General features: G+C 65.7%; 48 protein-coding genes (1 of these 48 cut by a window edge). 27 read left to right on the plus strand and 21 right to left on the minus strand.

The genetic code is table 11. From position 1 onward, the window contains the following. The 3 genes from KJP29_RS00005 to KJP29_RS00015 form a co-directional block, all read right to left on the minus strand. A partial coding sequence (locus KJP29_RS00005) for a calcium-binding protein (protein WP_305067312.1) occupies nt 1-11,312 on the minus strand: 11,312 nt, incomplete at its 3' end. A 342-nt stretch (nt 11,313-11,654) separates the two neighbouring features. Continuing rightward, nucleotides 11,655-12,233: an SMC-Scp complex subunit ScpB gene (locus KJP29_RS00010; protein ID WP_218461485.1), complete on the minus strand. Its 579-nt coding sequence runs from the start codon at nt 12,231-12,233 to the stop codon at nt 11,655-11,657. A 2-nt stretch (nt 12,234-12,235) separates the two neighbouring features. Continuing rightward, nucleotides 12,236-13,126: a DUF1403 family protein gene (locus tag KJP29_RS00015; protein ID WP_218461486.1), complete on the minus strand. Its 891-nt coding sequence runs from the start codon at nt 13,124-13,126 to the stop codon at nt 12,236-12,238. Nucleotides 13,127-13,287: 161 nt separating this feature from the next. Between KJP29_RS00015 and KJP29_RS00020 the strand changes: the two genes are divergently transcribed. After that, nucleotides 13,288-14,061 carry an integrase gene (locus KJP29_RS00020; protein ID WP_218461487.1) on the plus strand — a complete coding sequence of 258 codons (774 nt, stop codon included), beginning with the start codon at nt 13,288-13,290 and terminating at the stop codon, nt 14,059-14,061. A gap of 77 nt (nt 14,062-14,138) precedes the next feature. Here KJP29_RS00020 and KJP29_RS00025 read toward each other — a convergent pair whose 3' ends face one another. Together KJP29_RS00025 and KJP29_RS00030 are read right to left on the minus strand one after the other, a co-directional pair. Further along, nucleotides 14,139-15,227, minus strand: a complete 1,089-nt coding sequence (locus tag KJP29_RS00025) for a ParB/RepB/Spo0J family partition protein (RefSeq protein WP_218461488.1) — start codon at nt 15,225-15,227, stop codon at nt 14,139-14,141. Nucleotides 15,228-15,230: 3 nt separating this feature from the next. Next, nucleotides 15,231-16,622: an AAA family ATPase gene (locus KJP29_RS00030; protein ID WP_218461489.1), complete on the minus strand. Its 1,392-nt coding sequence runs from the start codon at nt 16,620-16,622 to the stop codon at nt 15,231-15,233. A 563-nt stretch (nt 16,623-17,185) separates the two neighbouring features. Between KJP29_RS00030 and KJP29_RS00035 the strand changes: the two genes are divergently transcribed. Continuing rightward, entirely contained in the window at nt 17,186-18,397 is a 1,212-nt protein-coding gene (locus KJP29_RS00035) for a replication initiation protein (RefSeq protein WP_218461490.1), read from the plus strand. Between the two features lie 49 nt (nt 18,398-18,446). Here the strand turns inward: KJP29_RS00035 and KJP29_RS00040 are convergent, their stop codons facing one another. Genes KJP29_RS00040 through KJP29_RS00055 form a run of 4 tightly spaced genes read right to left on the minus strand, consistent with a single transcriptional unit; the run spans nt 18,447 to nt 21,850 of the window. Next, on the minus strand, nt 18,447-19,004 hold the full coding sequence (locus tag KJP29_RS00040; protein ID WP_218461491.1) for a nuclear transport factor 2 family protein: 558 nt from the start codon (nt 19,002-19,004) through the stop codon (nt 18,447-18,449). A gap of 30 nt (nt 19,005-19,034) precedes the next feature. Then, entirely contained in the window at nt 19,035-20,192 is a 1,158-nt protein-coding gene (locus KJP29_RS00045; protein WP_218461492.1) for a thiolase, read from the minus strand. Then, nucleotides 20,189-20,560, minus strand: a complete 372-nt coding sequence (locus KJP29_RS19410) for a Zn-ribbon domain-containing OB-fold protein (RefSeq protein WP_370630744.1) — start codon at nt 20,558-20,560, stop codon at nt 20,189-20,191. The genes KJP29_RS00045 and KJP29_RS19410 overlap by 4 nt, the downstream gene beginning before the upstream one ends. 9 nt (nt 20,561-20,569) lie before the next feature. Further along, nucleotides 20,570-21,850, minus strand: coding sequence for a CaiB/BaiF CoA-transferase family protein (locus KJP29_RS00055; protein ID WP_218461493.1), 1,281 nt, complete (start codon nt 21,848-21,850; stop codon nt 20,570-20,572). A 195-nt stretch (nt 21,851-22,045) separates the two neighbouring features. Between KJP29_RS00055 and KJP29_RS00060 the strand changes: the two genes are divergently transcribed. Genes KJP29_RS00060 through KJP29_RS00080 form a run of 5 tightly spaced genes read left to right on the plus strand, consistent with a single transcriptional unit; the run spans nt 22,046 to nt 26,168 of the window. Next, complete coding sequence (locus KJP29_RS00060) at nt 22,046-22,807, plus strand: SDR family NAD(P)-dependent oxidoreductase (protein WP_218461494.1); 762 nt, start codon at nt 22,046-22,048, stop codon at nt 22,805-22,807. An 11-nt stretch (nt 22,808-22,818) separates the two neighbouring features. Then, the gene (locus KJP29_RS00065) at nt 22,819-24,102 is read left to right on the plus strand and encodes an SRPBCC family protein (protein ID WP_218461495.1); all 1,284 of its coding nucleotides are present in this window, start codon (nt 22,819-22,821) and stop codon (nt 24,100-24,102) included. Continuing rightward, complete coding sequence (locus KJP29_RS00070) at nt 24,086-24,559, plus strand: MaoC family dehydratase (RefSeq protein ID WP_218461496.1); 474 nt, start codon at nt 24,086-24,088, stop codon at nt 24,557-24,559. Before KJP29_RS00065 ends, KJP29_RS00070 begins: the two co-directional genes overlap by 17 nt. Further along, on the plus strand, nt 24,556-25,299 hold the full coding sequence (locus tag KJP29_RS00075) for a ThuA domain-containing protein (RefSeq protein ID WP_218461497.1): 744 nt from the start codon (nt 24,556-24,558) through the stop codon (nt 25,297-25,299). The genes KJP29_RS00070 and KJP29_RS00075 overlap by 4 nt, the downstream gene beginning before the upstream one ends. Then, nucleotides 25,296-26,168, plus strand: coding sequence for an alpha/beta fold hydrolase (locus KJP29_RS00080; protein ID WP_218461498.1), 873 nt, complete (start codon nt 25,296-25,298; stop codon nt 26,166-26,168). Before KJP29_RS00075 ends, KJP29_RS00080 begins: the two co-directional genes overlap by 4 nt. Before the next feature lie 3 nt (nt 26,169-26,171). Here KJP29_RS00080 and KJP29_RS00085 read toward each other — a convergent pair whose 3' ends face one another. Then, the gene (locus KJP29_RS00085; protein ID WP_255553373.1) at nt 26,172-26,498 is read right to left on the minus strand and encodes a Rieske (2Fe-2S) protein; all 327 of its coding nucleotides are present in this window, start codon (nt 26,496-26,498) and stop codon (nt 26,172-26,174) included. Between the two features lie 3 nt (nt 26,499-26,501). After that, nucleotides 26,502-27,665 (minus strand): acyl-CoA dehydrogenase family protein, encoded by a 1,164-nt coding sequence (locus KJP29_RS00090; protein ID WP_218461500.1) that lies wholly within the window; start codon nt 27,663-27,665, stop codon nt 26,502-26,504. Between the two features lie 145 nt (nt 27,666-27,810). Here KJP29_RS00090 and KJP29_RS00095 point away from each other — a divergent pair, with 145 nt between their 5' ends. From KJP29_RS00095 to KJP29_RS00115, 5 genes are read left to right on the plus strand one after another with little or no spacing between them, the layout of a single operon-like run. Then, nucleotides 27,811-28,776 (plus strand): thiamine pyrophosphate-dependent dehydrogenase E1 component subunit alpha, encoded by a 966-nt coding sequence (locus KJP29_RS00095; RefSeq protein WP_218461501.1) that lies wholly within the window; start codon nt 27,811-27,813, stop codon nt 28,774-28,776. Nucleotides 28,777-28,787: 11 nt separating this feature from the next. Next, nucleotides 28,788-29,798, plus strand: a complete 1,011-nt coding sequence (locus KJP29_RS00100; RefSeq protein ID WP_218461502.1) for an alpha-ketoacid dehydrogenase subunit beta — start codon at nt 28,788-28,790, stop codon at nt 29,796-29,798. Nucleotides 29,799-29,800: 2 nt separating this feature from the next. Further along, entirely contained in the window at nt 29,801-31,222 is a 1,422-nt protein-coding gene (locus tag KJP29_RS00105) for a 2-oxo acid dehydrogenase subunit E2 (RefSeq protein WP_218461503.1), read from the plus strand. Nucleotides 31,223-31,281: 59 nt separating this feature from the next. Continuing rightward, nucleotides 31,282-31,536 carry a type II toxin-antitoxin system CcdA family antitoxin gene (locus KJP29_RS00110; RefSeq protein ID WP_218461504.1) on the plus strand — a complete coding sequence of 85 codons (255 nt, stop codon included), beginning with the start codon at nt 31,282-31,284 and terminating at the stop codon, nt 31,534-31,536. After that, nucleotides 31,524-31,814, plus strand: a complete 291-nt coding sequence (locus KJP29_RS00115; protein ID WP_218461505.1) for a CcdB family protein — start codon at nt 31,524-31,526, stop codon at nt 31,812-31,814. Before KJP29_RS00110 ends, KJP29_RS00115 begins: the two co-directional genes overlap by 13 nt. 3 nt (nt 31,815-31,817) lie before the next feature. On the opposite strand, the gene KJP29_RS00120 is transcribed toward KJP29_RS00115, so the two are convergent. Next, nucleotides 31,818-32,501 carry a GntR family transcriptional regulator gene (locus KJP29_RS00120; protein ID WP_218461506.1) on the minus strand — a complete coding sequence of 228 codons (684 nt, stop codon included), beginning with the start codon at nt 32,499-32,501 and terminating at the stop codon, nt 31,818-31,820. Between the two features lie 244 nt (nt 32,502-32,745). Here KJP29_RS00120 and KJP29_RS00125 point away from each other — a divergent pair, with 244 nt between their 5' ends. Together KJP29_RS00125 and KJP29_RS00130 are read left to right on the plus strand one after the other, a co-directional pair. After that, nucleotides 32,746-33,288, plus strand: coding sequence for a VOC family protein (locus KJP29_RS00125; RefSeq protein WP_218461507.1), 543 nt, complete (start codon nt 32,746-32,748; stop codon nt 33,286-33,288). Nucleotides 33,289-33,299: 11 nt separating this feature from the next. Then, nucleotides 33,300-34,094: an SDR family NAD(P)-dependent oxidoreductase gene (locus KJP29_RS00130; protein ID WP_218461508.1), complete on the plus strand. Its 795-nt coding sequence runs from the start codon at nt 33,300-33,302 to the stop codon at nt 34,092-34,094. Between the two features lie 74 nt (nt 34,095-34,168). Here KJP29_RS00130 and KJP29_RS00135 read toward each other — a convergent pair whose 3' ends face one another. The 4 genes from KJP29_RS00135 to KJP29_RS00150 form a co-directional block, all read right to left on the minus strand. Beyond that, nucleotides 34,169-34,357 carry a hypothetical protein gene (locus KJP29_RS00135; protein ID WP_218461509.1) on the minus strand — a complete coding sequence of 63 codons (189 nt, stop codon included), beginning with the start codon at nt 34,355-34,357 and terminating at the stop codon, nt 34,169-34,171. Nucleotides 34,358-34,443: 86 nt separating this feature from the next. After that, nucleotides 34,444-36,111 (minus strand): class I adenylate-forming enzyme family protein, encoded by a 1,668-nt coding sequence (locus tag KJP29_RS00140; protein WP_218461510.1) that lies wholly within the window; start codon nt 36,109-36,111, stop codon nt 34,444-34,446. Further along, nucleotides 36,108-36,938 (minus strand): ThuA domain-containing protein, encoded by an 831-nt coding sequence (locus tag KJP29_RS00145; RefSeq protein WP_218461511.1) that lies wholly within the window; start codon nt 36,936-36,938, stop codon nt 36,108-36,110. The genes KJP29_RS00140 and KJP29_RS00145 overlap by 4 nt, the downstream gene beginning before the upstream one ends. Before the next feature lie 21 nt (nt 36,939-36,959). Continuing rightward, the gene (locus tag KJP29_RS00150) at nt 36,960-37,721 is read right to left on the minus strand and encodes an SDR family NAD(P)-dependent oxidoreductase (RefSeq protein ID WP_218461512.1); all 762 of its coding nucleotides are present in this window, start codon (nt 37,719-37,721) and stop codon (nt 36,960-36,962) included. 289 nt (nt 37,722-38,010) lie between these two features. Between KJP29_RS00150 and KJP29_RS00155 the strand changes: the two genes are divergently transcribed. The 5 genes from KJP29_RS00155 to KJP29_RS00175 are packed head-to-tail and all read left to right on the plus strand — an operon-like array spanning nt 38,011 to nt 44,168. Continuing rightward, on the plus strand, nt 38,011-38,799 hold the full coding sequence (locus tag KJP29_RS00155; RefSeq protein WP_218461513.1) for an enoyl-CoA hydratase/isomerase family protein: 789 nt from the start codon (nt 38,011-38,013) through the stop codon (nt 38,797-38,799). Between the two features lies 1 nt (nt 38,800). After that, a complete protein-coding gene (gene lpdA, locus KJP29_RS00160) occupies nt 38,801-40,225 on the plus strand; it encodes a dihydrolipoyl dehydrogenase (protein ID WP_218461514.1) in 1,425 nt (474 codons plus the stop codon). A gap of 12 nt (nt 40,226-40,237) precedes the next feature. After that, complete coding sequence (locus KJP29_RS00165; RefSeq protein WP_218461515.1) at nt 40,238-41,176, plus strand: aldo/keto reductase; 939 nt, start codon at nt 40,238-40,240, stop codon at nt 41,174-41,176. Beyond that, nucleotides 41,169-42,788: a GMC family oxidoreductase gene (locus tag KJP29_RS00170; RefSeq protein WP_218461516.1), complete on the plus strand. Its 1,620-nt coding sequence runs from the start codon at nt 41,169-41,171 to the stop codon at nt 42,786-42,788. Before KJP29_RS00165 ends, KJP29_RS00170 begins: the two co-directional genes overlap by 8 nt. 9 nt (nt 42,789-42,797) lie before the next feature. Then, on the plus strand, nt 42,798-44,168 hold the full coding sequence (locus KJP29_RS00175; protein WP_218461517.1) for an FAD-dependent oxidoreductase: 1,371 nt from the start codon (nt 42,798-42,800) through the stop codon (nt 44,166-44,168). Nucleotides 44,169-44,186: 18 nt separating this feature from the next. On the opposite strand, the gene hemB is transcribed toward KJP29_RS00175, so the two are convergent. Next, nucleotides 44,187-45,161, minus strand: a complete 975-nt coding sequence (gene hemB / locus KJP29_RS00180; protein WP_218461518.1) for a porphobilinogen synthase — start codon at nt 45,159-45,161, stop codon at nt 44,187-44,189. 187 nt (nt 45,162-45,348) lie between these two features. Here hemB and KJP29_RS00185 point away from each other — a divergent pair, with 187 nt between their 5' ends. From KJP29_RS00185 to KJP29_RS00195, 3 genes are all read left to right on the plus strand, one after another. Beyond that, nucleotides 45,349-45,744, plus strand: coding sequence for a cupin domain-containing protein (locus tag KJP29_RS00185; protein WP_218461519.1), 396 nt, complete (start codon nt 45,349-45,351; stop codon nt 45,742-45,744). Nucleotides 45,745-45,859: 115 nt separating this feature from the next. Then, the gene (locus KJP29_RS00190) at nt 45,860-46,735 is read left to right on the plus strand and encodes an alpha/beta fold hydrolase (protein WP_218461520.1); all 876 of its coding nucleotides are present in this window, start codon (nt 45,860-45,862) and stop codon (nt 46,733-46,735) included. A 113-nt stretch (nt 46,736-46,848) separates the two neighbouring features. Further along, nucleotides 46,849-47,922 (plus strand): MBL fold metallo-hydrolase, encoded by a 1,074-nt coding sequence (locus KJP29_RS00195; RefSeq protein WP_218461521.1) that lies wholly within the window; start codon nt 46,849-46,851, stop codon nt 47,920-47,922. Here KJP29_RS00195 and KJP29_RS00200 read toward each other — a convergent pair. Genes KJP29_RS00200 through KJP29_RS00210 form a run of 3 tightly spaced genes read right to left on the minus strand, consistent with a single transcriptional unit; the run spans nt 47,916 to nt 50,979 of the window. Next, nucleotides 47,916-49,373: a glutamine synthetase family protein gene (locus KJP29_RS00200; protein ID WP_218461522.1), complete on the minus strand. Its 1,458-nt coding sequence runs from the start codon at nt 49,371-49,373 to the stop codon at nt 47,916-47,918. The genes KJP29_RS00195 and KJP29_RS00200 overlap by 7 nt on opposite strands. After that, nucleotides 49,370-50,584: an aromatic ring-hydroxylating dioxygenase subunit alpha gene (locus KJP29_RS00205; protein ID WP_218461523.1), complete on the minus strand. Its 1,215-nt coding sequence runs from the start codon at nt 50,582-50,584 to the stop codon at nt 49,370-49,372. The genes KJP29_RS00200 and KJP29_RS00205 overlap by 4 nt, the downstream gene beginning before the upstream one ends. Beyond that, the gene (locus tag KJP29_RS00210) at nt 50,581-50,979 is read right to left on the minus strand and encodes a Rieske 2Fe-2S domain-containing protein (protein WP_255553366.1); all 399 of its coding nucleotides are present in this window, start codon (nt 50,977-50,979) and stop codon (nt 50,581-50,583) included. The genes KJP29_RS00205 and KJP29_RS00210 overlap by 4 nt, the downstream gene beginning before the upstream one ends. A gap of 97 nt (nt 50,980-51,076) precedes the next feature. Between KJP29_RS00210 and KJP29_RS00215 the strand changes: the two genes are divergently transcribed. Then, nucleotides 51,077-51,829 (plus strand): IclR family transcriptional regulator, encoded by a 753-nt coding sequence (locus KJP29_RS00215; RefSeq protein ID WP_218461525.1) that lies wholly within the window; start codon nt 51,077-51,079, stop codon nt 51,827-51,829. Nucleotides 51,830-52,131: 302 nt separating this feature from the next. Here the strand turns inward: KJP29_RS00215 and KJP29_RS00220 are convergent, their stop codons facing one another. After that, the gene (locus KJP29_RS00220) at nt 52,132-52,629 is read right to left on the minus strand and encodes a MarR family winged helix-turn-helix transcriptional regulator (RefSeq protein WP_370630745.1); all 498 of its coding nucleotides are present in this window, start codon (nt 52,627-52,629) and stop codon (nt 52,132-52,134) included. A 105-nt stretch (nt 52,630-52,734) separates the two neighbouring features. Here KJP29_RS00220 and KJP29_RS00225 point away from each other — a divergent pair, with 105 nt between their 5' ends. The 4 genes in view from KJP29_RS00225 to dctP are tightly spaced (at most 55 nt apart) and all read left to right on the plus strand, a layout consistent with a single transcriptional unit that may run on beyond the window. Beyond that, nucleotides 52,735-53,664: a hypothetical protein gene (locus KJP29_RS00225; protein WP_218461526.1), complete on the plus strand. Its 930-nt coding sequence runs from the start codon at nt 52,735-52,737 to the stop codon at nt 53,662-53,664. Further along, complete coding sequence (locus KJP29_RS00230; RefSeq protein ID WP_218461527.1) at nt 53,664-54,929, plus strand: 2-hydroxyacyl-CoA dehydratase family protein; 1,266 nt, start codon at nt 53,664-53,666, stop codon at nt 54,927-54,929. Before KJP29_RS00225 ends, KJP29_RS00230 begins: the two co-directional genes overlap by 1 nt. A gap of 55 nt (nt 54,930-54,984) precedes the next feature. Then, nucleotides 54,985-56,118, plus strand: a complete 1,134-nt coding sequence (locus tag KJP29_RS00235) for a CaiB/BaiF CoA-transferase family protein (protein WP_218461528.1) — start codon at nt 54,985-54,987, stop codon at nt 56,116-56,118. Between the two features lie 36 nt (nt 56,119-56,154). Further along, nucleotides 56,155-56,878, plus strand: the 5' portion of a protein-coding gene (gene dctP / locus KJP29_RS00240) for a TRAP transporter substrate-binding protein DctP (RefSeq protein ID WP_218461529.1). The gene runs 290 nt beyond the window's last position; 724 of the gene's 1,014 nt are visible here — the first part of the coding sequence; the start codon lies at nt 56,155-56,157; its stop codon lies off the right edge, out of view.

Consider the following 56,878-nt stretch of genomic DNA (forward strand, 5'->3'; position numbering starts at 1 on the left):
TCGCCCAGCACACGGTTGTCGCCGTCGCCAAGCTCGGCCGTGTCCGACCCGCCACCAAGGATCACCCGGTCCTGACCCGCGCCCGAGGTGACCGTGTCGTCGCCATCCGTCGCCAGCCAGTCCGAGGTCAGCCGACCCACGGCCTCCCATTCTCCGGCGTCGCCCAGCACCGCATTGTCGCCCTCGCCGACATGAAGCACATCGGCGCCCATGCCACCGAAGACCACATCGTCGCCGGTGCCGGTCGTGATCTCATCGGCACCGCCAAGAGTCTCGGAGAGGCTCGTGAGAACCTCGTCCCCGGTCCAGTCGTTCGTGCCGTAGTCGCCCAGAACGCGGTGGTCGCCATTGCCCAGCGTCGCCTTGTCTGCGCCGCCGCCAAGGATCACCCGCGATCCGCCGTGGCCCAGCGTCACGACGTCGTCGCCGTCGCCCGCCGTCACGTCCGACGTCAGCGTTCCCGCCGCGTCGAAACGTCCTGCATCGCCCAGCACGCTATGCGCGCCGTCGCCCAGGTCGACCGTGTCGCCGCCGACACCCGCCAGCACGACCATGTCCCCGTTCCCGCCGGTGATCGCGTCCGCGCCGCCCTTGTCGTCGTCGAGCGTCTCGATCACCTCGCCCGAGGTCCAGTCCATCGCGCCCGCGTCACCGATCACCCGGTTGTCGCCATTACCAAGCGTCGCGCCATCCGCGCCACCGCCAAGGATCACCCGGTTGTCGCCGTTTCCGACGGTCACGCTGTCGTCGCCATCCTGCGCGCTCCAGTCGGAGCGAAGCGTGCCCGCGCTGTCGAAGCTCCCGAAGTCGCCCAGGATCACGTTGTCGCCGTCGCCGCCGTCGATCACGTCGCCCGCGTCGCCGCCCATGAGGATGTCGTCGCCACTGCCCGAGGTCAGCGTGTCCACTCCCGTGCCTTCCGCCGTGGTCGCGACCGTCGTGCCCGAGGTCCGGCGCGTCACCGTGCCGGTATCGCCCAGCCCGATCACGCCGCCGTTCCCGGCGGTCAGCCGGTCAGCCCCCGTGCCCAGTAGGGCAATCGCCGCACCGGCGGTGATGGTCACGACATCGTCCCCGCCGGTCGTTCCCGTCGCTTCGGCCACATCGCCATCATCGGCGCTGTCGCGATAGTGGCGGATCGTGCCGTCGTCGCCCAGGATCACATCGGCCCCATCGGTCGAGGAGATCGTATCCGCGCCAAGCCCGCCGATGATCAGGTCATCGCCCGCGCCGCCAATGATCGTATCGTCTCCGGCATAATCGCCAGAAACCGCCGTCAGAAGCACGCCGTCGTCGAGGATCTCGATGCTGCCGTTATCGCCAAGGACATAGCTCGTGGCATCGGACAGCGTCACATGGTCCGCCCCGCCGCCCATCACGGCATTGAGGAACCCGGTTCCGGCGTTCACCGTATCGTCCCCGTCGCTCGCGTCCGAGGCATCGGCGCTGATCTTGGCGACCGCCGCGATCTGTGCCCGGATGCGCGCGTCGTTCTCGAGGTCTTCCGGCGTCGCGCCCGGCCCCGGCGGGATATAGCTCCGCGCTGCCAGAAGCGCCGCCGGATCGAGCGTCAGCACCCCGTTGTCACCCAGCAGGATGAGCCCGCCCGAGCCCGCGGTGATCCGGTCGTCGCCCGCGCCGCCGATCACGATGTCGGTGATGTCGGTGCCCGTGCCATTGCCCACGGTGATGATGTCGTCGCCGTCATGCGCCGTCACGATCCCGGTGATCGTCGAATTGATCACGTCGATGGTGCCAAGATCGCCCAGCACGATGTCGCTGCCCAGCCCGGTGGTCAGGGTGTCGTTGCCCTCGCCCCCGATGACGAGGTCGTTGCCCTCGCCCGTGGTCACGATATCGTCGCCGCCCGCCGAAGAGGACTTCGACTGCGCGAAGGTCACCGCATCCGACAGCCGCGCCCCGCGCAGGATGCCGAAGTCGCCCAGAACCGTGTTCGATCCCTGAAGGTCGATCACCGTCTCGGCCCCGGCCGAAGAGCCGCCCGCGATCAGGATATCGTTGCCCGCATCGCCGCCCAGCGTATCGGTGCCGGCATTGAGCGAAGTGTCGTACTGAGTGTCGACGCTCTCGATCAGCAGGTTCTGCGCTACGGTGAGCTGGGCGAAATCGCCCACCACCGCGTCGTTTCCGTCGCCGCCCGACAGCGTGTCGCCACCGCCGCCGCCCAGAAGAAGGTCCGCCCCGGTGCCGCCCCGGATGACATCGTCACCATCGGCAAGGTCACGCGCCGACAGGATCACCGCCTGCCCGAAATAAGTGACCGGGTCGAAGTCGTCGATGGTCAGCACCTGCGCGCCCGCGACCGTCGTGATGTCGAGAAGCCCGCCGACGAGGATATCCACGCCCTTGCCGCCGGTGATCGTGTCATTCCCCATACCGCCCACGATCAGGTCGTTGCCCAACTGGCCGTGCAGCGTGTCGTTGCCGGCGCCGCCGACCAGAACGTCGGTCCCGTCGCGCAGCGCCAGCGTGTCGATCCCGGCGTTGCCGGTTTGCCCGGCCTCGCCCGCCGCCGCGCCCCAGCCCCAGAGGGTGGAAACCGCCGCATTGGTTTCGAGCCGGTCGCTCCCCGCGCCGCCCTCGACCAGCGCATCGGCACCGCCCGCGATGGTCACGGTGTCGTCGCCCGCGCCCGACAGCACCCGGATCACTCCGGTCGCGCCGGACCCTGCGATGATCTTGTCCGCCCCGCCGCCGGTCAGCACGACATGGTTGCCGCCGCCCAGTGTCACGGTCTCGGCCTCGCTCGCCGCCTTGATCTGGGTCGCGCGGGTGTAGTCGGCCAGCACGCCCGCAAGGCTCAGCTTCACCGCGTTCCCGTTCGCGTCGGTCCCGTTGTAGTTCTGCTGCGCGCCCGCGCCCGTCACGGTGCCATCGGCATTGATACCCAGAAGCGCGCGCACCTTCGCATCGGTCAGCCCGCCGGTGGCGAACTCGGTCAGGAAGACGTCGCGCATCCCCATGTCGCTGTCACCGATGAAGATGACGTTGCCGCCCTTGATGTCCACGGTCTCGGACCCGGCCTCGCCGAAGATGACATAGGTCCCCTTGGCATTCGGGCCCGAGGTGATCCGGTCGTTGCCCGCCCCCGCGAAGACCACGGTGATCCCGTTGTCGGGCAGCTTGATCGTGTCGTTGCCGTCTCCGGCGTAAACCACGACCGGCTTGCCCGCGCCGCTGGTGTAAAGCCCCGACAGGTCCACGGTGTTGTCGCCATTGCCCGCCGGAATGATGATCCCGCCCGCGTCCTCGCTGAAGCTCCCCGACAGGCTGCCCTGCTGGTTGGTGAGCTGCACCTGGATCGGTGAATTGGGCCCGCTGAGCGTGATCCGGTCGTTGCCATCCTGCGTGAGGTTCGACATCGAGTTGCCGATGTTGGACCCGACTGCAAGGATCGCGGTCTCGCCCGCCGCGATATCGCCCGCCACGCGCGGCGGCAGCTCGAAGCCCCCGAAGGTCAGCGACTCGTTGATGTCCACCACCGTATGGCGCCACTTGAGGTCGATGGAGAAAAGCCCGAGGTCGATGGAAATCCCGGCCCAGACCTTGAGGAAGAAATAGACGTCGAAACGCCCCTCGAAGAGATAGCCGAGCGTCTTGGACGGATCGTCGATCGAGGCGTCGAGGATCGCGACAAGCTCCGGGATGCGCAGCTTGCCGTCGTCGTTCGGGTCGTTGAACGAGATCGCGATATTCGCCCCGCCGCCCGCTTCCAGCCCGGCGATGCCAAGGTTCAGCGCCGCATAGATGTCGAAGCCCAGGTCGAGGAACGGCCCGGCATCGAGGAAAACCCCGTCCAGAAGCCGCTCGGGATCGAGCGTGTTGACGAAGTTCACGATCCCCGACAGGTCATAACCCGCCGTGAGCCCGGCATAGGCATGGGCCCCGATCTCGAAGCGGAACGCGCCCGAGATGATGTCGCTCACCCAACCCGGTGCGCCGATCTCGTTCAGCATCAGATCGACAAGGCTCGTGCGCGGGAAATCGAGGTTCAGAAGCGTCGCGTGCACCTTGATCAGGTCGACCTGATCGAATTTCCCGGTCAGCAGGTTGATCGCCGAGAAGGGGTCCGACAGCAGCGGGATCTCGATGGCGAAGCCCTGCTTGAGATTGCCGAAGACACCGAAGGGATTGCCGTTCGACCCCGAGGTGGGCGTCGCGCTTCCCGTGTCCCGCGTCGCGGTGGAGGCATCGAGTCCGCCACCGCTGCCACGTGCGCCACCCGCCTCGTCGCCCGAGACCGACGAAATCAGGTCGAAGTCGCCAAAGATGAACTGCCCGCCGGTCGCGTCGAGGGTATCGACGAACTGGTCGATCTGGATGATCGTGTCGCTGATCGACTTGACCACGCCAAAGATCGGGAAGGCCGCCGCCAGCGCATCGGTTACGAAGCTGAACGGCACCTCGTTGAGCCAGCCAAGCGCATCGGCCAGCGGGTCGATGAAGGTCTTGATCGGCGTCACGATGGGCTCGATGAAGGCCTCGTAGATGACGTTCGCGTCGATCCGCACGTTCTTGAACGACAGCTCGTCAAAGACGAAGCCCTCGCCGCTCAGGCTCGCGTAGTGCCCGGCCACCACAAGCTCGGTGCGCACCGAGGGGATCAGCGGCGACCCGGCGATGAGCAGCGGGTCCCCCGTCGTCGGGTCGAGGATGTTGGCCTCCAGCCCGATCTGGATGTCGATATCGGCGGTGAAGCTGAAGGCGATCAGCTGCGAGGCGTCGATCTTGGTGACATAGAGCGCCTTCTCGAAATCGAGGTCGGCCCCCGCCCCGGTCTTGGCCTGAATGCCCGACAGGTCCATCGCGATCTCGTCCGCGCCGACCGCGTCGCCCGGCGACACGATGGTCAGACCCTGATCGCCGTAAAGTGCCGCCCCCAGCGTGGCCGAGACCTTGGCCGTGCCCTCGCCGTTGCCTTCGCCGATGAAGCTCCCGTTCTCTTCCGTCACCGCGTCGGCATTGACGCCCAGCACGCCCAGAAGCTTGGCCGAGCCCTGGAAGCTGCCCGCGTCCGCGAGCACGCCAATGGTGATCTCGTCATGGTCGGTGTCGTTGAGCAGGAAGAACCCGTTCTTGTTCAGCCCGAAGCCAAGGTTCACCGTGTAATCAAGCGCCACGCGCACCCGCGAGCCCTGTTTCACATCCAGCTCGAAGCCCGGAATCCCCAGCTCGAAGGCGATGTCGAGCATCTCGTCAAAGATCGTCGCGCCGAAGTTGATCGTGCCGTAGAGATAGCTCTCGTCCAGCGCCCCGTCGGTGTTCAACGCCGCCTGAATGAAGGTGATCGGCTCATTGCCCGCGTTGAACCACTCGTTCAGCTTGTCGTTGAGGAACCCGGTCATCAGGTCCACGGTGGTCGGCATCGAGCCGTCGGCCTTCGGCGTCTCGGCCGCGACCCGCACGCTTTCCAGAACGTTGAACCGGAAGTCATCGAAGAAGGTGACCGCCGACCCGATGGCATCGCCCACCACCGGCAGGGTGATGTTGCCCAGATACTCGTCGAACATCGACTGCATCCGGTTCAGGATCATGTCGAGCCCGTCGAGCACCGCGATGGGATCGTTGAGGAAGGCGAGAACGTTGAAATCCGCGAGGAAGGCGGTGATATCCGCCACCGACGGGAGGTTCAGCGTGAAGTCCCCGGTGATCCCCTCGCCCTGCGACAGCGCGATCACGTCGCCCGAGAAGGCCGCGAGCGGGTCCGAGACGAAGCTGGCGAGGTCCACGGCGCCCCCCGTCGTGATCAGGTCCGCGTCATAGCGCAGCCCGTGATCCGCCGGGTTGAGAAAACCGATGTTGTCCTGGAACGGCAGGTCGATCAGAAGACCCACCGCCACGTCGAGGTTGATGAGGTCGAGGAACGACCGCCCGCTGTCCGTGGCAAGGTCGATCAGATCGGCGAGGTTGTATTCCCCGTCGTGCGCGTCCCCGTCCACGTCGTTGAAACCGACATTCACATGCGCCGGATCCGTGCTGCCCTGCCCGGCGGTCAGCATCGCGGTCCCGTTCACCACGCCGACCGAAAGCGGCCCCAGTGCGAGCTTGAGGTTAAGGCCATTTTCCGCCCCGGCAGAAAGCGTGAGGCTCAGCCCGGTCGCCTCGGTGTCGAGGAAGAGCCGCGGCTTGCCCAGCGTCTGACTCTCCGTCAGCGCCTCGCCCAGCATGTCGCCGGTATGCGGCAACCCGTCTGCGGTCAGCCCCAGCATCCGGCCCGCGTTGGACCCGCCAAGTTCGGTAACGGTGAAGCGCACCTCGTGCGACACATCCACGCCCGACACGCCGAAGACGATGGCGTCCTTGCCGATGGCTTGCGCGAAATTCGTGCCGACCAGCGTCACCACGTCGCCGATCACCTCGGCCCGCACCAGCTGGCTCGCGGGCAGGGTCCAGCCGCCGACCGACGTGGCCGCCACTTCGCGCCGGTCGATGTCGAGCGCATCCAGCGCCGCGTTGATCGCCGCGGCCAGCGCCTCCGCCGTGTCCCGCCCGGCATCCGCCGCCAGCACCACGTCGCCGCCCGCGCCAAGGCTGTCGCCATCCGCCCCGAAGGCAATATGGAACGACAGCGCCGCGCCGAAATCCGCAAACCCCGCATCAAGCGCCAGAACCGCCGGCTCGAAATCGCCCGGAACGGCCGGCTCTGCGGCCTCGGCCAGCGCCGTTTCGCCCCCGAACATCGCCGTCACGTCCTCGGCGTCGATCAGGAAGCTGTTCCCATCGGCCAGCGTGATCTGCCCGGTCGCCGGATCGAAGGTGAAGCTCACGTGCGTTCCGACCGCCGTCTGCAGCGCGTCGTTGATCCGGGTCACGAGATCGCCCAGCGTCTCGGCCCCCTCGGTATCCACGTTCACCGTTTTCGACTGGCCCGTCGTCACATCGTTCCAGCGGATGCGCAGGTCGTTCGCACCCTCCGCCGACTGCACCAGGTTGGACACCGAACCAAGCCCGGTCAGCGCGGTGTCGAGCGTGGCAAGCTCCGGCGCGTCCAGAAGCACCTGCGACAGGTCGAGCCCGAAGGCGAAGTCCATCGACAGGTCCGGATCGAAGATCAGCGCCCCGTCGCCGCGCACGTCGGCAAGGTTGGTCAGGATATCGGCGGCATCCGCGCCGACGATGCTGGCCAGTTGATCCCCGATCAGCGACTTCAGGTCGAAGTTGAACGGCAGTTCCTCGGAGTAATCCTCGAGGAAGCGGAACGACAGCGCAAAGCCCAGCACCTTGGCATCGGCATCCCACGACAGCGTCACGGTATCCTCGCCAAAGACGCTCTCGAGCATCGCGTCGAGCTTGTCGAGCCCCACCTGCGGCTCGTCGCGCATCTCCTGCATCTGCTCGGTCAGGTCCTTTGCGAAGTCGATCGTGTCGAGCAGCGAGAAGTTCAGAAGCGGAATGTTCTGGTCGAGGAAGGGCAGCTTTTCCTTCAGCGCCTCCCCGGTAAGCGACACGAGGTCGAGGATGGTCTCCAGACTGTCGAGGATATCGCCCTCGCCCAGCGTCGTCAGCGCCCGGACCTGTTCGGCCCCCGGCCCCAGCAGATCCCAGCCGAAGCCCGCCAGAGGATCGGTGAGATCGTCGATGGACAGCGAAACCCCGTCGAGGATCCCTTCGTTGATCCCGGAAATCCCCACCACGTCCAGCTTCACGTCGCCGAGCTGGATGAACATCTGCGACAGGACCTCGTCGGCCCCCACCACATAGGCATCGGCATCCACGCGCCGCACCGCGTCTGCGGTCGTCGCCGCATCGCCACCCGCAGTCAACGCATGACCCGCCCCATCGGTCACGATCCCGCCCTGAAGGTCCGTGCGCCCGACCAGTCGGTTGAGCCCCCCGGCCATGTCTCCCGCACCATCCGCATCCGTATGTAGAAACGCGTCGATGATATTGGTCAGGCTCACCCGGTCGTTGAACATCGCGTCGGCATCGGTGCCGACCACGGTCATGTCGAACTGGGTGTCCAGCATCATGAAGTTCTGGGAGGCATCAGACGCCCCGACCCGCAGGCCCGCAATCCCAAGGTCCGCGCTCCCGGTGATGTTGGTCGCCTCGGCAGAGATATCCACCGACAGCCCCATATCGAGGAAGAAGACGTTGTCCGACAGCGCCTTGCCCAGCGTCTTGGCAAGGGTGGTCTCGTCCTCGGCCGCCTCGATCTCCCGCCGCGCGGCCAGCGCGTTCTCGGGGCTCTCCGCCGCCGCCTTGTCCAGAAGCCCGGCGGCAAAGCCCAGAATGTCGATCCCGACCGAGGTGCCGAACGTCGCCGTCATTGCCGCCGACAGCCGCGCCGACAGGCTCAGATCGGCGAGACCCGCGACCGGAACCCCGGACAGATCGAAGCTCGCGTTTCCGTCGCCCGTCCCGATGCTGGCATCGACCGTGAGCTCCTCGAGCCCCAGCACAAGCGCGCCGTCCTCGGTCAGCCGCAGGGTCGCATCGCCCATGCCCTCGATCCCGGCGAGCTTGACGTTCACGAACTCGATCAGCGAGGCAAGGTCGAAGGCCCGCGTCAGCTTCTCGGGATCGAGCCCGAACTTGATCGCCTCCTGCGCGTCGTCTTCCACCGCGAAGGTCAGCGCCCCGCCCGACACCGTAACCTCGACCGGCAGGCCCACATCGCCCACCGCCGCCATGATCGCATCCGCGATGTCCTGGAGGTTGGGTTCATTGGTGCCTGCGTCATACCAGCCGCTCGCAGGCTTCTCGACGATGATGTCGATGACCTCGCCACCCCGCTCGGCGCTGAAGACAAGCTGCTCGACGCCGACCATGGTCTCCGCGAAATCCGGCCCCGGCGTGGAGCTCCCCGTCTGTGCCGGAACGAGCCGCAGGCCATAGTCGGTCTCGGTCACCTGAAGCGTGATCCCGTCGAAGCCTGCGGTGAGCCCCGCCTGAAGCTGAAGCGGCAGATCGGCCTCGGCAATGCCTGTGCGCAGCGCCGTCAGGATCGTGAGCAGGTTCGCCCCGGTCCCCGCCGCATTGAGCCAGCCGGTCTCCGGCTCGTCCACGGTGATGTCCACCGTCGCGCCGTCCACCTCGATCTGGAAGGTCAGCGTATCCTGTCCCTCGACCGCCGCGACGAAACCCGCCGAAGGGGTCAGCGTCGACCCGCTCAGGGTAAAGGCCCCCGCCGTGTCGCCCAGAAGCGTGACGCCATAGCCACCCGGAACGGTCTGGAAGGTGCCCGTCGCATCGTAAAGGGACCCTTCGTCCAGCCCCAGCGTATCGAAGCCGAAAGACGTCAGAAGGCTCCCGTCCTGCTTGCGTGCCCCGGTGATCGCCACCGGATTCACCGTGCCCGCCCCGCCCGGCGAGGAAATCGTGATAACCAGCCCCACCGCCGCAACGGCATAGCCATAGGCCGACAGCGCCGCGTTCAAAAGCGCGGCGAGCGCCCCGGCCTTGTCCTCGTCACTCGCGTCCGGGTCCGACAGGGTCGCATCCCCGGCCACGTCGATGGGCAGCGTCAGCCCCGTGGAGGCCGAGGTCAGCACCCGAAGGTCGAACCCCGTCACGCCCGCGAGGCTCGCCGGATCGAAGTCGAAGCTGATCTCCGTGACCTCGTCCTGAATCGGGAACATGGTCGTGTCGTTCACGCCAAAGCCCAGACCCTCGGTCGAGACATGGAAGAGATCGTCGAAGGACGAGAAGATGTCACCGATCCCGCCGAGCAGCGTCGCAATCTCGATATCGGTAAAGGGAATGTCCACGTCGAACATGGCCGAACGCATCATGCCCGACACGACCGCGCCCAGATCGGACAGGAAGGCCGAGACCTGATCCATCCCCATCGCGGCGAGGCTTTCGATGGCGTCTTCCAGCGTGGCGCGCAACTCGGCGTCGGCGACGCTGCCCGACAGGTCCACTTCCATCCCGACCTGCGCATCCGCGAGGAATTTCTGAAGCCGGTCCGCGACCGAGGCATCCGCCGCCAGCGTGCCCGACGACAGCGTGGACGACAGGGCGAGCGACATGGCGAAGCCATAGCTCGCCTCGGTCGCATCGGCCTCGGCCGACGAGAAGAAATCGAGCGCCCCGGACAGGTCGATCTGCGCCAGCGCATAGGCGGTGTCGTCCGCCACTTCCTCGAAGTCGGCGCCGCCCACCTCTCGGATCATCGGCGTGACGTCGAAGTCCACCGCGTCACCGAACCAGTCGAATCCGCCCGCGAAGCTGTATCCAACCCCAAGGTCGGTGCCCGCCCCGAAGCCCACCTCGACCCGAATCTCCGCCGTGGAAATGGCGTCGATGCCAAGCGACAGCATCCCGAGCACGAGCGGATCGGTCATCCCGGACACGTCCAGAACGCCGCCGAACTCGGCCAGCGGAGCAAAGTCCAGCTCGTCGATATGAATCCCGAAGCCGTCGATAGCATTACCGGTGCCGGGGGTCACATAGCTCCCGATCTGGAAGGAAAAGCTCAGCGCGGGCGAGTCGAAATCAAGGTCGAAGCCCTGCGCCCCGGCCCCTGCCGCCCAGTCGAACAGCGCATCGAAGTCAAAGGCGATGCCCGGCAGCGTCACCTCAACATCGACCCGCGTCGGATCGGTCAGGTTCTGGTCAAAGGCGACCAGCGACTGGCCCCCCACCTCGATGTCCTCGAGCCGCACTTCGAAACCCGATCCCAGCAGCGCCTCGAAATAGGCGTTCGACGCCGTGTCGATCGCGGCCCGCAGTTCCGCTGCATCGAGCCCCTTGGCCTCGTAATCCGCCGGATCGGCCATGACGGCATCGACAAGGTCGCCAATGGCGGTGGACAGCGTGTCACCCGTGATCGTCGCCAGATTGAAGGTGGCCGCGATATCGGCCTCGGTGATCGGGCGCGCGGTATCCGCCGGGTTCGTCCAGAAGGGCGCAAGCGCATCGTTGATGTCCTCGGCCAGCGCCGCCTCGAAGGTGTCGCCGCCCTGATCGCCCAGAAGCCCCTCGATCGAGCGCAGCGACCCGGCCTGGAGTTCCGCGATCGCATCGCGCAGCGTGCCGATCATCTCGTCCAGACGGGCCGAGCTTTCGGTCCCTGCCGCCGCATTCGCTTCGGACAGCACGTCGAGCGTGGAGAGCGCACCGGAGGCAAGCGCATCGAACTGATCGAGGAAGTCGCCGTAATCCGCGATCTGCTGTTCGATCATGTGGTGAACGCCGGAGACCAGCGTGACCACCTGATCCGTGCCCGAGATGTCCCAGCCGAGCGTCGCGTCCATCAGGACCCGTGGCTCCAAAGGCACAAGACCCTGCGCGATATCGACTTCCGTTCCGGACTCAGCCGTATCGCTCGCGTAATCCCGCGCCATATCCCTGCCTCACTTTTCGAGCGCACCTACTAATACTGGTGCGTTTACCCCTGCTCGCTCCCGGGTTTACAGGAGACCGCGTTGATCTGACTAGAACAATTTGATTCTTCGGTAAGAAATTCGCGCGGCAGATGCAAAAAATGGTTAACGCCCCCGTCCCCTCCGATGCACAGGGAGGACAAAGGCCCGTTTCAGCCCCTTGTCAGGCTAGCATCCCGGGCGACAAACGCAGGTTCAGGCCGCCAGCCCGCACCCGGGACGGCCGGTCCCAGATGCGGCATTCCGGCCACAGTCACTCGCACCGGAGGGGATGACACAGCAGGTGGGCCCTGCCGGTCGAGGCTACCCCTGCCCCACGATCCCGGCATCGGCCAGCGCCTCCCACTCCGGCAGGTCCCGGAGCGAGCCAAGCCCGAAGGCCGCGAGGAAACCTTCGGTCGTGACAAAGGTATAGGGCGCGCCCCGTTTCGGCGCGCGCGGCCCGGTGCCGATCAGCCCCCGGTCATGGAGCCGCCCGATCACCTCCCGGCCGATTTCCTTGCCGAAGATCTCCGCCAACTCCTCCCGCGTGATCGGCTGGTGATAGGCGATGGCCGCCAGCACCGCGACGTCGAACTCCTTCAGGTCGAGCGCCCGGTCTGCCACATGGGCCGCCGCCCGCACCGCCTCGGCATATCCGGGACGGGTGCGCAGCATCCAGCCCTCGCCGACCTTCGCAACGGTAAAGGCCCGCTCCTCATAGGCGGCTTCCAGATCGCCAAGGATCAACTCGACCGAGACGGCATCCCCCACCACCCGCGCAAGGTCCTCCCGCGCGACCGGACCGGAGGCCGCGAAGAGCACAGCCTCCACCCGCCGCATCCACTCCTGCCAGCGCAGCGCGGGCGGCAGGTCCGAAAGCTCCCGGTCCATTTCCGCCATCGTCACAACCCGTAAAGCCGGAAGCTGTCGCGCCCGGTCAATTCGCGCACCGCGCCCAGCGATACCAGCCTGTCACACAGCCGCCGTGCCGCCCGATCCGGCATGGGCAGTGCCGCGGGCGCCACCGCATCCTGCCGCAGGAAGATCGCCACCGCCTCGTCCGAGGTCTTGGCCCGCAGCTTCGGCGCGACCTCGCGCAACCGCGCCGCGCTTTCGCCAAGCTCCGACGCCAGCCCCAGCGTGGCCAGCGCCCCGGTCCGCACTGCCACATGAAACGCCCGCTGCAAATCGTCACCCCTCTGCGAAAAGGCCCTGGGCCGCAGATCGATGCTCAGCACCGGCAGGATATGCGACCAGCCAAGCGCCCGCGCCAGCACCGCCTCGGCCAGGATCAAGGCCCCGGTCTCGTCCCCAGGATGCGCGGCGACCATCGCCGCGAAACCCGCCGCCGCCTGCGCCACTGGCCCGCCCGTGGCGCGCCGGTCGAGGATCTCGGCGATCGCTTCCCGGTCGACGCCCGGCAGCACCCGCGCAAGTGACGCCACGCCGATGGGCCGCGCCACCGCCGCCTGCCAGCGCGACAGAACCTCACCCGCGGGTCCCGGGCTGTCGCCCTCTTGCGTAAAATGAACCGCATCGCGCAACTCGCGCGCCGTCTCCCTGCGCCCCGCACGGCGCACCGCGACCTCGGCAGCGGCCAGCGCCCGCCGGTCCCGCAGAAGCGCCCCGGGACACTGCGCCGCGCCCCGGCCATCGCCGCCCTCGGCCCGCAGGGCAAGGTCGAGCCGCGCCAATGCCGCCCCCGACAAAAACGCAACATCCTCCAGCGATTCCGCCCCGCCCCGCGTGACCCAACCGGGCTGTCGCGCTAGGATATCGTCATCGGACAGCATCTCTCGGTTTCCCTCTCCGTCTCCCGGAAGCCTAACGCATCCCGGCGCTTTTCCAAGCTATTTCGCACCTGAACCGCCGCGCTTTGGTGTATCGCTTTATGTCCAATAATCTTGCGTCGCGCGCCCTGGCGCCCTACCCTCTCCCCAAACCCGAGGTTCCGATGCCAAGCGCCAATACCACCAAGGCCTATGCCGCCGACTGGACCCACTACGCCCGCTGGTGCCGCGCCACCGGGACCGCGCCCCTGCCGCCCGATCCCGAGGCCCTGGCGGCCTACGTCGACAGCCTCCACGGGACCCTCAGCCCGCCCAGCATCGACCGGCGGCTCGCGGGGCTTCGCTGGAGTTTCGCCGCGCGCGGGATGCCGCTCGAGGACGCGACCCTGCGCCGGCTTCGTCCTTCAGAACCGCAAGACCACCATCCGGCCCGCAAGGATGCCCTAAGCGAAGACGATGTCGCCGCCATGGTCGCCACCCTGCCCCGGGACCTGCGCGGAATGCGCGACCGGGCGATTCTCTGCCTTGGTCACGCGGCGGGCCTCGGGCGCGGCCAGTTGGTCGGGCTCGATCTTGTGTCGGAGGCAACTCCGGACGCGGATGGCGACGCGCGGGGACATGTGAAGGTGCAGGCGACCCATGTGACCCTGATCTTGCCCGGATCGACGCGAGACATACCCTGCGCAGCGAAACCCGACCTTTGCCCCCAGAGGGCGCTCGCCCTCTGGCTTCGGTTCTCCCGGATCGACAGCGGGCCGCTCTTTCGGCGCTGCTCGCGTGACGGGACCCGGGCCTTGGAAGGACGCCTGAACGACCGCCACGTGGCCCGTCTGATCAAGCGTTGCGCGGTTGCAGCCGGGCTTCGCCCCGACTTGTCAGATGCCGAAACGCGCGCGCAGTTCTCCGGGCTTTCGTTGCGAGCAGAGCGAAACGCCTGATTTGTCGAAGCGGCGCTTTACTATCCAAATTTAAACGTAAAGCGCCGCTTATCCAACCCACGTTTCGCCGCGAAACGTCAGCGTTTCGGCGAGGACATCAGCCGCTTGACCTCGTCCGCAAGCGTTCTCATCACGTCATACGACAGCCGGTCCCCGGTCATGCGCAGGATCCAGTCCTGCCCTTCCCGCTCGATCGCGATCGAAATGTCGGTGTCCGTCACCCGCGTCCGGCCGGCCGAGGTGCGCGGCGGGCGGCCGACGCGCGGCGTGTTTTCCCGGGTCGCTTCAAGCTCGGTCAGGACCGTGTCGAGAAGCAGCCGCTCCTCCTCCGCCGACTCGACGCGGACCCCTTCCAGCGCCGTGCGCAGCCGCTCTTCCCCGCCGGATCGTAGCGCCGTCGCCAGTCGCAGCCCTTCCTTCTCCCGCAGCATGTCCGGGAACTGGAGCATGTCGCCTAGCTCCTCGAAGATGAGCGCGAAGGACCGGACCTTGGACCGCTTGGCGCGGGAGGCCGAGGCGAAAAGCGCCTCGACGGCAGCCTCGACATTCACGAAAGCCCCCTGCTGGGCTGACAGGACCGAGATCCGGCCGCGTTCGAAATGCGACAGCTCGGCCCGCACCTCGTTCTCCTCGACCATCGCGACGAAGGTGCCGCCCAGCACCTCGGGGTCGCGGATCACGGCGGGGATCGTGGTATGCGTTTCGCCGCGAAACATCTCACGCAGGTTCTCGGTCGCGCGGTAGCGGCGGTAACCGGACAGGAGGCCATAGCGCGGGCCGTCACCGGGGTTGGGAAGCTCATAAAGCTCGATGGGCATCCGCAGGCCATGCTTAAGGATGGAGCGCCCGAGTTCCTCGAGGTCCTCGGCGTCGATCACCATCCGGTCGCGGATCATCGCAATGGGATTGATGTCTTCGAGCGGCACTTCAAGGATCAGACGCCCCGCCTCCTCCGCATCCCGCAGCCGCCCCGCATCGGCCCGATCCCGCGCGGCTCGCGCGCGTTCCTCGGAGGACCGGAGATCAGCGGATTGCACGCTGTCGGCAGCGACCTGTGCGATGGGGGCCGAGAGCGGCGAACGGGCCCCGGTTTCGCGGCGAAACTCGTCTTCGAGTTGGGACAGGGTTTCGGCGGTGGGCGTTTCAAGCTTGCGTCGTTTGGCCATGGATCAAGCCTCCTTTGCTTCGGCCAGCTCGGCCTGTTGGTCGCGCCACCAGGCCCCGAGGATCAGGGACTTGACCTCGGCCCATGTGCCATCGAACGTTTCCCGGCCACGGACATAGGTCTCGCGGTTGAAGTCGCGATAGTCGGTTTCGTAGATGCCCGAGACCTGTTCCCCGGCCTGTCCAACCATGGCGGTCAGCTCCTGCCGGTAGGCGGTCATGAAATCCCCGAAGTAAGCCTGGATCACGTTCGCCAGATCGGTCTGCTGGTTCGCGTCGAAACGGGTGATGATCGCGCGCACCGCGTCCCATTCGAAGCGCATCTCGGGCAGGCCGTCGCGCCGGCGAACCCGGTTTTCGCCCTCTTCGATGGAGGCGAAGGTGGAATAGATCATGTCGAAGAACCGACCCGTGGAGTCGAACTCGAGAAAGCTCGCACCGAGCGGCACCAGAAGGATGTCGGCGGCGGAGAGCGCGTTGATGGTGAGATAGCCGAGCGCGGGCGGCGTATCGAGGAAGACGATGTCGTAGTCGTCGAGGATCCCGCCGTCGTCCAACGCGTTCAGAAGCCCGTCCCAGAGCGCCCAAGAGCGGTGCTGCATTCGCCAGACCGGCACCTGGAACTCGGCCCAGTAGAGGTTGAGCTGCGCCCCGATGAGGTCGATGTTCGGCCAATGCGTCGACTGGATGACGTTTCGCGGCGAAACGTTCAGCGCCTCGGTCAGGGTTTCGTCGAGGGGGAAGGGGGCGTCGCCGGCGGCCGCTCGAACCTCGTTCTCGGCCATCAGGGACTTCGCGAAGTCGCGCGCGATGAGGGGGAAAGCGGTCATCCATTCATCCTCGACCTTGCCCCCGAGGATCGAGGTCATGGAGCCCTGACTATCGAGGTCGATCACCAAGACTTTGTAACCGTCGAGTGCGGCGCTCATCGCGAGATGCGCGGCGGTCGACGTCTTGCCCACGCCACCCTTGAAGTTGGCGACGGCGACGACCTTGGCGGGAAGGCCTTCGGGCCGCCAGGACTTGTAGGCCTTGCCGGCGGCACCCTCGGTCGCGAAGTGATCGCGCAGGATCAGGACCTCCTCGAGCGTGAACCACTTCGCGTTCGATTCGCCGTCGCCCTGGGGCAGGTCGGGATTGGCCTTGAGCACCCGGCGCAGGTGGGCGGGCGCGACCGGGATCAGATACTTGGTGATCTCCCAGATCGAGAACTTGCGCAGGCGCTTCTGACCGTCGGGCGCGTAGCCCCGCTTGGCAAGGTCGTCGCGGCCCCGGGTCGCAAAGGCGGCTGCTTTCGCGAATCGGGCGGTCTCGATAGGGTCAGCCAGACGTTTCGCGGCGAAACGCGGGTCGATATTGAAATAGGGAGGAAGATCCTGCCGGGGCGGTTGTTTCATTGCCTGGTGCCTCTCAATGTTCGCTGTTTTCTGCGATATCGCGAAAACTATCGCACATGCGAGGGCCCAAGTGAATCGATTTGGGGAGGGTGCGGCAATGATCCTCAATATATTGATAGAACGCGAACGGGTTGTTTAGGATTCTTTCAGGTTCTTTAGAGACTTTGCCTCAGGATTATTACGTTATCCCAGCAGGTTAAGAGGCATTCGGTACCCAGATACAGGGTCTCGGGGACCTGCATGCGGTGCGAAGGGCACCCGTTTGCAGGATAAGCGAGGCCGATTCGCAGGTTAGCCGGGCTGATTCGCGGAGAAACACCTGATTTGCGCTGAAATAGGCCCTGTCGCGCGATCGAGGGCTCGGGGCAGGGGAGGGAGCATCCCGTAGATGGGTCCCTTTGGCGAACGCCAGGACCGCTTGGGCACCCGGATACAGGACGGCCGATGAGGTGCCAAGACGGTTCTTGATCGCGGGTGCCTTTTCGCGGACAATGTGGAAAACAACAGGCGACCGGCCCGACACAAAGACGGGACACCACGGCCAGCCGGACAAGAGCAGGCATATGGACGAGATCGAACGGGACAGGTTGACCGGATCGCTTCGGCGCGGGGCGGTGAAGAAGCATGTGGCAGCGATCCACGTGTCGGGGAAATTGACCCTACTCCAGCGGAAGTTGTCGAATGTGCTTCTTCTGAACGCCTATGACACGCTGGTCACGCAGCGCCGCCACCAGATCGACGCGCGCACGCTGTGCATGATGATCGGCTACAACTCGAACGACTTCGACACGCTGAAGGACAGCCTGAAGGGCCTGGTGGAGACGGTCGCCGAATGGGACATGCTCGACGAGGAGGGACGGCAGGAGTGGGGGGTGTCGTCGCTCCTCTCCTATGCCAAGCTCAAGGGGGGCGTCTGCGAATACGCCTATTCCGACGCGCTGGCCGAGAAGATGCACGATCCCAAGGTCTTTGCGCTGATCAACCTCAACATCCAGCGGCGGTTCACGAGCGGTCATGCGCTGGCGCTCTATGAGAACTGCTATCGTTTCGTGCGGACGGGGAGCACCGGGTGGTGGGAGCTCGATCTTTTCCGGCGGCTGATGGGGGTCGCGGACAGTGCCTATTACGAGACGTTCAAGCATCTGAACGCCAAGATCATCAAGCCAGCGGTGGCGGAGGTGAACAAGACCTCGAACATCGTGCTTACGCCCGAGACGCGCAAGATGGGGCGTCAGGTGACGGCGATCCGCTTCCTGATCTCCGAGAACCCGCAGCTTGCCATCCTCGGGCTCGATGACGGCGAGGGGCTGCGCAACACGCCGGTCTATGCCCGGCTGCGGGGGCTGGGGGTGAGCGACCGGCTGGCGCGGCAGTGGATCGGTGAGCATGGCGAGGATTACGTGCGGCTCAAGGTCGACTATGTCGCGGGGCAGGAGGGGGTGCGCAATCCGGTGAGTTACCTGACGGCGGCGATCAAGGCGGATTACCGGCCGGAAGGGCAGGGGGGCGCGACTGTGCCGCGGCCGGCGGCGTCGGTGGTGCCGAGCGCCCCGACGAGCACGCGGGCCAAGCGGCTGGCGGTGATCCGGGGTCTGGTCGAAGCCCGGTCGCCCACGCAGCGGGACGCGGACAAGCGCATGTTCCTGTCGCGGCTCGACGGTGCCAAACGGGCGGACTTCGAGCGGCACGGCTGGATGAGCGCGCTCAACGCAGAAGGGATTGCGGCGTTCTGGGCCGAGTTAGAGCCTGATGCCTTTGAGGCCGACGAGGTATGAGGGGTCTGGCGGCGCAGCCGATCGAGGCGGCCGCCAGCCGAAACAGGGTCTATTCCGCCGCGTAATGCGTCGCCCAGTTCTGGTAGCAGTCGTAGCTTTCGGGATAGTCCGACACGCGGCGGTCGCCATAGGCGCGCATCCGTTTGTCTGATCCGAGCGCTTCGCCGTATTCCTCGACCGGGACGTAGTAGAGGAACTTCAGGAGCCGCGACTGGAACTGCCATTTCCCGTTGGTGCGGACATATTCGTCCTCGTAGCGGAGAGAGCCCACCAGGGTCTGGCCATTGCGGTGGGCTTCGGCGTGGCAGAAGACCTCGCCCTTGCCCTTGTTAGGGTCGTTCGGGTCGATCTCGATGATCGCGTCGTGGGTCCAGTGGACCGAGATGTCGAGCACCTCGAATCGCTTGCGATACATCTCCATGATCCCGTCGATGCCTTCGCCCACCATCATGCCGTCGGCCGAGCGCACGGTGGCATCCTCGGTGAAGATCGAGCGCAGGAGCGGCACGTCGCGGTCGTCGCAGGATTTGCAGTATTGCGCGATGATGTGCAGGATTTCGTTGCGGCTTTCGAGCCGGTCGATGCGGTCGAGAATGTCGTCGGTCATGGTTGGTCCTCCCAGTTGGTTGTCACCGGGTCAGAGGGTCGCCTCTGTCCCGAAAATCAGTGTCGCTTGTGACGACAGCACGCCGCCGTTGCCGTGGCTCACGGCGATCTCGGTGCCGGGCACCTGCCGTTCGCCCGCCTCGCCGCGTAATTGGCGGACGGCTTCGACCATGGTGAAGAGGCCGTACATGCCGGGGTGATTGCACGACAGGCCGCCGCCGTTGGTGTTCACGGGCAGCGCGCCGCCGGGGGCGATGGTGCCGGAGGCGACGAAGCGCCCGCCTTCGCCCTTGGGGCAGAACCCGAGGTCCTCGAGGAAGAGGATCGTGTTGATGGTGAAGGCGTCGTAGAGCTGCACCACGTCCACGTCGGCGGGCGTGATCCGGGCTGCGGCCATGGCGCGGGGGCCGGAGATGGCCGCGCCGGTGGTGGTGAGGTCGGGCATCGCCGCGATTTCCTTGTGCGTCACGGTCGCGGCCCCGCCCAGAAGCGGGATCGGGGCGCGGGTGTCGCGGGCGCGGTCCATGCGGGTCATGACGACCGCCGCCGCCCCGTCGGTGACGAGGCAACAGTCGGAGACCGAGAGCGGGGAAGAAATGATGCGGGCCGAGAGGAGCGCGTCGAGGGTGGTTTCGTCGCGAACGAAGGCTTCGGGATTCTTCTGCGCCCAGGCCCGGGCAGAGAGCGCGACATGGGCGAGGTCCTCGCGCGTCGTGCCGAAGTCGTGCATGTGGCGCGCGGTGGCGAGGGCGTAGCCGCCTACAGGCATCCTTGCGCCGTGCGGCGTTTCATAGGGCGAGGCGCGGAGCGCCGAGACGAGCTTGCCCGCGTTCGAGCGCTGGTTCGAGCCATAGGTGATGAGCGCCACGTCGATGAGGCCCGCGTTGAGGGCGAGAGCGGCGTGGATCGCGTGGCAGAGAAAGGCCGAGCCGCCCGTGCGGTTGTTGTCCACGATGGCGGGGGTGATGCCGAAGTATTCGGCCATGGCGAGCCCGCCCAGGTAGTCGTCGGGGAGCGCCACGAAGAGCCCGTCGACATCGGCGATTGAGAGCCCCGCGTCATCCAACGCGCGGTATCCCGCTTCCGCCGCCATTTCGAGGGCGGAGAAGCCGGGGCAGGTGCCGAGCCCGAAGGTCGAGGCGCCGACGACGGCGGTGCGGCCACGGGGGAAGGCGTCGGACCAGCTCATGTCGCCGGCTCGAAGATGACCGTCGGGATGTCGCCTTCCGTGACAACGCGCGCGGTCACGGCGTCGCCGATGGCGACTTGCGCCGGGTCTGCGCCGGGCATGTGCGACAGCATCCGCCCGCCTTCCTCGAGGTCGACCAGAACGATCACGCTCGCCGGTTCCGGCGGGCGTTTCGGCTGGATCGTGACCGCATGGATGGTGCCGCGTCCCGACATCGGCTCGAACCCGCCGAGCGCCCCGCCATGACCCGGCGCACGCAGGCGCGGGGGGAAGACGGCACGGCCCGAAAGGGGATCGCGTTGCAGCATGAAGCGGCCTTCGGCCAGATGGGCGAGATAGGCGGCCTCGGGGGCGGTGGTATCGGTCACGGCAAGCCCTCAGATGATCTTGTTGGCCCGCAAGTCTTCGATCTGGGCGTCGGTCAAGGTCAAGCGTTCCCGCAGGATCGCTTCGGTGTTCTCGCCCAGAAGCGGCGGCGCATTGGGATAGACGACCGGCGTGTCGGAGAACTTCAGCGGGCTGCCGACGACTTTGACATCGCCCATGACCGGGTGATTGAGCGTCACGAACATGCCGCGCAGCGCAAGCTGTTCGTCACGTTCGATGTCCTCCATATCGTTGATCGGCCCGCAGGAGACCTTGGCCGCGTTGATCGTGTCCATCCAGTGCTTCTTGCCGTGGTGGGACAGTGCCTCGGTCATGTCGCGGGTGAGGTCCTTGCGGTTGGCGAGACGGTCGCGCGACCGTTGATACTTCGTGTCGGTCGCCCATTCGGGATGGCCGAGCACCTCGGCCAGACGCGCGAACTCGCGGTCGTTGAAGGTCGCGATGAGGATATGCCCGTCCTTGACCGCAAAGACCCCGTTCGGCACCGCGGTCGGGTGGTCATTGCCCGTTCGAGGCAGGGGGGCCCGGGAGTTGAGCCAGGCCGAGAGCGAGTTCAAGAGAAGCGCGACCTGGCTGTCGAAAAGCGCGATGTCCACATGTTGACCGGTGCCGGACTTCTCGCGATGGAGGAGGGCTGCGAGGATGCCGATGACCGCGTTGTTCCCCGCCGTGATATCGGCGATGGGCACGCCCACCCGCATTGGTCCGGCACCGGTCATGCCGTCGGGCAGGCCGGTCACGGCCATCTGGCCGCCCATCGCCTGCACGAGATAGTCGTAGCCCGACCGGTCGCTATAGGGACCCGTCTGGCCGAAGCCGGTGATCGAGCAATAGACGAGCCGGGGGTTGATCGCCTTCAGGTCCTCGTAGCCGAGGCCGTATTTGGCGAGCGTTCCGGTGCGGAAATTTTCGATGAAGACATCGGTCTCGCGGATCAGACCCTTGAGGATCTCGGCCCCTTCGGGTTTCGCGAAGTCGAGGGTCAGCGATTTCTTGCCCCGGTTCACCGTCTGGAAATAGGTCGATTGCTCGAGTTCCGTGCTGGGCGACGTCACCCAGGGCGGGCCGAGCGTGCGCAGGTCGTCGCCTTCGCCCACCCGTTCGATCTTGATCACGTCGGCGCCGAGATCGGCGAGTGTCTGGCCTGCGAGCGGGCCGGCGACGACGCGCGAGAGGTCAAGAACGCGGGTGCCCGCGAGGATGCCCTTGGTCGGGGTGCCTGCGCCTTGTTCAGCGGACTCAGCGGGTCGATTCGATCTGTCGTCCAACATGTTCCTCCCAGTTTTCCTTCCGGCGTTTCGTGGTCGCCGACCCTGCAGGGTGTGCCCTGTGGGGTTTATGCATAAGCGTGTTTCTGGGTATACAATAGGACGGCAGTCATATACATGTAAAGCCGGATCGTAGGGAATGGACATCCGGATGGCATGCGCGGACGCTGATCGGGTGAATATGGGAGGACTTGGGCCATGGATCTGGGCCTTGAGGGACTGAAGGCGGCCGTATCGGGCGGCTCGCGTGGCATTGGCCGGGCGATTGCGGGATTGCTTGCCGAAGAAGGCTGTGACGTGTCGATCTGCGCGCGCGGGCAGGAGAAGATCGACGAGGCCGTGAAGGAATTCCAAGGTCACGGCGTGCGGGCCATGGGCCGTGCGCTTCAGGGCCGGGACGGCGAGGCGGTGCGCGGCTGGATGCGCGACACGGTCGAGGAACTGGGCGGGCTCGATCTGTTCGTCGCGAATCTCTCGGCCGGGGGCGGCACCGATGACGAACGCTATTGGTACCGGAACTTCGAGATCGACCTGATGAGCGCGACGCGCTCGGTCGAGGAGGCCTATCCCTCGCTCAAGAAAAGTGAGAACGCGAGCATCCTGATCATCGCGACCATGGCAGCGAGCGAGACCTTTGTCGCGCCGATGGCCTATAACAGCATGAAGGCGGCGCTGATCACCTGGTCCAAGCAGCTGGCCGAGTTCTACGCGCCCAAGGGCATCCGGGTGAATTGCCTGTCGCCGGGGCCGACGATGTTCCCGGGGTCGAACTGGGAAATGATCAAGGTGGCGCGGTCGCGCACCTTCACCAATGCCCTGCGCCAGCAACCGACGCGCCGCATGGGCGAAGCCGAGGAAATCGCCAGGGCCGCCGTGTTCCTGGCAAGCCCCGCTGCACGCTGGTGCGTGGGCTCGCATCTGCTGGTGGACGGCGGGTTCACCAAGGGCGTTCAGTTCTAAGGGAGGATGAGATGACCATTCACCGTATTCAGCCGGGCGACTTCACCAAGACCCCGATCGAAAAAACCGAAGACCCCGATTTCGGAACCGGGATGATCCCGAAGGAGCGCTACACCTCGCCCGACTTCATGGCGAAGGAATGGGACCGGCTCTGGACCAAGGTCTGGCTCTGGGGCTGTGCCTCCGAGGATATCGAGGAACCGGGCGACTATATCGTGACCTCGATCGGCAAGGAGGAGATCATCCTCACCCGTCAGCACGACGGCACGGCGCGCGGGTTCTACAACGTCTGCCAGCACCGGGGAAACCGGATCATGATGGGGCAGGGGAACGCGACGAGCTTCAAGTGCAACTATCACCATTGGGAATACCGGATCTCGGGCGAGTTCGAGAACATCCCCGACATCGAGACCTTCCCCCAAGGCGCGCCGCCCTGCGGCGGGCTGACCGAGGTGCGGGTGGAGGAGTGGAACGGCTTCGTCTTCTTCTGTCTCGACCCCGACGGCGAGAGTTTCGATGACTTCATCCATCCGCTGAAAGAACACCTCGGGCCATATCACTTTGACCGCATGGTGAAGGTGACGGACTGGACGGTGGAGTGGAACTGCAACTGGAAGACCAGCGTGGATGCCTTCAACGAGAGCTATCACGTGCAGGGCATTCACCCGGAGCTGCTTTATTACATCGAGGACAAGTTCCTCCAGATCGACACCTACGAGAAGCACAACCGCTATCTCATCCCGTTCTCGACCATCAGCCACCGGGTGAACGAGACGACGGAGATTCCGCATTTGATCAAGCACGCGATGAAGGCGGCGGGCATGGACCCGGCGGATTTCGACGGGCGGGTGAGCGAGGTGCGGCTCGCGTTGCAGGAGTTCAAGCGCAAGAACGGGCCCGCGATGGGGCTCGATTACTCGGACCTCAACGACGAGCAGCTCACGGACGATTATCACTACATGATCTTCCCCAATATCACGATGAACACCCATGCCGACGACCTCATGCTGTTTCGGCAGCGCCCGCATGAGACCGATCCGGACAAGATGTATTTCGATGCGCAGATGTTCAGACTCCTGAAGGCCGACGAGGAACGGCCGCGGAAGCCCCGGAACGAGCGGTTCAAACATGGCGAACGGAGCATGGGGCTGGTTATCGACCAGGATGCCGCGAACCTGCCGGGGGTGCAGCGGGGCATGCATTCGGCGGCCTTCGAGGGGCTCTGGCTTGGCGATCAGGAGCTGCGCATCCGCCATTTCCACAAGGTGCTGATGGACTATGTTGGAGAGGACTAAGTCGGACGTAAGCCCCGCGCGGAAATGGGAGGATCTGGAGATCGGGGAGGAAACCCGGTCTTCGCCGCTGAGCGTGAGCGCCGAGGACATCATGGAGTTCGCGGGGCGCTATGACCCGCAATATTTCCACAACGACCCCGAGGCGGCAAAGCAGTCGCTCTTTGGCGAGTTGGTGGCGTCGGGTATTCACACCGCCGCGCTCTGGCGGATCATGGATCACGAGGTGAACGGCAACGTCGACTGGGTCTGCGGGGTGCAGTGGGACGACGTGCGCTGGCGCAAGGCGGTGCGCGCGGGCGATACGCTCACCGCCGCGTCGCGGGTCGCGTCCAAGCGTGTGTCCAACAGCCGCCCCGGCGTGGGGCTAGCCGTGCTCGACCATTGGGTGACCAATCAGGACGGCGACGTGGTGTTTTCGTTTTCGTCCACCGATCTCGTTTACCGGCGGGCGGAATGAGCCGGGTCGATGTGCTCCTGATCACCGGCGGGCCGTGGCACGACATGGACCACGCGCGGCTGGAGCTCTTGGGCTTCATGGCCGAGGTCGAGGCGCTTCGCGTGACCGTGCGCGACCGCTATGACGCGGGCGATATCGCGGCGGCGGATATGATCGTGACCTATACCTGCAATTTGATGCCGGACGCGGAGGCGCGCGCCGCGTTGCGCGGGTTTCTTCAGGCCGGCGGGCGGTGGTTCGCGCTGCATGGCACGAACAGCCGGATGGTGCTGGACGGTGATGCGCCGGTGGTCTGCCCGTCCTTGCCTGAAGCGATGCGCGACATGCTGGGGAGCCAGTTCGCCGCCCATCCGGCGCCGGGGATGTTCAAGGTCACGCCGACCGACGCCGATCACCCGCTCATTGCCGGGATCGGGCCGTTTCGGGTGGCGGACGAGCAATACCTTCAGCACCACGAACCGGGCAACGACGTGTTGCTCACCACCACATTCAAGGGCGAGACGCCGCTCTTTGCCGAGGCCGAGTGGCCGGAGCAGGAGCATCAGGTGATGTATCTGCGCGACGTGGGGGCGGGGGCGGTGCTCTACCTCACGCTCGGGCATACGCGGGGGCGTTATGACATGCGGCCGCTGACCGAGGATTACCCCTTCGTCGAGCGGGGATCATGGCCGCATCCGGTGTTTCGGCAACTTGTGCGCCGGGGCATCCGCTGGGCTGCGAAGGAAGGGATTTACGCATGACATTGATGTGGATCGAAGACGGCGCGACCGCGATGGATTGGACCATGGACGATGGCGTGCGGATCGTGGGCGAGGCCTTTGGCGATCCGTCCGCTCCCTCTGTCCTGCTGATCCATGGTGGTGGGCAGACGCGTTACGCCTGGAGCCGGGTCGCGAAACGGCTGGGCCGGGCGGGGTATTACGCGGTGGCCATCGACCTGCGCGGCCATGGCGAAAGCGACTGGGACGAGGCGCAGGACTACAGGACCGAACGCTTCGGTCAGGATACGGCGACGATTGCGCGCAGCTTTGCCGTGCCGCCGGTGCTGGTGGGCGCGTCGCTGGGCGGCAATTCCGGGATGTTCGCGGTCGGGCGGTTCGCGCCAGAAGCGTTTCGCGGGCTGGTGCTGGTCGACATCACGCCGCAGATCGACGCGAAGGGGTCCGAGAAGGTCACGGGCTTTCTGGGCGAGCGGATGGACGAAGGATTCGCGAGCTTCGAGGAGGCCGCCGCCGCGATTGCCGCCTATCTGCCGGAGCGGCGCGGGCGGGCATCGAACATCGACAGCCTTGCACGCTACCTGCGGCAAAGGCCCGACGGGCGCTATCGCTGGCACTGGGACCCCGCGTTCATCGAAGGCCGAGCATCTTCGCGGCTCCGGCCCGAGACGGTTGCCGAGCTGAACGAGGCGCTGGCGGCGATCCGGGTGCCGGTGCTCCTGGTGCGGGGATCGAACAGCGAATTGGTGAACGACGAGAGCGTGGCAGCGTTCCTGCGGGTGAAGCCCGAGGCGCGGTTCGTCGACGTCACCGGGGCCGGGCACATGATCGTGGGCGACCGCAATGACGTATTCGCGGAAACGCTGGACGGGTTCCTGAAAGACCTGTGAGGATCAGCGGGCGGGTTTGACGAGGACTCGCCTGCCTTCGACCTTGACCTCGAACTTCGGCAGGTTCGGGCAATTGGTCTTGGCCTGACCCGTGCGGAAGTTGAAGCGCGCGCCGTGGTGGGGGCAGATGATGTCGTCGCCCTCCACGGGCCCGCCTTCGAGCTTGCCCATGCTATGGGTGCAGAAGCCGGAAAAGGCGACGATGTCGCCCGCTGCATTGCGGGCGAGCATGACGTCCTGTGATCCGATCGAGGTGAAGAAGACGCCCTTCTGCGGCACCTGCATGGTGGAGCAGGCGTCCTTGAAGTCCTTTTCGCCGGTCGGGATCATCACTCAGCTTGCCCGTTGGTTGAAGCGCCGCCCGACCATGGCCGAGGCGATGTTCACCTTCTGGATGTCGATGGCACCGCCGGCAATCCCCCAGCCCCAGCTGTCGCGCAGGCGCCGTTCCATCGGGTATTCCTTGGAGTAACCGTAGCCGCCCATGAGCTGCACGGCTGTGCCCGTCACCTCGCGGCTGATTTCGTTCGCGAAACATTTGGCGAGCGACGAATCGAGGATCGAGGGCATCCCGTCCTCGGCGTTCTTGGCGGCGCGGTGGATGAGCAGGCGAGCGGCTTCTACCCGCAGCTTCATCTCGGCCAGCTTGATCTGCACGCCCTGAAATTCCACGATGGGGCGGCCGAATTGCTTGCGCTCCTGCACGTAAGTCAGCACGTCATCGAGCGCGCCGGAGGCCTGACCCAGCGACATGGTGGCGTTGCCGCAGCGTTCGAGGTCGAAGGCCTCCATCAGTTTCTTGAAGCCGCCGCCGGGCACGATGATGTGGTCGAGCGGCAGTTCGATGTTGTCGAAATAGAGGTCCGAAGACGGCACGCCGCGAAAGCCCATCAGTTCTTCCTGCGGGCCGAAGGACAGGCCGGGCGTGTCCTTTTCCACATAGACCGCGCCGATGCCCTTGGCCCCCGGCACATCGTCGAACCGGCAATAGACCACATAGCCGTCGGCGTGACCGCCGCCCGAACACCAGCGTTTGGTGCCATTGAGGATCACCTTGTCCCCGACGACTTTCGCGTTGGTGCGCAGGTCGGTGAGCGCCGAGCCCGCATCGGGTTCCGACATCGACACGGCGACGACGATTTCACCGGCACAGACGCGCGGGATGACCTTTTCGCGCAAGGATTCGGGGGCGAAGTGTTCGATGGCGCGGACCGGACCGACGCAGCTTTCAAAGACCGGGAAGGCGACGGCGGACGAGATCTTGGCAAACTCCTCGACCACCAGCAGGGCTTCGAGATTGCCAAGCCCCAAGCCGCCATACTGTTCGGCCACATTGATCCCGAGGAACCCCATGTCTGCGTAGCGTTTGAGCCATTCGTGCGGCACGGGTTCGCACTTTTCCTCAAGCTCCTTGGCCAGTTCCGGCAGCTGTTCCTGAGCGAAACGCCGCGCGGCCTCTTGCAGGCTTTTCTGATCTTCGGTCAGCTGGAAGTCCATCTGGCCACACTCCTCCCGGTCTGTGAATACAAAAACAGGTCTTTTCATATACAAGAAAATCTGGGATGAGTATAGACAATCGCGAGACAAGCGAAAATTTGTGCGCGTCTGCCGGGTGACGGCGGGGCCGAAATGGGAGGACGACATGCAACAGAGCCCGGAACAGATCCGGCAGGCCTATCGCCAGATGCGGCTTATCCGCGAGTTCGAGGAACGCCTGCATATCGAGAACCCCAAAGGCGAGATCGCCGGGTTCACGCATCTCTATTCCGGGCAGGAGGCGATTGCGGTCGGCGTCTGCGAGAACCTGCGCGACGGGGATTACATCATTTCGACGCACCGCGGGCATGGGCATTGTCTGGCCAAGGGCTGCGACCCGCGCGGCATGATGCACGAAATTTACGGGCGCGCCGATGGGCTCGGCAAGGGGCGTGGCGGATCCATGCATATCGCCGACCTCGACAAGGGCATGCTGGGCGCAAACGGGATTGTCGGCGCGGGGCAACCCATCGCGGTGGGCGCGGCGCTCGCCTGCAAGGCCAAGGGCGACGGGTCGGTGTCGGTGAGTTTTACCGGCGACGGCGCGTCGAACCAGGGCACGGTGTTCGAGGCGATGAACATGGCGGTGGTGCTGAAGCTGCCGAAGGTCTTTGTGCTGGAAAACAACGGCTATTCGGAACATACCGGGGCGTCCTACGGCATCGGATCGGACCTCAAGACCCGGACCGAAGGCTTCGGTATCCCGGTCTACGAGGCCGACGGTTTCGATTACTTCTCGGTCTATGACGCGGCGCGCGAGGCGATCGAGGCGGCACGGGCAGGCAATGGTCCGGTCGCCGTGCTGGCCACGGCCACGCGGTATTTCGGCCATTTCGAGGGCGATCCGCAGAACTACCGCGCCAAGGACGAGGTGAAGAACTTCCGCGAGACCGTCGATGCGATGAAGACCATCCGCGAGAAGGTAACAGGGGCGGGCATCTTTACCGCCGAAGAACTGGACGAGATTGACGCCGAGGTCCTCGCGCTGATCGACAGTGCCGTGGAGAGTGCCCGCAACGGGCCGGTGCCGGGCGCGGACATCATGATGTCCGACGTCTATCTGGACTATTGAGGGGGGACGACATGGCACAGATGTCGATGCGCGACGCGCTCAATCAGGCGTTGCACGAGGAAATGGAACGCGATCACCGCGTGATCGTCATGGGCGAGGACGTGGCCGGTGGTTCTGGCGGCACTTCGGGGAATATCGAGGCGGCGGGGGGCATCTTTGGCGTCACGAAAGGGCTCAAGACGAAGTTCGGCGGGGATCGCGTGATCGACACGCCGATCTCGGAAAGCGCCATCGTGGGGCTTGCGAACGGGGCCGCGCTTGCGGGCCTGCGCCCGGTGGCGGAACTGATGTTCGCGGATTTCGTCGGCGTGTCGCTTGACCAGATCTTCAACCAGATGGCCAAGTTTCGCTACATGTTCGGCGGCAAGGCGACGACGCCTGTCGTGCTGCGCATGGCGATGGGCGCGGGGATGAATGCCGCCGCGCAACACAGCCAGACGATCTATCCGATGCTGTCGGCCATTCCGGGGCTGAAGGTCTGCGTGCCGTCCACGCCGGCGGATGCGAAAGGCATGATGAAACAGGCCATTCGCGACGACGATCCGGTGATCTTTTTCGAACACAAGGCGCTTTACTCCCGCAAGGGCGAGGTGCCGGAGGGCGAGTTTCTGACCCCCTTCGGCGAGGCGGCGTTGGTGCGCGAGGGTAAGGATGCGACGGTGGTGACGCTGGGCCGGATGGTGCCCTTTGCGATGAAGGCGGCCGAGAAGCTGGAGGCCGACGGGATCACCGTGGACCTCATCGATATGCGCACGACCTCGCCCATCGACGAGGAGACGATCCTTGAAAGTCTGTCGCAGACCGGTCGGCTCGTGGTGGTCGATGAATCGAACCCGATCTGTTCGATTGCCTCGGAAGTGGCGTCCATCGCCGTGACCAAGGGGTTCCACGACCTGCGAGCGCCCGTGCAGAAGATCACCGCGCCGCATACGCCGGTGCCCTTCGCCCGTGAGCTTGAACGCATGTATGTGCCCAGCCCCAACGATATCGAAGCGGCGGTGCGCGCCGTGCTGGAGGTGTGAAGATGACCCAGATTACGCCGATCACACTGCCCAAATGGGGTCTTGAGATGTCCGAGGGCACGGTCACGGGCTGGCATCTGAAACCGGGGGACAGCGCCGAAAAGGGCGCGGAGCTGGTGGATGTCGAGACCGACAAGATCGTCAACTGCGTCGAGTTGGACGCGCCGGGGACCCTGCGCCGGATTTTGGTGGACGAGGGCGAGGTCGCCCCGGTCGGGGCACTCATCGCCGTCATGGCGGATGAGAGCGTCGAGGAGGCAGCGATCGACGCTTTCGTTGCGGAATTCAAGCCGGTGGATGCGAGTTTCGAGCCGTCGGAGGGCGAGGACAAACCGGCGAAAGCCGAGGCGGCGCCCACGCCGGAAGCGCCAAAGTCAGAGGTGAAAGCCACGCCGCTCGCCCGTCGCACGGCAGAGCAGTCGGGGGTCGACCTGAGTGCGGTGCAGGGATCGGGCCACAAGGGCAAGGTCATGCGCGACGATGTGGCGAAGGCCGGCTCCAGTAGCGGGGTCTCGAAGAAGTCCGCCGAAGAGGTGCGGGCTGAGAACGCGGGCGTCCATGCCAGCCCCATCGCGGTGAAATTCGCCAATGAGGTCGGCCTTGGGCTGTCCGGGCTGAAGGGCACCGGGCGCAAAGGCCGGGTCTCGCTTGGCGATGCAGAAGAGGCGGCGATTGCGGCTGGTATCTGGTCGCGTCCGGCAAAGGTCGCGCGCGGTGTCGTAGATGTGGCGGGACCGGCCTCTGGCAGCGAGCAGCCGTTCACGGGGATGCGCAAATCCATCGCCAGGGCGCTGGTGCATTCCAAGCAGACCGTGCCGCATTTCTACACCACCGTCGATCTGCGGGTCGATGCGCTCATGGATCTGCGCAAGGGCATGAACGCGGCGGGGGAGGGGGCCAAGATCTCGGTCAACGACTTCCTCATCCGGGCCTGCGGTGTCGCGCTCGGCCAGCATCCGGGCGTGAACGTGCATGTGTCGGACGTGGGCGTGACGCTGTTCGACAGTGCCGATGTGTCGGTCGCGGTGGCGATCGAGGGCGGGCTCATCACGCCGGTTCTGCGCGACGTGGGCAACCGGGGGCTTCGTGACATCGCTGCGGGAGCGGCCGATCTGGCCGCGCGCGCCCGGTCGCGGGAGCTGACGGCGGAGGAACTGAAGGGCGGGACCTTCACGCTCTCGAACCTCGGCATGTTCGGGGTGCGCGAGTTCGACGCGATCATAAACCCGCCGCAGGGGGCGATCCTCGCCGTCGGCGGGCCGCGTCGCGAGGCGGTCGAGCTGCCGGACGGTGGCGTGGGCTTTGCCACGATGACCTCGGCCACGCTGTCGGCGGATCACCGGGCCATCGACGGCGCGCTCGCTGCACAGTTCCTGGCCACGCTCAAGGGGCTGGTCGAGGACCCGATGCGGCTGCTTCAGTAAGGTTGATACCTGCGAATAGCGGTATATATTGGCGGTAGACCTTTAGGGGAGTGCCGCCAATGCCCTCTGCCGCCAAACGCAAGACGTCGCTGTCGCTGGATGCTGTCGCCCTGGACGAAGCCAAGGCGCTCGGCCTCAATGTCTCGGCGCTCGCCGACGAGGCTTTGCGCGAGGCGGTTCGGCGGGAACAGGCCCGGCGATGGGTCGAGGAAAACGCTGAAGCTTTCGCCGCGCAGCGCAAGTGGCATGAGGAACATGGGCATCCCGCACTCGACATCATGGCCGGTCCGGGGGCTGATACGTGGAGGAGATAAGCCGTTTCGACATCGTCGAGGCAGGCGGAACGCTTTACGTCGTCGTCGAGAGCGACATCCTTCCGCCCGACAATGCCGTGGTCGTCATTCCCTTGCTCAGGGGCTATCCGGGGCTGCCGCGCCTGAATCCGACGATTGCGTTCAAGGGTGACACTTACGTTCTGGCCACGCGCCTGATCGTTGCGGTCGTAAGGCCCGCTTTGACCGTCGTCGGCAGCGCAGAGGCGCAGGCGGATGACATCACCCGCGCCCTGGATATGCTGCTTTACGGCTTCTGAGGATCAGCCGGCGTTGACGGCCTTCGCCTCGCGGTCGCCCATGGCGATATATTCGGCCAGCACGTCGCCCTGCACGTTGGTGTGCTTGCGGAACAGCTCGGCGGCCTGATCGTATTCGCCCGCGACGATGGCCTCCATGATGGCCTCGTGGTCCTTGAGGTTGTTCTCGGACCGGCCCGGATAGCCAAGCTGGAAGCGGCGGTAGGGGACCAGCTTGATGCCGAGGCGATTGGTCGTCTCGATCAGCTCGTGGTTATGCGTGCCCTCGATCACCATGAGGTGGAAGCGGCGGGACAGCGTGTAATACTTGTCGTGGTTCCCGGCCTCGTAGGCTTCGACCGATTGCTCGTGCAGCTTGCGCAGTGCCTGACGTTCCTGCGGAGTCATGCGGCGGGCGGCGAATTTCGCGCAGATGCCTTCGAGCTCGGACATTACCTCGAAAAGGCGGATCATGTCGGAAAGGTCGATCTGCGTGACGATGGCGCCCTGACGGGGCTTTTTCTCGACGAGACCTGATTGGATCAGTTGCAACATCGCCTCGCGCACGGGCGTGCGAGAGACCGAGAACCGCCGCGCAAGCGCCTCTTCATCGAGGGAGGCGCCCGGGGGGAGCCGGCCTGTAAAGATGTCGTTTTCCAGTGAAAGTCTCACGGATTCTGCGTGGGTCAGGCCTGCGGTCTTTGCCATGTCAGTGCGTTCCTTCTGTGAGGCACCCCGGTTTCAGATGAATTTTCCGGTGTTTCGTATTTTTAGAATAGCATTTCACATACCGAAATATCCAGCCTTGGATTCGATAAAAACCCCCTTCAAAGGTCTTAGTTTCGGAGCGTTGCGTTGAAGTCGCGCTCAAACTTGGGTTGAGGATACAACAAAGATTCTCGTTTCTAGTATGCTCACAAGATGATAACCGTATACAAAATGGGAGGAGCCTATGAGCCGGATTTTCGACGAGGTGCGCCAGATCGGCTATGTGACCGACGACATGGAACGCACGCTCAGGTTTCTGCACAAGACGGCGGGGATCGGCCCGTGGTTCGTCGCCTGGGACATTCCGGTGCCGGAATGCCGCTATCGTGGACAGCCGCTCGACATCAGGATCGACGCGGCGCTGGCCAATTCGGGCGGCGTCCAGATCGAGGTGATCCAGCAGCACAGCCCGGACCCCAGCATCTACACCGAGTTCGCGGAAAAACACGGCTTCGGCCTTGTTTCGCAGCATCTGTCGTCCTGGTCGGAGCGCTATGACGAGGTCATGCGCGAGGCCAAGGCGGCGGGCTACCAGACGGCGCAGGAGGGGCGGTCGGTTCATGGGCGCTTTGTCTACTACAGCCACCCGGACGAGTCGGATTTCGTCTTCGAGGTGTCCGAGCTGACGCCGGGACGACGGTCGATGTTCGACCAGATTCGCGAGGCGGCGGTGAATTGGGACGGGTCCGACCCGATCCGCGACGGCTGGCCGGAACCGAAGGATTGAGGGAGAGAGACATGCGTTTGAACGGAAAACGGGCGGTCATCATCGGGGCCGCGGGCGAGGGCAACCTCGGGCAGGTGGTGGCGCGGCAGTTCGCGGCGGAGGGCGCGAGCGTGCTGGTCGCCGGGCGTCACGAAGAGCCGCTCGCGGCGTTGGCGGAGGAGATCGGGGGGCATTACGCGATTGCCGACATCTGTGACGAAGGGCAGCTTGCCGCGCTCGGGCAGGCGGCGGTCGACAAGATGGGTGGTCTAGACATCGCGGTGAATGCAACCGGGTGGGGGCTGCTGACGCCCTTCCTCGACACCACGCGGGAAGAGCTCGAGCGCATGGTGGCGCTTCAGTTCGTCGGGCCCTACCAGTTCTTTCAGGCGATGCTGCGGGTGATGGACGACGGTGGGTCGATCGTGCAGGTCTCGAGCGCGACGGCGAAGATCATGATGGAGGATCACGCCGCCTATATGGGCACGAAGGCGGGGATCGACCACGTGGTGCGCTGCATCGCGAACGAATTCGGGGCGCGCGGCATCCGGGCCAACTCCGTCGCGCCGGGGTTCACCGCCTCGCCGATGACGGAACGCGCGGCGCGCAATCCGGCGGTGGTCGGGGCCTTCGCCAAGGAATATCCGCTGGGCCGTGTGGGCACGCTCGACGATACGGCGGAGGCGATCACCTGGCTCTGCACGGACGGGTGTTTCATCACGGGCGAAGTGGTTCAGGTGAACGGTGGCGTCACGCTGCGCCGGAACCCGACCAATGCCGAGATCGTGGCAGCGGCGAAAGCGGCCAAGGCGGCGCGGGAGGCGTAAGGGCCCGTCCCGGCCTTGTCCTGCGGCGCGAAATGCGAAGCCCCGGATCAGGTCCGGGGCGCGTGCTCTCGCGCTCAATCGCCCTTGAGCGGATCGGCTTCGGGATCAGGTTTGTCGATCTCGTCCGCGTCGGTCTGTCCGGTCGCGGACTGGAACCTGGGCCCCGAGCGTTTGCCGACGCGGGACTTGCGCGAACCGACAGAGGCCGGCTTGTCGAGAAACTCGGCAAGGTCGAATTTCGGTTTCATGGAAAACATAGCCATGGTCAGTCTCCGTTCTGTTGCGGCGACGGACGTGACGCTTATCCATACTTGGGGACGAAGGCACCAGATTGTAAGGGCGACCGGGACTAGCTCGCCTTCGCGCGCAGCTTCGGGTCGATCTTCTCATCCGCCGAGAAGTCTCGCGGGAGTTTGAATTTCTGTATCTTGGTGGTGGACATGGGCCAGTCCGATACGATCCGCACGTAGCGCGGAATCTTGTAGCTGGCGATATGGCCGAGGCAGAAATCGACAACCTCTTCCGGGGTGAGTGTCGCGCCCGGCGCCAGTTCGACAAAGGCGGCGGCGACCTCGAACAGGTGGTCGTCGGGGACGCCGATGACCTGCGCGATCTGGATGTCGGGATGGGCGCAGAGGAAAGTTTCGATCTCGAGCGCGGCGACGTTTTCGCCGCCGATCTTGAGCATGTCCTTCAGCCGCCCGTCATAGACGATGCGCCCGTCGGGCCGCACGATGCCCATGTCGCCGGTGCGGAGCCACCCGTCCACGAGAGTCTTTTCCGTCTGCTCCGCATCCTTGTAATAGCCGTCGAAAAGCGCCCAGCCGGAGAGCCAGATTTCGCCGCGTTCGCCCGGCGGAAGGTCGGCGAGGGTTTCGGGGTCCACCGCCTTTGCACCGAGCCCGTCGAAAGGGCGGCCCGAGACCACGGCGGCATCGGCCTGCGGATCGGCGGGGTCGGTGTAGCAGGGCACGCCGGTCGCCTCGGTCAGGCCATAGGCGTTGATGTAGTGCGACTGCGGGAAGAGCCGCATGTATTTCTCGATCGTCTCGGCGGGTCCGACCGTGTGCAGATAGCGCAGCGCCGAGAGGTCACGGGTCTGGAAGTCCGGGTGGTTGATCACGCCGTTCACGAGGGTTGGGAAGGAGAGGTAGCCGAAGGTCACATGCTCTTCTTCCATCAGGCGCAGCGCTTCGCCGGGATCGAAATGCGCGGTGCCGATCTGCGCGGCGCCCGAGGCACGGCAGGCGGCCATGGGAAGCATGGTGGACATGTGGAAGAAGGGCAGCGGGTTCATCACGGAGTCGCCGGGCTTCAGGTCGAAGCGTTCGGCAAAGGCGGCGCCGATCATGCCGAGCGTGCGGTGGTTCAGCATGCAGGCCTTTGGGTGGGCCGTGGTGCCCGAGGAATACATCATGAGCGCATGGGCATCGGGGGACACCGCATCGCGGGCGGAGGCGACCCTGTCGTCGGTGATCCGCGCGCCCGCGTCGAGGAAGGCGGTCTGGTTCGGCCAGCCGTGGTCGCGGCTGTCGGAAATGTTGAAGATGGCGCGCAGGCCCGGCGCGTCTTGCAGCTCGAGCGCCCCGCCGCGCCAGTCGGCGAGCGACGGATACATACGGCACAGCATGGCGTGGAAATCCATGTGCGGCATGGCATGGCCACCGATGAAGAGCACGTCCATGTCGGAGTGCGAGATCGCATAGGCGAGATCGTCGTCCTTGAAGCGCGCGTTGATCGTGAGCGCGGTCGCCCCGATCATCCCGCAGGCATAGAAGAGCCGGACGTAATCGGCGCAATTGGGCATGAGGATGCCGATATGGGCGCCGGGTTTCACCCCGGCCGCGATCAGCCCCTTGGCCCAGAGCATCGCCTCGGCGTCAAGTTCCGCCCAGGTGAGCCGGGTCCCGTCGATGAGAAGCCCGGTGGCCTCCGGCCATTTCCGCGCGGCCTCGGCCAGAGTCTGGGCCGAGGTCAAACGGCCTGCGGCTACGACGGCGTCGGAAGGGTGGGTCATGCGTTTGCCTTTTCCCCGCGCGCCCAGGCGGCGGCGTCCTCGCTGGTCACCCAGTCGATGGCGTTGCGCAATAGGCGGCGGAAGTTGTCGTTGCCGAAGGTCGCGCCGTCGTTGCCCATCTGGATCGTCACGGTCGGCGCATTGCCGGAGCGCTTGGCCCAGGCGACGAGGTTCGTGCCGGGGCCGTGGTCCCAGCCGTCGCGGGTCCACATCCGGGCCTCGAGCGCGTTCTTGGCGGAATAGAAATTTTCTTGGGTAAAGCCGAAATCTGCGGTCAGAAGGGGCACGATGTCATCTTCGAGCGTCTCGAACAGATAAAGCTCGTCGGTGATCTCGAACCCGTCCTCGAGACCTGCCGTCACAGGATGGGTGCCGACGGGCGTGGCCTTGTAGGTCGCCGGAAAGACATAGCCGGAGTCCGGGTAATCGCGTCCCTTGTAGGTGCCGGGCTGGTAGAAGAACCGCGCCCCGATCGCCTCGGCATAGTCGTCCCATGTGGGCCAGCCCGCCACGGCATGGTGCAGAAACACCATCGGCTTGCCCGCGTCGAGGAGGTCGCGAAACCCGGTCTTCATCGCCTCGGACGGGTCCACCATGAGGGGCGGTTTCGGCGTTTTGAACTGGATCCCCGGCACGTCGTAGAACACCAGCGCGCCGAAGTCCGCACAGCCCGCAGGCGACAGCATCGCCGCCGTCGCGGGCTGTTCCACATGGGTCCAGGTCATGCCGCGCATCGCGTCCCACATCGCGAAGAAGGCGCTCGTGTCGAAGGGATGCCCCTTGGTCGACACGAGCACGTTCAGGGGGGCGTCGTAGCGGATGACCACGGGGCTATCCTCTGAACGGCCTTAGAACTGGACGCGCTTGGTGAAGCCACCGTCCACGATCAGGTTGGTGCCCGTGACCCAGCTTGCCGCGTCCGAGGCGAGGAAGGCGATGCATTTCGCCACCTCGTCGGCCTCGCCCATCCGCCCGTCGGGTTGCTGCGCCATGATCGAGTTGAAGAAGGCCTCGTCGTTCTGGCGGATCTGGTCCCAGCTGCCGCCTTCGATGAGGATCGGGCCGGGGGACACGACGTTGAGGCGGATGCCGCGCTTGGCGTGGGCCTGGCTCAGTTGCTTGGCGTAGGTGATGAGCGAGGCCTTGATCGCGTTGTAGGGCATGGGCGCGATGAAGGTTTCCACGGCGGCGGTGGTCGAGATGAAGACAACGCTGGCGTTGCCCGATGCTTTCAGCGCCGGGAAGAGCGCGTCGAAGCCGCGCACGCAACCCATGAGGTCGATCTCGAAGGCTTTGTACCAGGACTTCTCGCCCTCCATGCCGCCGCCCGCCGACACGCCGGGGACGAAGATGTCGCAGCCACCAAGTGCTTCGGCGGCGTCCGTGAGCCACTTCTGGTAACCCTCGACGTCCTTCACGTTGGCGGTGCCGCCGATGATCTTGGTGCCGTAGCCCTCGAGCTCTTTCGCGGTCTTGTCCACGTCGTCCTGCGAGCGCGCGCAGAAGGCGATGTCGCAGCCCTCGGCCGCGAGAATTTCGACGAGCGCGCGGCAGATGCCCTTGGTCGCGCCGGTGACGATGGCTTTCTTGCCCTTGAGGCCAAGGTCCATGATGTTCCTCCCATGCTCGGCCGTATTGGCCCGATAGATAAGCTGTATACAGAAAGACGAAAACGCACCCGGTTTGCAACCCCAAAGTTTCCCATGAGATTCAGGCGGGCCGGCGGCTATCCTGAATCAATCTCAATGAAATAAGGGGTATCTGCGGGGTTACTGCTGTATGCAGAAACATGCCTATTTACACACAACTAGTGAATTCCCTATACAGGAAAGCGGGAGGACAGCGCAGAATGACCATCGACCTGACCAGGGAGTCGCAGGTGAACCGGGGCCTTTCCTCATGAGTGCCGGGGAACTTGTCATCACCACCGTGGACGGACCCGTAGCGGAGCTTCGTCTCAATCGCCCCCAGGCGCTCAACGCGCTTGATCTTCCCTTGGCGCGCGCGCTGGCGGCGGCGGTGGATGAGATTTCCGGGCGGGCCGATGTTCGCGCTGTCCTCATCACCGCCGAGGGGCGGGGCTTCGTTGCCGGTGGCGACGTGAGCGCCATGGCCGCCGATCCGCAGCGCGGACACGAGGTGGTGGACGATCTTCTCGCCGTGCTGAACCCGGCCATTCTGGCTCTGCGCAACGGCCCGCCGGTCATCGCTGCCGTGCGTGGCGTCGCGGCTGGAGCGGGGCTGTCGCTTCTGGCGGGGGCCGATCTCGTGGTGCTGGACGAGGCGGCGAAGCTCGTCTTTGCCTACGATCAGGTAGCCGGGGTCGCCGATTGCGGGGGAAGCTGGTTCCTCACGCACAAGATCGGGCGGGGTCGGATCATGGAGATGCTGCTGCTTGGGCGCCCGATGACGCCCCAGACCGCGCTGGCGCTCGGGCTGGTCACGGAACTCGCGCCCGAAGCCGAAGTCGAGGCGCGGGCGCGCGAGATGGCCGCCAGGGTCGCCCGTGGGCCGACCGCGAGTTTCAACCACGTGCGCGCGCTGGTCGATGCCGCGGCACATGCGACACTCGTCGACCAGCTCGCCGCCGAACGCGCGGCTTTCGTGGCCGCCGCCCAGTCGGACGATTTCCGCGAAGGTGTCGCGGCCTTCACCGCGCGGCGCAAACCGGAGTTCAAGGGATATTAGAATGGCAGACTACGACGTGATCATCATCGGCGGCGGGCCGGGCGGCTATACCGCCGCGATCCGCGCCGCGCAGCTGGGCCAGAAGGTGGCGGTGGTAGAGCGGGAGCACTTGGGCGGGATCTGTTCGAACTGGGGCTGCATCCCGACCAAGGCGCTCCTGCGGTCGGCCGAGATGCTGACGACCGCGGGGCATATGGCCGACTACGGGATCAAGCTGACAGGCAAGGCGACGCCGGATGTGGGTGCCATCGTCGCGCGTTCGCGCGGGATTGCCGAGCGGATGGCGGGGGGCGTGGGAATGCTCCTCAGGAAGAACAAGGTGGATGTGATCTGGGGGCAAGCCAGCCTCACCGGTCCCGGCAGTGTCGAGGTCACGTCGCCCAAGGAGGCACGACAGCCGCAGGCCCCGCTGCCCAAGGGCGCCAAGGGACCGGGGCAGTACACGGCAAAGAATGTGGTGATCGCTACCGGCGCACGGCCGCGTGCGCTTCCGGGGATGGAGCCGGACGGGAACCGCATCTGGACCTATTTCGAGGCATTGGTGCCTGCGGACGTGCCGAAGTCGCTCGTCATCGTCGGGTCGGGCGCCATCGGGATCGAGTTCGCGAGTTTCTATGCCGCGATGGGCACGCAGGTGACGGTGGTCGAGCTTCTGCCGCGCATCCTGCCGGTGGAAGATGAAGAGGTCTCGGCCTTCGTGGCGAAGGCCCTGACCAAACGCGGGATTGCGCTGCGCACGGGCATGGGCGTCGAGGGCGTGACCACGGGCAAGAAGGACGTGACCGTGACCCTCGCGGGTGGCGAGACGATCAAGGCGGAGCGGCTATTGTCCGCTGCCGGGGTTGTGGCCAACACCGAGGGGCTGGGGCTGGAAGCACTTGGCGTCACGATGGAGCGTGGCGTGATCGCGGTGGACGGGGCCGGGCGCACGAATGTGCCGGGCGTCTGGGCCATCGGCGACATCACTGGTGCGCCGATGCTCGCGCACAAGGCCGAGCACGAGGCGGTGATCTGTGTCGAGGCGATCGCGGGCAATCATCCCCACGCGATGCGGCGCGACCGTATTCCCGGCTGCACCTATTCCGATCCGCAGGTGGCGAGTGTGGGTCTGACCGAGGCGGCGGCCAAGGCGGCGGGGCGGTCGGTCAAGGTGGGCAAGTTTCCCTTCATAGGCAACGGCAAGGCCATCGCGATGGGCGAGGATCAGGGCATGGCCAAGGTGATCTTCGATGCCGGGACCGGCGAATTGCTGGGCGCCCATCTGGCAGGGCCCGAGGTCACGGAACTGATCGCGGGTTTCGTCACGGCGATGGAGCTGGAGGCGACCGAGGCCGAGATATTCGACATCGTCTTCCCGCATCCGACGATTTCCGAGGTTGTGAAAGAAGCCGCGCTGGCCGCCTATGGCCGGGCCATCAATATCTGAGGAGGACGGCGCATGGAGTATCGTAATCTCGGGCGGTCGGGGCTGAAGGTTTCGGCGGTCGGACTGGGCTGCAACAACTTCGGCTGGACCATCGACGAGGCGCAGAGCCGCGCCGTGGTGGATGCCGCCATCGACGCCGGGGTGACGTTTCTGGACACCGCCAATGTCTATGGCGGCGGCGGCAAGTCCGAGACGATGCTGGGCAATATCCTCGGGGACAAGCGGCAGAAGGTGCTCCTGTCCACGAAGGTTGGGCTGGAGATGCCGGACGGCACCAAGGGCGGCAGCCGGTGGAACGTCATGGCCTCAGTCGAGGACAGTCTGAGGCGGCTCAAGACCGATTACATCGACCTGTATCAGCTTCACTGGTCGGATCCCTCGACCCCCATCGACGAGACGCTGCGCGCGTTCGACGACCTGATCCGGGACGGCAAGGTGCGCTATGTCGGGGCCTGCAACCTTGCGGCCTGGGAAGTGGTCGAGGCCGAGTATCTGGCGCGGGAGCTTGGCACGCATCGGTTCGTTTCCATTCAGGACGAACTGAGCCTCCTCGTGCGCGGGAAGGAAAAGACGCTGCTGCCGGCACTCGACCGCTATGGCGTCGGGTTTCTGCCCTACTTCCCGCTCGCCTCGGGTCTGCTCACGGGCAAATACAAGCGTGAGGAGGGCGTGCCGGAAGGAAGCCGTTTCGCAAAACTCGACCGGATGGCGACGCGCTATCTCACCGAGGCCAACTGGGACAAGACCGAGGCGCTCATGGCGTTCTGCGAGGCTCGGGGGAAATCGCTGGTCGAACTGGCGTTCTCCTGGCTCCTGACCCGACCCACTGTGGCGAGCGTCATGGCAGGCGCGACGAAGCCCGAGCAAGTCACGGCGAATGTGGCGGCGACGGGTTGGGTGCTGAGTGCCGAGGATCTGGCCGAGATCGACCGGATCACGGGCGATGCCTGAGACTTACGACTACATCGTCGTGGGCGCGGGGTCGGCGGGTTGCGTCGTCGCCGCGCGTCTTTCGGAAGACCCCAAGGCGCGGGTCCTGATCCTCGAGGCGGGGCCGGAAGACAAGGCCTTCTGGATCACGCCGCCGATGGGATACCCCATGCTGTTCACCGATCCGCGCGTGAACTGGATGTTCGAAAGCGAGCCGGAGCCGGAGCTCAGGAACCGCAGGATGTATCACCCGCGCGGCAAGGTGCTGGGCGGGTCGAGCGCGATCAACGGGATGCTTTATATCCGCGGGCACCGCGAGGATTACGACCTCTGGCGGCAGATGGGGAACACCGGCTGGGGCTGGGAGGATGTGCTGCCCTATTTCAAGAAGGCCGAGGACAATGTGCGCGGCGCTGACGATTTCCACGGTGTCGGCGGGCCGCTTAGGGTGTCGGATCAGGCGGGCGGGTCGCCCGTGGCCGATGCCATCGTCGCGGCGGCGGTCGAGGCAGGGATCCCGCGCAACCCGGATTTCAACGGGGCCGAGCAGGAGGGCGTGGGATATTTCCAGACCACGACCAAGGACCGCAAGCGCTGGTCCTCCGCGCGCGCCTATCTGCACCCGGCGCGGGGACGGTCGAACCTCATCGTGGTGACGGGCGGTCATCTGACGCGGGTTCTGCTGGACGGCAAGCGGGCGGTGGGGATCGAATACCGGACGGCCAAGGGGATCGAAACGGCGCGGCTTTCGGACCGGGGCGAGGTGGTGCTGTCGGGCGGGGCCTTTGGCTCGCCGCAGATGCTGCAACTGTCGGGCATCGGTCCGGCGGGGCATCTGGCCGAGAGGGGCGTGCCCGTGGTGCATGATCTGCCCGGCGTGGGCGAGAACCTGCGCGACCATTTCTACTGCTCGCTCATGTTCAAATGCCGGGAGCCGATTACGATCAACGAACTGGCCAATTCCAAACTGAAGCAGGTGATCGCCGGGGCGCAATATGTTCTGGCCAGACGCGGGCCGCTCGCGTCCAACGGTATCTTTGCGGGGATTTTCATGCGGTCCTCGCCGGACAAGCATCGTCCCGACATTCAGGTGAACACCAACATGTGGACCGTGGCGAGCCGGACGAAATCGGGGATGAAGGCGCATGATCATCCGGGCTTCACGATGAGCCCTGTGCACCTCGACCCTCGTGCGGTCGGCACCCTGCGGCTGGCGAGCGCCGACCCGATGGCCGCGCCCGCGATCCGGCAGAACTTCTTCGAGGATCCGGTGGACCGGGCGACGATGGTGCGGGCGGTGGAACTGATCCGCGACATCGCGCGGCAACCGGCGTTGGCGGGGTTCATGGAGGAAGAGATCGCGCCGGGGCCGGGTGTCGATGGGCCCGAGGCGATCGAGGACTGGCTGCGTGGTGCTGCGATTGCCAACCTGCACCCGGTTGGCTCCTGCATGATGGGGCCTGACGCGGGGCAGGGGGCGGTCGTGGATGCGCGGCTGCGGGTTCACGGGATCGACGGGCTGCGCGTTGCCGATGCCTCGATCATGCCGCGCCTGCCGGCGGGCAACACCAATGCGCCCTGCATCATGATCGGCGAGAAATGCGCCGACATGATCAAGGCGAACGCGAGATAGGGGGCTGACATGGCCGACAATGATTTCGACGTGATCGTGGTGGGCGCGGGCGGCGCGGGGCTGGCGGCGGCGTCCGAGGCGACGGCGCAGGGCGCGCGGGTGCTCCTGCTCGAGGCGGGCGCGCGGGCCGGAGGATCGACGCGGCTGTCGGGCGGCGTGTTCTGGGCGTCGAACACCTCGCTCCAAAGGCGGGCCGGGATCGAGGACAACCCGGACGACCAGTTCCACTACTACATGACGGTCAATCAATACAAAGTGGAGCCGGCGCTGGTGCGGCGCTACTGCGACCTGTCGGGGCCGACCTTTGAATGGCTCGTCGGCATGGGCGCGAGTTCTCCGCTCGAAAATCTTTATGTCTCGGGCGTCGACAAGCTGCCACGCGGGCATCGGGCGGAGCGACATGGCGAGGATATTGCGGACGCGCTCGAGGGCTCCTTGTCGGGGCGGAGCGTGGACCTTGCGACGCATACCCGTGTCGAGGGGCTCGTCATGCGGGACGGGCGCTGCGCGGGCGTGCGGGTTGGGGGCGAAGAGGTCACGGCGGGGGCGGTGATCATCGCCTCGGGCGGCTTCGGGAACAACCGGCGGCTCTGGGCCGAGCTCTATCCGTCAGCGGCGAAACAGGGGGCGCTCGCTTGGTATATCGGCGCCGACGAATGCCGGGGCGACGGGATCGAAATGGCACGCGGGATCGGCGCGGATATCGCCGGGCTGAACCGGGGGCTGCTCCTGATGACACCGGGGTTCGCCGAGGATCTGGAGCCATACCTGCCGCCGTGGCTCATGCATGTGAACCACGAGGGGCGGCGGTTCATCGACGAGGCGACGGAATATTCCGTGCTCTCCGAGGTGCTGGGCGAACAGACGGCCGGCGAGTGTTTCGCGATTTTCGACGAGGCGGCCCGGGCAGAGGCCAAGGCGCATCCCGCGCCCAACTGGGCGGCGGATCGGCTGGCGGGGTTCGCGGCGAACGGCAAGCTGAAATCGGCGGCGACCCTTGCCGAACTGGCTGAGGAACTGGGGATTAGGGCAGGAGCGCTGGAAGCGACGGCCGAGCACTATTCCGAAGACGCCCGCGCCGGGGTGGACAGCCAGTATTTCAAGGCAGCCACCCATCTGCGCCCGGTCGAGACGGGGCCGTTCTATGGCGCGCGTATCCGGCCAGCCGTGGTTTGCTGGACCGGCACCGGCCTTCGCATCGACGCGGAGGCGCGGGTTCTGGGGCTCGACAATCGGCCGATCCCGGCGCTTTTCGCGGCAGGCGAGACGACCGGGGGCTTCGCGGGACCCTGTTACGCAGGCGGCGGTGCGTCGGTCGGGAGCGCGGTGATCTTCGGGCGCGTGGCCGGGGGGAACGCGGCGCGGCTTTCCATGCACTGACGCGGGCGCTGCGCCGGGTTACTGCTTTGACAGATACCGTGCGACGTCGCGGGCGAAATAGGTGATGATGATGTCTGCGCCGGCGCGCTTGATCGAGCCGAGGGATTCGAGCACGCAGGCCATTTCGTCGAGCGCGCCGGCCTGGGCTGCGAACTTGATCATCGCGTATTCACCGCCCACGTGATAGGCAACGAGGGGCAGATCGCTCATCTCGCGCAGGTCGCGCAGCACGTCGAGGTATGGGAGCGCCGGCTTCACCATCAGGAAATCCGCGCCTTCCATCTCGTCGATCTCGGACTCGCGCCGGGCTTCGCGACGGTTCATCGGGTCCATCTGATAGGCCTTGCGGTCACCGTCGAGCTCGGATCCCGCCGCGGCGCGGAAGGGACCGTAGAAGGCGGAGGCGAACTTCGACGAATAGGACATGATCGGGATATGGGCGAAACCAGCGGCGTCGAGCGCGCTGCGCATCGCTTCGATCTGGCCGTCCATCATGGCCGAGGGGGCGACCATGTCGGCCCCGGCCTGGGCGGCGATCACGGCCTGTTTGCCGAGGTTCTCGCAGGTCATGTCGTTGTCCACGTCGCCGTCATGGACGACGCCGCAATGCCCGTGGTCGGTGTATTCGCAGAAACAGTTGTCGGTGATGACGATCATCTCGGGCACGGCGGCCTTGGCGGTGCGCGTCATGCGCGCCATCAGCCCGCCGGGGTCGAGCGTGTCGCTGCCGGTCGCGTCCTTGTGGTGCGAGATCCCGAAGAGCATCACCGCACGCACGCCGTCCGCCGCGATGGCGCGGATTTCCTCGGCAAGGCCGCTTTCAGGGATGCGGTTGAGGCCGGGCATGGTCTCGATCGCCATGGGCCGGTCGATGCCTTCGTCCACGAAGACGGGATAGATGAAATCGTCGAGCGTCAGGCGGGTTTCCTGAACCATGCGGCGAAGTTGCGGGGTGCGGCGCAGGCGGCGCATTCTGTGCATCGGTTGGGTCATGTCGGCCTGTTCTCTGATGTCTGAGCCGCATCGCGATCCGGTGAGCCCGGCGCCCGGCTTTTCCCGCGCTCCTTACCAGTCTTCAGCCCGTTCGCGCAAGCGAGGGCGAGGCGAACTGGGCTATCGTCAGGGAGGTGCGCGCGGGTCTATCCTTGCAGGAAGCGTTACTGGCAGAGGGAGCGACAGGATGAAAATCACCCGATCGGGCACCACGCCCTCAAGACCCGGCCCAGAGGAGTGGTTCACCGGCAAAGTGCGTATCGACTCCCTGTTTCAGGCGGAAGCGCCCGGCCGGGCGGTCGGTGTCCACGTGACGTTCGAGCCCGGCGCGCGCACGGCCTGGCACACGCATCCGGCGGGCCAGACGCTGATCGTCACCTTCGGGCGCGGGCGGGTGCAGCGCGAGGGCGGACCTGTCGAAGAGATCTGTCCGGGCGATGTCGTCTGGTTCCCGGCGGGCGAGAAACACTGGCACGGCGCTGCGCCGGAGACGGCGATGAGCCATATCGCCATTCAGGAAGCGGTGGACGGAAGCACCGTCACCTGGATGGAGAAGGTCGCCGACAGGGATTACGACGGCTGACGAAGGCCTTCGGGATGCTTCTGCGCGTCCGCCGCAGAGGGGTTGCGCGTCTGCTCACCTTTCCCGCCCCGGCACGCTTGTGTATCAGCACGGGGAAGCAGAGCGGAGCGATGAGATGGACGGGAGCGCACCCACCGAGGCCACATGGGTCGTCGATGACCTGACCTATGCCGGGCTGGTCTGGGGCCCAGAGGACGGGACGCCGGTTCTGGCGCTCCACGGCTGGATGGATCACGCCGGGAGTTTCGCGGAACTTGCACCGCGCCTGACCGGCTGCCGTGTCGTCGCGCTCGACCTGAGCGGGCAGGGGTTGAGCGGGCATCGCGCGGCGCATGCGACCTATAACATCTGGGACGACCTGCCGCAGATCGCGGGACTGCTCGACCAGATGGGATGGGACCGCTGCGTATTGGTCGGTCATTCTCGCGGGGCCAATATCGCGTCGCTCTTTGCGGCGGCCCAGCCGGAACGGGTGCGCGGCGTGATCGCCATCGACTCGCTCACGGTGGAGCCTGCCGATCCCGAGAACACGGTCGCGACTTTGCGCGCCTTTGTCGAAGAGACGCGGGCGCGCAGGACCCGGCCTTCGCGGACCTTCGCCTCGCGGGACGACTATGTCGCGCGGCGGGTAGCGCAGGGCAATTCCGCCGTCACCTCCGAGGCGCTGGCGGATCGGGCGCTGGAGCGCGTGGAGGGCGGCGTGCAGTTGCGCGGCGACCCTCGGCTCTTCGCGAGTTCCGCGATGCGGCTTGGGCGTCGGGATGTCGAAAACGTGCTCCGGGCCATCGCCTGTCCGGTGCTCAACATCTGGGGCGATGCGGGGCTTTTGCAGAAACGTACGAAGGCGCAGGAGGTTGTCGCGGCGGCGCGGACCCTGATCGCGGATTACGAAGTGCTGGAGATTGCGGGCGACCACCATCTTCACCTCGTCCCCGAAACCGCCGAGCGGATCGCCACGGCGGCGCTGGCCTTCATCGCGCGGCTCGAGTGATCCGGCGGATGGAGAAACCTATGTCGGATATGCGGGAAATAGACCAAGTCCGGGCCTGACCTCGGCGCCGGAACATGTCAGAAGTCCCGGGACTGAGGATGAAAGGGCATGACATGACCGCGACGACACGTTCCGACACACCCGCCACGAACGGGCCGCTTCAGTTTCCCTTCGACGAAATGCCCGCCTTCGGTGACGTGGTGGAAATCGCGGAAGGGATCCTGTGGATGCGCCTGCCGCTGCCCTATCTGCTCGATCACGTGAACATCTATTTCATCCGCGACGGCGAGGGCTGGGCGATCATCGACACCGGCATTCGCACCGAAGAGGCAATGACAACGCTGGAGAATTTCCTTGCCGGACCGCTTGAGGGCGCGCCTGTCACGCGGGTGATAGTGACCCATGCACACCCGGATCACGTGGGGCTGGCCGGCTGGCTTTGCGAGAGGTTCGACGCACCGCTTCTCACCAGTTACTCGACCTACATGGGGGTGCGCGTGATTTCGCAGGGACGGTCGGACGCCGACACGCGCAATTCCTTCAGCTTCTATCGCAGCCACGGGATGAGCGAGGAATTGGCGAGCCTCGTCGCCATTCGCGGCAACGAATACCTCAAGCACGTCTATCCCATGCCGCTTCAGTTCCTGCGTCTCGTGATGGCGGATGTGTTGGAGATCGGCGGGCGCAGCTTTCGGGTGATGACGGGCGAGGGCCATGCGCAGGAGCAGGTGATGCTTTATTGCGAGGCCGAGAAGCTGTTCTTCGCAGCCGATCAGGTGATCGAACGCATCTCGCCCAACATCAGCGTCTTCGAGGGTGACCCCAACGGCGATCCCCTCGGGCATTACCTGCGCTCGCTCCGGCTGATCCGGTCCGAGATTCCCGACGACGTTCTGGTGCTCTCCGGTCATCGCCGGCCGTTCTACGGGCTCCATGCCCGCTGCACCGAGCTGGAAGCGCATCACGAGGAGCGTTGCGATCTGATCCGCGAGGCCTGTGCCCGGCGGCCGCATACGGTGGCCGATCTGGTGCCGATCCTCTTCACGCGCAAGCTTGACCCGCACCAGATGAGCTTTGCCTTCACCGAGACGCTGGCCCATGTGAACCGGCTGGTGCGCCGGGGCGAGATCGAGAGCCGGAGCGAGGGCGACCGCGTGGTGCATGTGCCAGCCGGGGGCGGTCAGTAGAGGTTGAAATACTCCGCCTGTTCCCACTCCGACACCGTCGCGAGGTAGCGTTGCCATTCGGCGCGTTTGAGGTGGGAGAGATAGGACTTCAGCCCGGGGCCAAGGGCGCGGACGAAAAGATCGCTGGTCTCGAAGGCCGTGATGGCGGCGACGAGGCTGTCGGGAAGCGGCGCGTTGTCGGCGTCATAGGGCGTGGCGGTGGGCGGGGGCGCGCTGCGCCCCTGCGTGATCCCGTCGAGCCCGGCGAGGATCTGCGAGGCGAGTGCGTAATAGGGGTTCGCCGTGGTGTCCGCGACCCGGTTCTCGATCCGTGAGGCGGGGTCGCCGGCCATGAGGAGGGCGCGCAGCATCGCGCCCCGGTTGTCGGTGCCCCACTGGATACGGTTGGGCGCAAGCTGGAACTCGGAGAACCGCTTGTAGCTGTTCACGGTGGGATTGGTCAGGAGACAACAGGCCCCGGCATGGACGAGCAGCCCCGCGACCCAGGCGGAGGCGGTGTCGGTCAGTGTGCCGTCGGTGTCCGGTGTGAACACGTTGCGGCCATCCTTCAGGAGTGACTGGTGGATGTGCCAGCCGCTTGCCGCGGCATGGGGGACGCGGGGTTTGGCCATGAAGCTCGCGTGCAGGCCCTGCGCCTGGCAGACCTCTTTGACCATGGTGCGAAAAAGCACGAAACGGTCGGCCTGGGTCAGGGGGTCGGAGGCGTCGAAGGTGAACTCGAACTGGCTCGGCCCCATTTCGATTTCCATCGACCGGGGGGCGAGGCCCATCGCTTCGGCATGGCGGCGCAGCGTGTCGAGGAGCGGCTCGACCTGGCCATAGCGCGTGGCGGACAGATAGGACCAGCCCTGCGTCAGGTTGCGGGTCCGGATCGGTGCGGGCGGCATGGTGGAGGCGTCGTGGTCGAGGGACGTGTCCGTCACCTCGAAGACCTGAAATTCGACTTCGAGGCCCATGACGGACTGAAACCCTGCCTCCCCTAGAAGCGCGATGGACCGGCGCAGCACATTGCGCGGCGCGACCGACACGGGCGTTCCATCGGTGAAGGCGAGGTCGCACATCAGGATGCCGGAATGCGGCGCATAGGGGAGCGGAGTCAGCGCATCGGGATCAGGCACGAGAAGCACATCCGCCGATCCGGTGAGCGGGGTTCCGTCGAGCGTAAGATCGCCGTTCCAGATGTCGAAGACCGTCCGGTTCGCCGTGTCCTTCAGGAGCACGGTCGACGGCACGGAAAGGCCGTTCTCGAAGACCGAGGACAGCGTGCGCGCGGCAACCGTCTTGCCACGAAGGAGCCCGTGCTGGTCGGGAAAGAGGACGCGGATCGTTTCGAGCCCGGCGGCTGCCACCTCGGACAAAAGGCCTGCGGCTCGGGTGATCTGCGCCTCGGTCAAAAGGCCCCGGCGCGCGAGTTTGCCTGCGCGCAGATGGGCCGCGGCGTCGTCTTTCATACGGTCGCATCCCAGGGGCAGGTGGAGCGGCGGGCGAGGTCGGCCTGATGGCTCGCCGTCTCCCAGTCGGCGGTGTCCCCGATGGCGTCGTTCGACAGCGGGCCCCGGATCATCGCGGCGTCGGCGTCCTGCATCGGGAGACCCGCTTCGCCGGTCTCGAGCGCGTCCATCGCACGGCGCAGGAGCCGGCGATAGCGGATGATCGCCACGTCCGATCGCCCGAGGTGTTCCTGCGTCCGGTCCTGGATCGCGCCCATGCCTTCGACTGCCCATTGGTCGTGCACGTTGATATCGAGCCCCATGCCCGTATAGGTCAGCCGCGCCTGTTCCTCGGGGTCGTATTGATAGTCGTTCGCCCGGTTCTTGAGCGGCGCATAATCCGGCAGGCGATGTTCCTTGAGACGCTGTTCGCGCATCAGGTCCTTGTTCACCGGCTTGTCGAAGCTCGTGAAGACGGTGAACCAATATGTGGTCACGTCATCCACCGGGACGTGCCACTGGGTGATGGTCATTTCCCGCGACATGGGAATGCAGATCGCGTCGGGGAAGATCTGGTTCGTCACGCGGACATGGGTGCGCCCGTCCTCCATATGACGGAGCGCGGTGATCTTCAGCCCGTAGTCGGTGTCATCCACCTGAATGTCCGGGCGGGGGTAATCGCGCAGGAGCTTGGTCATCGGAATTTCGGTCGTGCCCGCCTTGTCCCGGAACTGCCGGCCATAGCCTTCGGACGGGTCCTCGTCCTCGAGGAAGCGGTGCAGGAACGAGGCATGGGCCGGGTCGATACCGATTTCGAGCGCCTGGAGCCAATTGCATTCCCACAGGCCCTTGAAGGCGAAGACATGGGTCTCGGGCGCGCGGAAACAGTCGAAGTTCGGGAAGGGCGGGGGCGCGCCTTCGCCGAGATAGGCCCAGACCGCACCGGCGCGGATGTCCACCGGATAGGTGGGGCCCCCTTCGTCGATTTCGATCTCGTCCGAGGCGGGATAATGCGTGGGCGGCTCGTCCGGCGCGACAAAGCGCGTGGCGAGGTGCGGCTGGTCGCCTTGGACAAGCACCAGCCGTTCCCCCATGAGATTGACAGGCACCAAGGGCCCGTGCGCCAGTTCGTCGACAAGCGCCGCGGGCTGCCAGTACTGGCGCAGCACGGCGCCCGCCGGGGTTCCGGGGCCGATGCGGGTCAGGCGGTCGTTCAGGGCGGCGCTGATCATGGGCGCTCCTCCGTCGAAGGGTTATCGGCCGGGGCGGTTGCTGCAAGGTCCGCGCCGATCAGCGCAAAGATCTCGCCGTCGATTTCGCGGACCGGGATCATCGGCACCCGGATCTGTTCATGCATGCGCGACCCTTCCGGTTCGGCGGGCTGTTCGACGCATTGGCCGGTGCGGTCGAAATGCCAGCCGTGGAACGGGCAGCGCAGTCCGTTGTCTTCGAGCCGACCATAGCACAGGTCGGCGCCCCGGTGCGGACAGTTCCGCCCGATGAGGCCGAGCGCGCCGGTGTTGTCGCGAAACAGAACGAGCCGCTTGCCCGCGAGCGAGACGGGGATCAGGGGCCGGGGCCGGTCAAGGTCGGCGCTGGCAGCGATGCGGACCCAGTCTTCGGACATCGGATCGGTTCCCTCCTTGCGAAATGTGCGTTTATCGCACAGAACAATCATTATATGAACTGTGCCACCGGCTCTCCGGCCTGTCAAAGGGGAAGCGATGACCGAGAAAACGTTCGCCGCGACACTTGCCAAGGGGCTCACGGTGCTCGGCTGTTTCGAGGCGCAGTCCGGTCCCCTGACCTTGCCCGCGCTCGGCGTCGCGACGGGGTTCGACCGGGCCACGCTGCGCCGTCTGGTGCTGACGCTCGAGGCGGAAGGGTTTCTGGTGCGCGACGGCCGGGGGTTCCGGCTCGCGCCGCGTGTGCTGACGCTTGGCGGGGGGTATCTGACCGGGCTGGACGTGGGCCGGCGGGTGCAGCCCGTCCTGCGCCACGCCGCCGATGCGCTGAACCTCGAGGTCGCGCTCGCGACGCTGGATCGGGGCCGGGCGGTCTATGTGGACAGGGCCGCGCCTGCGAGTGCGCGGGTCACGCTCGGCCTGTCGGTCGGGAGCACCTTGCCGCTGCTCCACACGGCGGTGGGACGGATGCTTCTGGCACGGGCGGGATCGGGGGCCATGGAGACGGCGCTGTCGGCACCGATACCGCGCCATACGGAGGCGACTGTCACCGACGCGACGACGCTGCGCGAGGAGATTGTCTCCGTGGGAATACAGGAGTACGCGGTCGTCTCCGGCGAGTTCGAGGCGGGCGCGGCAGGGGTCGCGGTGCCGGTCGGGGCCCTGGGCGATGTGCCCTTCACACTGTCGACCACCGCCTCGACCAACAGGCTGAGCGACCCGGAGACGCTGGATCAGGTGCTCGATGTCCTGCGTCAGGCCAGCCTGTCCATCGGGCGCATCGGGGCGTGACGGGACTGCCTGGCGGGGCTTTTGTACGGTGGGTCATTCAACGTGTTGAAAGACTATCGCCGGGCCGCGCAACTTTCTGGCGCTGACGATTGAAACCGTCGTCTCGGGGGGCGCCCGACGGCATATGATGGCAATCACGCCGGCGGGGGAGAGCCTGTTCGGTAAGGCGTCGCTTCGTTCCGAGGGAACCTACCGGCGGCACGAAAAAGCCTATGGGGTCGAATGCTTGTCAGAGATCTTGGTGCTCTTGCCCGATCTTCGGGTCGTTGCGGAGGAGACCTATTTTCGCTGACGCGTGGCTGTCAGTCGTCGAGCCAGGAAGCGCCGATCGACACGCGGTCGGCGAGCTTGTTGTGAAGCGTCGCGAGCACCCGGTAGAAGGTTTCGAGGTCGTCCTTCGGGATGCCTTCGACCACCTCTTCGTTGAGGGGCATCGACAAGGCACGGATCGAGGCGATCATCTCGTGGCCCTTGGAGGTCAGGGTGATCGCGTTCATTCGCCGGTCGCCGGGCACGCGCTTGCGTTCGAGACAGCCCTGTTTTTCCAGTGACTTCACCAGTTTGGCGATGGCGGATTTCTTCATCGCGAGGTTTTCGGCCAGATCGTTCTGCGAGATGCCAGGATTCACCCAGATCAGGCTCAGGATCCCGATCGACCCGGTTTCGAGGTTGAGGGGCCCCCGGATCGACGCGCCGACCGAGCGCAGCATGGAATGAAGGTTGCGGATCATGAAGGGCATGTCCTGCGCCAAAGGGCCCAGGATGATCCGTGACTTGCCGGTTTTCTGTTGGTCGTTCACATTCATCCCCTTCGCGCGAACAAGGTCCACAATTCGCGCAAACAATGCAAGACGTTGACGCAAACATGTGGTTCATTTAGTGAACCAAGTAGCAGGGAGGACAGGATGCGAACAGGTGTTCTCGGCTTTGGCGTGCCTTACGGTGTGCTCGCGTCCGTCGGGCTCGAGCCGGTCGACGTCACGCTGCGGCAGGCGCGGGCAGGGACGGCGGCCGACCGCTATATCGAGTGTTTCATGGACCCATTCGCGGTGTCGGTTCTGCGCGGACTGGCGGCGGGCGATTTCGACGACCTCGGCGCGCTGATCTTTCTGCGGGAAAGCCCCGGCGCGATGATCGCCTGCCAATATGCCTTTGAACTGGCGCGGCGGGGGGTGATCCCGAAAAGCGCGCCGGTGCCCGTGATGCTGAACATCCTGCCCGCGGATCATCCGGCGGCGGACCGGTTCAACCGGGCCGAACTGGCGCGGCTGGTGGAGGTGCTGACGGCTTTGGGCTGGGTGCCGGACGAAGGCGTGAAGGCTCCGTCGGAGCGCTTCGACGCGCTGCTCGCGGCGCAAGCGGAGGGGGTCGTCTCCGGGGCGGATGCCTTCGACATCCGGGCAGGACGGCGCGATGAGCCACGGCCCCATCGGGCGCAGGGTCCTCGGCTCGCCCTTTTGGGGGCGCCGTTTGGCAACTCGGTGCTTCACGCCGCGCTGGACCGGATCGGGCACCTCGTGCTCGACCAGCAGGCGCTGGATCAGGCCTGTGCCGCGCGAGGCCGGGGGTTGGACGCCGCCCTTACGGCGCAGGCGGCGAACCCCTTCGCCGCGCGTCAGCCGAAGCCCCTCTATCTGCCGGGCATCGCGGCGGCATTGACAGAACATCGGATCGACAGGGTCGTCTGGCAGGTGGACCCCCATGACGATCTCTGGGGCTGGCTCATGCCGCAGGTGCGCGACCTCTGCGCGGGGCAGGGCGTGGGCTTTGCCGATCTGGGCTTTCTGCCACGATGGCCGACGCCCGGCGACATCGTGATCGGGAAGGGCGTCTGATGGCCTACGAACCGTTGTCCGTTTCCGCCGAGGCGATGGGATACCAGCGCGTCTGGACCAAATCCCTGCGGTCGCAGATCGAAGGCGGGGCGAAGTTCGCCTTCGTCAACGCCGACACTCCGCATGAGATTTTCCATGCCATGGGCATGCCGGTCGTCGTCAATCAATGGTGGTCATCGGTCATCGCGGCCAAGCAGTTGTCGACCTATACGCTCGATCGCGGGGCTGAGATGGGGTTTCACGACAGCCTCGCAAAATACTCGGCGATGGGCGTGATCTCCGCGCTGGACGGCGACCCGGAGCATCAGCCCTGGGGCGGTCTGCCCGCCCCCGCGATCCTCTGCGCGCGGCAATCGTCGGACGACCAGCAACGCCTGTTCCAGATGTATGCCGACAAGGTGGGCGCGCGGCTTGCGCTGCTGCATGCCCCGGCGGCGGCGGAGAACCTGAATGACTGGTGGGTGCGGGCGCGCGACGATTGGGAAATGCTCTACGGCACCGCGCGGCTCGACCTGATGCAGGCGCAGATCGTGGAGTTGATCGGGCAGGTGGAGGAGATCACGGGGCGGGATTTCGACCACGCGGGCTTCGGCGCCTACATGGAGCGGATCGAACAGCAGGAGCTGATCTTCGAGGACGCGAGCCGGATGATCGCGGGGGCCGAACGGATGCCTGTGCGGATCGGCGAGCAGATCCCCAACGTGATGATCCCGCAGTGGCACCGGGGGTCGGACTGGGCAGTGGCCCATGCCGAACGGTTCCGCGACGCGGTGGGCGAACGCATCGCCGCCGGGCGCGCGGTGGTCGAGGACGAGCGCGTCCGCATGATGTGGATCGGCGCGGGGCTGTGGTTCGACACGCGCTTCTACACCGCCTTCGAAGAAGACTTCGGCGCGGTCTTTGCCTGGTCGATGTATCTGCCCTTCGCCGCCGATGGCTATATCCGCCGCGCCAAGGGCGATTACCTGCGGGCTCTCGCCGCGCGCGTCGTGACCATGAACGAACAGCTCCATCAGGCGCCCTGGGCCAATGCCTGGCTCGTCAAACAGGCGCGGGACTACCGGATCGACCTTGCCGTGGTGCTGGTGCCCGAGGCGGACCGGCAGTCGGGATATGCGACCAACTTCATCACCGAGGACCTTCGGGCGGCCGGGGTCGAAGTGGTGGAGATCCACGCCGACATGGTCGATGCACGCAAATGGAACGGGGCACGGGCCAAGGCCGATGTGGCGGAGGCCATCCGACGTCTGCAGCCTGCGACATAATGTCATTGACTCACGGATAATAGTTCACAAAGATACATAATTAGGGAGGACGAGAATGACGCGCGCGCTTGAAGGCTTCAGGGTCGTCGATTTCAGTCACGTGGTGGCCGGACCGCTGGCGACGCATTTCCTCGCCCTCAACGGCGCGCGGGTCATCAAGGTCGAGGCGCCGACCGGGGATCTTCTGCGCAACTACGCGCCGTCGCGCGATCAATGGGGCATGGCGCCCGCGTTCCGGGGCATCAACATCGGCAAGGACAGCGTGTCCCTCGACCTGAAGACCGACGCGGGTCTGGCCACCGCGAAGCGCTTGATGGCCGAGGCCGATATTGTTGTCGAAAACTTCCGGCCCGGCGTGATGGAGCGGTTGGGGCTGGGATACGAGGCTGCGCGGACGCTCAATCCCCGGATCATCTATTGTTCGGTCTCGGGCTTTGGCCAGACCGGCGAGATGCGCGACGTGGCCGCCATCGACCAGATCGTTCAGAGCCTGTCGGGCCTCATGCGGCTGTCGGGGGAAGAGGGCGATCCCGCCATGCGGATCGGCTTTCCCATCGTGGACACCTATTCCGGGCTCCTCGCGGCCTTCGCGATCCAGACGGCGGTCATCCAGCGCGAACGCGGGCTGGTCGAGAGCCAGAACGTCGATGTCGCGATGCTCGACGCGACGCTCGTGATGCTGGCGTCAGTGGTCAATCCGCTGCTCATGGCGGGACAGAAACACATGCGCACCGGCAACCGTGGCTTCAGCCGTGCCCCGACCGCCGACACCTTCGCCTGTCGCACGGGCGAGCTGACCGTCGGTGCGGTCGAGGATCATCACGTGGCGAAGATGCTGAAGGTCCTGGGTCTGACCGACCTGCTCGACGATCCGCGTTTCGCAACGCGGATCGACCGGCTGAAGAACGCGGACGCCATGCGCGCGAAACTGGCCGAGTCATTCTCGACGCGCGACGCGCTCGATTGGGAACATGCGTTCCGGGCCGAGGGCCTGTCGGCAGCGAGGGTTATGGACGTGGAGGAGGCGGTGGCGATGCCGCATCTCGCGGAGCGGGGCCTGTTTCTGGAGGTGGCGGGCGAGCGGGTTCTGAACGCCGGCTTCCGTTTGGCGACCGGCAGTCCGGGAACCGACCGGGGCGCGCCCGAACTGGGGGCCCAGAACGAAAAGTTTCACAAGGCGGCGACCTGATCCCGCCGGATTTCAACGACCTTCAGGGAGGAGAACATGAAGGACCTAATCAAGACCACCTTGCTTGGCGCGCTCATGGCCACGGCCGCGAGCGCCGCCTTTGCGGCCACCGAACTGCGCCTGTCGGTGGAAACGCCGCCCGGCCATGTGCGCAACCTCGCGGCCGAAAGATGGGCCGAGCTGATCGAGGAGAAATCCGGCGGCGAATTGACCGTCGAAGTGTTCCCGGCGGCACAGCTTTACAAATCCGCCGATGCGATCCGCGCGCTCGCCTCGGGCGCGCTCGACATGTCCATTCAGGCCAACGTGACGATGAGCCAGTTCGAGCCGAACCTGTCGTTCTCGATCCTGCCCGTCTTCTTCGGGCGCACGGCGGAGGAAGCGAACGCGATCCTTTCCGGTCCGATCGGTGACGAACTGGGTGAGATGATGGCGAAGAAGGGCATCAACGTGCCCGGCCCGGCCTTTCTCTTCGCGCCGCAGCACACCGCCTTTACCACCGACACTCCGGTCACGAGCTATGCCGATCTCTCCGGGCTGAAGCTCGCCACACCGCCGTCGCCGGTGGTCGTGGGCGTGCTCAAGGAAATGGGCGGCGCACCGCAGGCGGCGGCACGCTCGGAGATTCCGCTGATGCTGAGCCAGGGCCAGATCGACGGCATGGGTGGCGTGACCGAGCTTACCATCACGGGCGGCAAGCTCTGGGAATCCGGCATTCAGAACGCCTTCGCCGACAATGCGGGCTGGGGCTATTACATGC

The sequence above is a fragment of the Maritimibacter sp. DP1N21-5 genome (genome assembly GCF_019218295.1).
GTDB lineage: Bacteria > Pseudomonadota > Alphaproteobacteria > Rhodobacterales > Rhodobacteraceae > Maritimibacter.

Excerpts from the sequence above, each read along its gene's own strand:
- KJP29_RS00010 (WP_218461485.1), bottom strand. The coding sequence starts at position 12,233 with ATGGCGGAAATGGACCGGGAGCTTTCGGACCTGCCGCCCGCGCTGCGC.
- KJP29_RS00015 (WP_218461486.1), bottom strand. The coding sequence starts at position 13,126 with ATGCTGTCCGATGACGATATCCTAGCGCGACAGCCCGGTTGGGTCACG.
- KJP29_RS00020 (WP_218461487.1), top strand. The coding sequence starts at position 13,288 with ATGCCAAGCGCCAATACCACCAAGGCCTATGCCGCCGACTGGACCCAC.
- KJP29_RS00025 (WP_218461488.1), bottom strand. The coding sequence starts at position 15,227 with ATGGCCAAACGACGCAAGCTTGAAACGCCCACCGCCGAAACCCTGTCC.
- KJP29_RS00030 (WP_218461489.1), bottom strand. The coding sequence starts at position 16,622 with ATGAAACAACCGCCCCGGCAGGATCTTCCTCCCTATTTCAATATCGAC.
- KJP29_RS00035 (WP_218461490.1), top strand. The coding sequence starts at position 17,186 with ATGGACGAGATCGAACGGGACAGGTTGACCGGATCGCTTCGGCGCGGG.
- KJP29_RS00040 (WP_218461491.1), bottom strand. The coding sequence starts at position 19,004 with ATGACCGACGACATTCTCGACCGCATCGACCGGCTCGAAAGCCGCAAC.
- KJP29_RS00045 (WP_218461492.1), bottom strand. The coding sequence starts at position 20,192 with ATGAGCTGGTCCGACGCCTTCCCCCGTGGCCGCACCGCCGTCGTCGGC.
- KJP29_RS00055 (WP_218461493.1), bottom strand. The coding sequence starts at position 21,850 with ATGTTGGACGACAGATCGAATCGACCCGCTGAGTCCGCTGAACAAGGC.
- KJP29_RS00060 (WP_218461494.1), top strand. The coding sequence starts at position 22,046 with ATGGATCTGGGCCTTGAGGGACTGAAGGCGGCCGTATCGGGCGGCTCG.
- KJP29_RS00065 (WP_218461495.1), top strand. The coding sequence starts at position 22,819 with ATGACCATTCACCGTATTCAGCCGGGCGACTTCACCAAGACCCCGATC.
- KJP29_RS00070 (WP_218461496.1), top strand. The coding sequence starts at position 24,086 with ATGTTGGAGAGGACTAAGTCGGACGTAAGCCCCGCGCGGAAATGGGAG.
- KJP29_RS00075 (WP_218461497.1), top strand. The coding sequence starts at position 24,556 with ATGAGCCGGGTCGATGTGCTCCTGATCACCGGCGGGCCGTGGCACGAC.
- KJP29_RS00080 (WP_218461498.1), top strand. The coding sequence starts at position 25,296 with ATGACATTGATGTGGATCGAAGACGGCGCGACCGCGATGGATTGGACC.
- KJP29_RS00085 (WP_255553373.1), bottom strand. The coding sequence starts at position 26,498 with ATGATCCCGACCGGCGAAAAGGACTTCAAGGACGCCTGCTCCACCATG.
- KJP29_RS00090 (WP_218461500.1), bottom strand. The coding sequence starts at position 27,665 with ATGGACTTCCAGCTGACCGAAGATCAGAAAAGCCTGCAAGAGGCCGCG.
- KJP29_RS00095 (WP_218461501.1), top strand. The coding sequence starts at position 27,811 with ATGCAACAGAGCCCGGAACAGATCCGGCAGGCCTATCGCCAGATGCGG.
- KJP29_RS00100 (WP_218461502.1), top strand. The coding sequence starts at position 28,788 with ATGGCACAGATGTCGATGCGCGACGCGCTCAATCAGGCGTTGCACGAG.
- KJP29_RS00105 (WP_218461503.1), top strand. The coding sequence starts at position 29,801 with ATGACCCAGATTACGCCGATCACACTGCCCAAATGGGGTCTTGAGATG.
- KJP29_RS00110 (WP_218461504.1), top strand. The coding sequence starts at position 31,282 with ATGCCCTCTGCCGCCAAACGCAAGACGTCGCTGTCGCTGGATGCTGTC.
- KJP29_RS00120 (WP_218461506.1), bottom strand. The coding sequence starts at position 32,501 with ATGGCAAAGACCGCAGGCCTGACCCACGCAGAATCCGTGAGACTTTCA.
- KJP29_RS00125 (WP_218461507.1), top strand. The coding sequence starts at position 32,746 with ATGAGCCGGATTTTCGACGAGGTGCGCCAGATCGGCTATGTGACCGAC.
- KJP29_RS00130 (WP_218461508.1), top strand. The coding sequence starts at position 33,300 with ATGCGTTTGAACGGAAAACGGGCGGTCATCATCGGGGCCGCGGGCGAG.
- KJP29_RS00135 (WP_218461509.1), bottom strand. The coding sequence starts at position 34,357 with ATGGCTATGTTTTCCATGAAACCGAAATTCGACCTTGCCGAGTTTCTC.
- KJP29_RS00140 (WP_218461510.1), bottom strand. The coding sequence starts at position 36,111 with ATGACCCACCCTTCCGACGCCGTCGTAGCCGCAGGCCGTTTGACCTCG.
- KJP29_RS00150 (WP_218461512.1), bottom strand. The coding sequence starts at position 37,721 with ATGGACCTTGGCCTCAAGGGCAAGAAAGCCATCGTCACCGGCGCGACC.
- KJP29_RS00155 (WP_218461513.1), top strand. The coding sequence starts at position 38,011 with ATGAGTGCCGGGGAACTTGTCATCACCACCGTGGACGGACCCGTAGCG.
- lpdA (WP_218461514.1), top strand. The coding sequence starts at position 38,801 with ATGGCAGACTACGACGTGATCATCATCGGCGGCGGGCCGGGCGGCTAT.
- KJP29_RS00165 (WP_218461515.1), top strand. The coding sequence starts at position 40,238 with ATGGAGTATCGTAATCTCGGGCGGTCGGGGCTGAAGGTTTCGGCGGTC.
- KJP29_RS00170 (WP_218461516.1), top strand. The coding sequence starts at position 41,169 with ATGCCTGAGACTTACGACTACATCGTCGTGGGCGCGGGGTCGGCGGGT.
- KJP29_RS00175 (WP_218461517.1), top strand. The coding sequence starts at position 42,798 with ATGGCCGACAATGATTTCGACGTGATCGTGGTGGGCGCGGGCGGCGCG.
- hemB (WP_218461518.1), bottom strand. The coding sequence starts at position 45,161 with ATGACCCAACCGATGCACAGAATGCGCCGCCTGCGCCGCACCCCGCAA.
- KJP29_RS00185 (WP_218461519.1), top strand. The coding sequence starts at position 45,349 with ATGAAAATCACCCGATCGGGCACCACGCCCTCAAGACCCGGCCCAGAG.
- KJP29_RS00190 (WP_218461520.1), top strand. The coding sequence starts at position 45,860 with ATGGACGGGAGCGCACCCACCGAGGCCACATGGGTCGTCGATGACCTG.
- KJP29_RS00195 (WP_218461521.1), top strand. The coding sequence starts at position 46,849 with ATGACCGCGACGACACGTTCCGACACACCCGCCACGAACGGGCCGCTT.
- KJP29_RS00200 (WP_218461522.1), bottom strand. The coding sequence starts at position 49,373 with ATGAAAGACGACGCCGCGGCCCATCTGCGCGCAGGCAAACTCGCGCGC.
- KJP29_RS00205 (WP_218461523.1), bottom strand. The coding sequence starts at position 50,584 with ATGATCAGCGCCGCCCTGAACGACCGCCTGACCCGCATCGGCCCCGGA.
- KJP29_RS00210 (WP_255553366.1), bottom strand. The coding sequence starts at position 50,979 with ATGTCCGAAGACTGGGTCCGCATCGCTGCCAGCGCCGACCTTGACCGG.
- KJP29_RS00215 (WP_218461525.1), top strand. The coding sequence starts at position 51,077 with ATGACCGAGAAAACGTTCGCCGCGACACTTGCCAAGGGGCTCACGGTG.
- KJP29_RS00225 (WP_218461526.1), top strand. The coding sequence starts at position 52,735 with ATGCGAACAGGTGTTCTCGGCTTTGGCGTGCCTTACGGTGTGCTCGCG.
- KJP29_RS00230 (WP_218461527.1), top strand. The coding sequence starts at position 53,664 with ATGGCCTACGAACCGTTGTCCGTTTCCGCCGAGGCGATGGGATACCAG.
- KJP29_RS00235 (WP_218461528.1), top strand. The coding sequence starts at position 54,985 with ATGACGCGCGCGCTTGAAGGCTTCAGGGTCGTCGATTTCAGTCACGTG.